The 55622-nt window shown below is 61.9% G+C and carries 57 protein-coding genes and 1 tRNA gene (2 of these 58 only partly in view); 45 read left to right on the top strand and 13 right to left on the bottom strand.

All coding sequences use genetic code 11. The annotated features are described in order from the left end of the window. The 3 genes from CSQ91_RS12375 to CSQ91_RS12365 all read left to right on the top strand — a co-directional run. Positions 1–288 carry the end of an SIMPL domain-containing protein gene (locus tag CSQ91_RS12375; protein WP_099388392.1) on the top strand. Its footprint begins 471 nt before the window's first position, so only the last 288 of its 759 coding nucleotides appear in the window; its start codon lies beyond the left edge, outside the window; its stop codon occupies positions 286–288. A gap of 155 nt (positions 289–443) precedes the next feature. Next, entirely contained in the window at positions 444–1295 is an 852-nt protein-coding gene (pssA, locus tag CSQ91_RS12370) for a CDP-diacylglycerol--serine O-phosphatidyltransferase (protein ID WP_034779546.1), read from the top strand. 48 nt (positions 1296–1343) lie between these two features. Continuing rightward, positions 1344–2888 (top strand): 2-isopropylmalate synthase, encoded by a 1545-nt coding sequence (locus CSQ91_RS12365; protein WP_099388391.1) that lies wholly within the window; start codon positions 1344–1346, stop codon positions 2886–2888. A 19-nt stretch (positions 2889–2907) separates the two neighbouring features. Here the strand turns inward: CSQ91_RS12365 and bamE are convergent, their stop codons facing one another. Further along, the gene (gene bamE, locus CSQ91_RS12360) at positions 2908–3405 is read right to left on the bottom strand and encodes an outer membrane protein assembly factor BamE domain-containing protein (protein WP_099388390.1); all 498 of its coding nucleotides are present in this window, start codon (positions 3403–3405) and stop codon (positions 2908–2910) included. A gap of 185 nt (positions 3406–3590) precedes the next feature. On the opposite strand from bamE, the gene rpsO reads away from it, so the two are divergent. The 34 genes from rpsO (at position 3591) to CSQ91_RS12190 (ending at position 35521) form a co-directional block, all read left to right on the top strand. Further along, entirely contained in the window at positions 3591–3860 is a 270-nt protein-coding gene (rpsO, locus tag CSQ91_RS12355; RefSeq protein WP_010399743.1) for a 30S ribosomal protein S15, read from the top strand. A gap of 220 nt (positions 3861–4080) precedes the next feature. Further along, on the top strand, positions 4081–6198 hold the full coding sequence (pnp, locus tag CSQ91_RS12350) for a polyribonucleotide nucleotidyltransferase (protein ID WP_010399742.1): 2118 nt from the start codon (positions 4081–4083) through the stop codon (positions 6196–6198). A 226-nt stretch (positions 6199–6424) separates the two neighbouring features. Then, complete coding sequence (locus CSQ91_RS12345; protein WP_099388389.1) at positions 6425–7120, top strand: hypothetical protein; 696 nt, start codon at positions 6425–6427, stop codon at positions 7118–7120. 9 nt (positions 7121–7129) lie between these two features. Then, positions 7130–7426 carry a hypothetical protein gene (locus CSQ91_RS12340; RefSeq protein WP_034779541.1) on the top strand — a complete coding sequence of 99 codons (297 nt, stop codon included), beginning with the start codon at positions 7130–7132 and terminating at the stop codon, positions 7424–7426. Between the two features lie 121 nt (positions 7427–7547). Then, positions 7548–9491: a methyl-accepting chemotaxis protein gene (locus CSQ91_RS12335; RefSeq protein WP_180278411.1), complete on the top strand. Its 1944-nt coding sequence runs from the start codon at positions 7548–7550 to the stop codon at positions 9489–9491. 151 nt (positions 9492–9642) lie between these two features. Next, positions 9643–9852, top strand: coding sequence for a hypothetical protein (locus CSQ91_RS12330; RefSeq protein WP_099388388.1), 210 nt, complete (start codon positions 9643–9645; stop codon positions 9850–9852). A 109-nt stretch (positions 9853–9961) separates the two neighbouring features. Next, positions 9962–10723, top strand: coding sequence for a GIN domain-containing protein (locus CSQ91_RS12325; protein WP_099388387.1), 762 nt, complete (start codon positions 9962–9964; stop codon positions 10721–10723). Positions 10724–10786: 63 nt separating this feature from the next. Continuing rightward, positions 10787–11395 carry a tetratricopeptide repeat protein gene (locus CSQ91_RS12320; RefSeq protein ID WP_070255624.1) on the top strand — a complete coding sequence of 203 codons (609 nt, stop codon included), beginning with the start codon at positions 10787–10789 and terminating at the stop codon, positions 11393–11395. Between the two features lie 71 nt (positions 11396–11466). Then, complete coding sequence (locus CSQ91_RS12315) at positions 11467–12447, top strand: NAD(P)H-quinone oxidoreductase (RefSeq protein ID WP_099388386.1); 981 nt, start codon at positions 11467–11469, stop codon at positions 12445–12447. Between the two features lie 72 nt (positions 12448–12519). Further along, on the top strand, positions 12520–13269 hold the full coding sequence (tpiA, locus tag CSQ91_RS12310) for a triose-phosphate isomerase (protein WP_071653416.1): 750 nt from the start codon (positions 12520–12522) through the stop codon (positions 13267–13269). 28 nt (positions 13270–13297) lie between these two features. After that, positions 13298–13708: a preprotein translocase subunit SecG gene (gene secG / locus CSQ91_RS12305; protein WP_070255615.1), complete on the top strand. Its 411-nt coding sequence runs from the start codon at positions 13298–13300 to the stop codon at positions 13706–13708. Positions 13709–13899: 191 nt separating this feature from the next. Then, positions 13900–13984: transfer RNA gene (locus tag CSQ91_RS12300), tRNA-Leu, on the top strand. Between the two features lie 177 nt (positions 13985–14161). After that, complete coding sequence (locus CSQ91_RS12295) at positions 14162–14521, top strand: NADH-quinone oxidoreductase subunit A (RefSeq protein ID WP_010399734.1); 360 nt, start codon at positions 14162–14164, stop codon at positions 14519–14521. A gap of 3 nt (positions 14522–14524) precedes the next feature. After that, complete coding sequence (locus tag CSQ91_RS12290; RefSeq protein WP_010399733.1) at positions 14525–15001, top strand: NuoB/complex I 20 kDa subunit family protein; 477 nt, start codon at positions 14525–14527, stop codon at positions 14999–15001. 17 nt (positions 15002–15018) lie between these two features. Next, complete coding sequence (locus CSQ91_RS12285; RefSeq protein WP_034779526.1) at positions 15019–15612, top strand: NADH-quinone oxidoreductase subunit C; 594 nt, start codon at positions 15019–15021, stop codon at positions 15610–15612. Next, on the top strand, positions 15612–16865 hold the full coding sequence (locus CSQ91_RS12280) for an NADH-quinone oxidoreductase subunit D (protein WP_034749992.1): 1254 nt from the start codon (positions 15612–15614) through the stop codon (positions 16863–16865). Before CSQ91_RS12285 ends, CSQ91_RS12280 begins: the two co-directional genes overlap by 1 nt. Positions 16866–16877: 12 nt before the next feature. Further along, positions 16878–17357, top strand: coding sequence for an NADH-quinone oxidoreductase subunit NuoE (gene nuoE, locus CSQ91_RS12275; RefSeq protein WP_034779513.1), 480 nt, complete (start codon positions 16878–16880; stop codon positions 17355–17357). After that, positions 17354–18649, top strand: a complete 1296-nt coding sequence (gene nuoF, locus CSQ91_RS12270; RefSeq protein WP_010399729.1) for an NADH-quinone oxidoreductase subunit NuoF — start codon at positions 17354–17356, stop codon at positions 18647–18649. Before nuoE ends, nuoF begins: the two co-directional genes overlap by 4 nt. Before the next feature lie 22 nt (positions 18650–18671). Then, positions 18672–21005: an NADH-quinone oxidoreductase subunit NuoG gene (gene nuoG, locus CSQ91_RS12265; protein WP_099388385.1), complete on the top strand. Its 2334-nt coding sequence runs from the start codon at positions 18672–18674 to the stop codon at positions 21003–21005. Beyond that, entirely contained in the window at positions 21005–22087 is a 1083-nt protein-coding gene (gene nuoH / locus CSQ91_RS12260; protein WP_099388384.1) for an NADH-quinone oxidoreductase subunit NuoH, read from the top strand. Before nuoG ends, nuoH begins: the two co-directional genes overlap by 1 nt. 14 nt (positions 22088–22101) lie before the next feature. Beyond that, positions 22102–22590, top strand: a complete 489-nt coding sequence (nuoI, locus tag CSQ91_RS12255) for an NADH-quinone oxidoreductase subunit NuoI (RefSeq protein WP_010399726.1) — start codon at positions 22102–22104, stop codon at positions 22588–22590. A gap of 66 nt (positions 22591–22656) precedes the next feature. After that, positions 22657–23289 carry an NADH-quinone oxidoreductase subunit J gene (locus CSQ91_RS12250; protein ID WP_034779507.1) on the top strand — a complete coding sequence of 211 codons (633 nt, stop codon included), beginning with the start codon at positions 22657–22659 and terminating at the stop codon, positions 23287–23289. Next, positions 23286–23594, top strand: a complete 309-nt coding sequence (nuoK, locus tag CSQ91_RS12245) for an NADH-quinone oxidoreductase subunit NuoK (protein WP_010399724.1) — start codon at positions 23286–23288, stop codon at positions 23592–23594. Before CSQ91_RS12250 ends, nuoK begins: the two co-directional genes overlap by 4 nt. A 46-nt stretch (positions 23595–23640) precedes the next feature. Then, positions 23641–25743: an NADH-quinone oxidoreductase subunit L gene (nuoL, locus tag CSQ91_RS12240; RefSeq protein ID WP_099388383.1), complete on the top strand. Its 2103-nt coding sequence runs from the start codon at positions 23641–23643 to the stop codon at positions 25741–25743. Between the two features lie 29 nt (positions 25744–25772). Then, positions 25773–27272 carry an NADH-quinone oxidoreductase subunit M gene (locus tag CSQ91_RS12235; protein WP_034749975.1) on the top strand — a complete coding sequence of 500 codons (1500 nt, stop codon included), beginning with the start codon at positions 25773–25775 and terminating at the stop codon, positions 27270–27272. A gap of 16 nt (positions 27273–27288) precedes the next feature. Continuing rightward, complete coding sequence (nuoN, locus tag CSQ91_RS12230) at positions 27289–28791, top strand: NADH-quinone oxidoreductase subunit NuoN (RefSeq protein WP_034779502.1); 1503 nt, start codon at positions 27289–27291, stop codon at positions 28789–28791. 3 nt (positions 28792–28794) lie between these two features. Continuing rightward, positions 28795–29118: a DUF2818 family protein gene (locus tag CSQ91_RS12225; RefSeq protein WP_070255601.1), complete on the top strand. Its 324-nt coding sequence runs from the start codon at positions 28795–28797 to the stop codon at positions 29116–29118. 75 nt (positions 29119–29193) lie between these two features. Next, entirely contained in the window at positions 29194–29751 is a 558-nt protein-coding gene (locus CSQ91_RS12220; RefSeq protein ID WP_070255807.1) for an NUDIX domain-containing protein, read from the top strand. Between the two features lie 8 nt (positions 29752–29759). Further along, on the top strand, positions 29760–30455 hold the full coding sequence (locus CSQ91_RS12215; RefSeq protein ID WP_180278410.1) for a hypothetical protein: 696 nt from the start codon (positions 29760–29762) through the stop codon (positions 30453–30455). Positions 30456–30467: 12 nt separating this feature from the next. Continuing rightward, complete coding sequence (gene ispD, locus CSQ91_RS12210) at positions 30468–31169, top strand: 2-C-methyl-D-erythritol 4-phosphate cytidylyltransferase (protein ID WP_099388381.1); 702 nt, start codon at positions 30468–30470, stop codon at positions 31167–31169. 17 nt (positions 31170–31186) lie between these two features. Beyond that, positions 31187–31687 carry a 2-C-methyl-D-erythritol 2,4-cyclodiphosphate synthase gene (gene ispF / locus CSQ91_RS12205; RefSeq protein ID WP_099388380.1) on the top strand — a complete coding sequence of 167 codons (501 nt, stop codon included), beginning with the start codon at positions 31187–31189 and terminating at the stop codon, positions 31685–31687. Between the two features lie 211 nt (positions 31688–31898). Then, positions 31899–33872, top strand: a complete 1974-nt coding sequence (locus CSQ91_RS12200; protein WP_099388379.1) for a PKD domain-containing protein — start codon at positions 31899–31901, stop codon at positions 33870–33872. Positions 33873–33931: 59 nt separating this feature from the next. Beyond that, on the top strand, positions 33932–35161 hold the full coding sequence (locus CSQ91_RS12195) for a PQQ-dependent sugar dehydrogenase (protein WP_257217301.1): 1230 nt from the start codon (positions 33932–33934) through the stop codon (positions 35159–35161). 57 nt (positions 35162–35218) lie between these two features. Continuing rightward, on the top strand, positions 35219–35521 hold the full coding sequence (locus tag CSQ91_RS12190; RefSeq protein ID WP_176376167.1) for a hypothetical protein: 303 nt from the start codon (positions 35219–35221) through the stop codon (positions 35519–35521). 3 nt (positions 35522–35524) lie between these two features. On the opposite strand, the gene CSQ91_RS12185 is transcribed toward CSQ91_RS12190, so the two are convergent. Continuing rightward, complete coding sequence (locus CSQ91_RS12185) at positions 35525–36739, bottom strand: MFS transporter (RefSeq protein WP_099388377.1); 1215 nt, start codon at positions 36737–36739, stop codon at positions 35525–35527. Between the two features lie 91 nt (positions 36740–36830). Between CSQ91_RS12185 and CSQ91_RS12180 the strand changes: the two genes are divergently transcribed. Further along, the gene (locus CSQ91_RS12180) at positions 36831–37451 is read left to right on the top strand and encodes a TetR/AcrR family transcriptional regulator (protein ID WP_099388376.1); all 621 of its coding nucleotides are present in this window, start codon (positions 36831–36833) and stop codon (positions 37449–37451) included. Here the strand turns inward: CSQ91_RS12180 and CSQ91_RS12175 are convergent, their stop codons facing one another. After that, positions 37452–37832: an MmcQ/YjbR family DNA-binding protein gene (locus tag CSQ91_RS12175; RefSeq protein WP_225317377.1), complete on the bottom strand. Its 381-nt coding sequence runs from the start codon at positions 37830–37832 to the stop codon at positions 37452–37454. A 472-nt stretch (positions 37833–38304) separates the two neighbouring features. Between CSQ91_RS12175 and CSQ91_RS12170 the strand changes: the two genes are divergently transcribed. Beyond that, on the top strand, positions 38305–38961 hold the full coding sequence (locus tag CSQ91_RS12170) for a CCXG family PEP-CTERM protein (RefSeq protein WP_034779740.1): 657 nt from the start codon (positions 38305–38307) through the stop codon (positions 38959–38961). A gap of 92 nt (positions 38962–39053) precedes the next feature. Here the strand turns inward: CSQ91_RS12170 and CSQ91_RS12165 are convergent, their stop codons facing one another. The 6 genes from CSQ91_RS12165 to CSQ91_RS12140 form a co-directional block, all read right to left on the bottom strand. Further along, complete coding sequence (locus CSQ91_RS12165; RefSeq protein WP_099388375.1) at positions 39054–40034, bottom strand: FHA domain-containing protein; 981 nt, start codon at positions 40032–40034, stop codon at positions 39054–39056. Further along, positions 40031–41431 (bottom strand): S1 family peptidase, encoded by a 1401-nt coding sequence (locus CSQ91_RS12160; protein WP_099388374.1) that lies wholly within the window; start codon positions 41429–41431, stop codon positions 40031–40033. The genes CSQ91_RS12165 and CSQ91_RS12160 overlap by 4 nt, the downstream gene beginning before the upstream one ends. A gap of 69 nt (positions 41432–41500) precedes the next feature. Beyond that, entirely contained in the window at positions 41501–42154 is a 654-nt protein-coding gene (gene ribA, locus CSQ91_RS12155; RefSeq protein ID WP_034749940.1) for a GTP cyclohydrolase II, read from the bottom strand. 220 nt (positions 42155–42374) lie between these two features. Beyond that, complete coding sequence (locus CSQ91_RS12150; protein ID WP_099388373.1) at positions 42375–44615, bottom strand: PhoX family protein; 2241 nt, start codon at positions 44613–44615, stop codon at positions 42375–42377. A gap of 156 nt (positions 44616–44771) precedes the next feature. Beyond that, positions 44772–45158, bottom strand: a complete 387-nt coding sequence (locus CSQ91_RS12145) for a DoxX family protein (protein ID WP_034779474.1) — start codon at positions 45156–45158, stop codon at positions 44772–44774. A gap of 28 nt (positions 45159–45186) precedes the next feature. Beyond that, positions 45187–45888: a pirin family protein gene (locus CSQ91_RS12140; protein WP_034779472.1), complete on the bottom strand. Its 702-nt coding sequence runs from the start codon at positions 45886–45888 to the stop codon at positions 45187–45189. Positions 45889–46055: 167 nt separating this feature from the next. Here CSQ91_RS12140 and CSQ91_RS12135 point away from each other — a divergent pair, with 167 nt between their 5' ends. Together CSQ91_RS12135 and CSQ91_RS12130 are read left to right on the top strand one after the other, a co-directional pair. Next, positions 46056–46982 carry a LysR family transcriptional regulator gene (locus CSQ91_RS12135; RefSeq protein WP_099388372.1) on the top strand — a complete coding sequence of 309 codons (927 nt, stop codon included), beginning with the start codon at positions 46056–46058 and terminating at the stop codon, positions 46980–46982. A gap of 154 nt (positions 46983–47136) precedes the next feature. Beyond that, entirely contained in the window at positions 47137–49293 is a 2157-nt protein-coding gene (locus CSQ91_RS12130) for a putative bifunctional diguanylate cyclase/phosphodiesterase (RefSeq protein ID WP_099388371.1), read from the top strand. A gap of 11 nt (positions 49294–49304) precedes the next feature. Here CSQ91_RS12130 and CSQ91_RS12125 read toward each other — a convergent pair whose 3' ends face one another. Next, positions 49305–49838, bottom strand: coding sequence for a DUF4256 domain-containing protein (locus CSQ91_RS12125; protein ID WP_099388370.1), 534 nt, complete (start codon positions 49836–49838; stop codon positions 49305–49307). 73 nt (positions 49839–49911) lie between these two features. Continuing rightward, positions 49912–50820 (bottom strand): LysR family transcriptional regulator, encoded by a 909-nt coding sequence (locus tag CSQ91_RS12120; RefSeq protein ID WP_099388369.1) that lies wholly within the window; start codon positions 50818–50820, stop codon positions 49912–49914. A gap of 98 nt (positions 50821–50918) precedes the next feature. Here CSQ91_RS12120 and CSQ91_RS12115 point away from each other — a divergent pair, with 98 nt between their 5' ends. Beyond that, positions 50919–52142: an MFS transporter gene (locus CSQ91_RS12115; RefSeq protein WP_176376161.1), complete on the top strand. Its 1224-nt coding sequence runs from the start codon at positions 50919–50921 to the stop codon at positions 52140–52142. 3 nt (positions 52143–52145) lie between these two features. Here the strand turns inward: CSQ91_RS12115 and CSQ91_RS12110 are convergent, their stop codons facing one another. After that, a complete protein-coding gene (locus CSQ91_RS12110) occupies positions 52146–53036 on the bottom strand; it encodes an EamA family transporter (protein ID WP_099388367.1) in 891 nt (296 codons plus the stop codon). Positions 53037–53113: 77 nt separating this feature from the next. Here CSQ91_RS12110 and CSQ91_RS12105 point away from each other — a divergent pair, with 77 nt between their 5' ends. From CSQ91_RS12105 to CSQ91_RS12095, 3 genes are all read left to right on the top strand, one after another. Beyond that, on the top strand, positions 53114–53602 hold the full coding sequence (locus CSQ91_RS12105; RefSeq protein ID WP_070255798.1) for an Lrp/AsnC family transcriptional regulator: 489 nt from the start codon (positions 53114–53116) through the stop codon (positions 53600–53602). 16 nt (positions 53603–53618) lie between these two features. Further along, a complete protein-coding gene (locus CSQ91_RS12100; RefSeq protein ID WP_099388366.1) occupies positions 53619–54440 on the top strand; it encodes an APH(3') family aminoglycoside O-phosphotransferase in 822 nt (273 codons plus the stop codon). A gap of 68 nt (positions 54441–54508) precedes the next feature. Next, a complete protein-coding gene (locus tag CSQ91_RS12095; protein WP_180278409.1) occupies positions 54509–55153 on the top strand; it encodes a GNAT family N-acetyltransferase in 645 nt (214 codons plus the stop codon). Between the two features lie 58 nt (positions 55154–55211). On the opposite strand, the gene CSQ91_RS12090 is transcribed toward CSQ91_RS12095, so the two are convergent. Continuing rightward, a protein-coding gene (locus tag CSQ91_RS12090) for a hypothetical protein (RefSeq protein ID WP_099388364.1) crosses the window boundary here: on the bottom strand, positions 55212–55622 show its 3' portion. It continues 117 nt past the right edge of the window; 411 of the gene's 528 nt are visible here — the last part of the coding sequence; its start codon lies off the right edge, out of view; the stop codon is at positions 55212–55214.

Raw genomic sequence — 55622 nt, 5'->3', positions numbered from 1 at the left:
ATCCGCAAGCTCGACGACCAGCGCATCGCGGCCGCGTACAAGAACCTGAACGAGCGCGTGGCCGCCATCGCCGGCGCCATGGGCCGCAATGTCAATGACGCCGTGATCGACACCATCGATTTCGAAGGTTCGGGCAATTACGCGCAGCGCGTCAACATTACCGGTGCGCGCGCCAGCATGAGCGCCGATGCCATGGGCTACGGCGGCAACCAGGTGGCCGAACCGAGTTTCGAAGCGGGCGAAACGACCCTGAACATGGGCCTGGTGGCGAAGATCAAGTTCAAATAGGATAGTATCGGCGTCAATATTGCCAGCTTGACGCCGCCGCGCTTTTCTTTGGCGGTGGCTCCTCTATAATGGCAACATCGGCAGGCGCATGCCGCAAGACGAATGCGCCTGCCATCTGGCACCGAATCCCCGCAGTACACAAGATATGGAACAACATGGCAAACTTCCCCCGTCGTAGAGGCAAGAACGGCACCCCCGCAGTATCCAAAGCGTCCCGCTTCAGCAAATTCGTGCGCCAGCCGGTGACCGATGGCACTGGCAAGAAAACCTTGCGCCGCCGCGGCATCTATCTGTTGCCGAATGCCTTCACGACGGCAGCCCTGTTTTGCGGCTTCTATGCCATCGTCATGGCCATGAACCAGAAATTCGAACACGCGGCCTGGGCCATCTTCATCGCCATGATCCTCGACGGCCTCGACGGCCGCATCGCCCGCCTGACGAATACGCAGAGCGAATTCGGCGCCCAGTACGACAGCCTGTCCGACATGGTGTCGTTCGGCGCCGCGCCGGCGCTGGTGATCTATGAATGGTCGCTGCGCGGCATGGGCAAGCTGGGCTGGCTGGCCGCCTTCGTGTATTGCGCCGGCGCCGCCTTGCGCCTGGCACGCTTCAACACGAATATCGCCGTTGTCGACAAACGCTTCTTCCAGGGCTTGCCCAGCCCGGCGGCGGCGGCCATGGTGGCCGGTTTCATCCTGCTGATGAACGACCTGGAATTTGCCGGCAACCAGCTGGCCTGGGTCTCGTGGACGATCGCCCTGTTCTCCGGCCTGACCATGGTCACCAACGTGCCGTTCTACAGTTTCAAGGATGTGAATTTCCGCAAGTCCGTGCCCTTCATCGTGGTATTCCTGCTGGCATTGTTCTTTGCGCTCATTTCCATCGATCCGCCGAAAGTGCTGTTCCCGATCTTCGTCGCCTATGGTCTGTCCGGCTACGCCGTGTTTTTCTGGCGCATGGCGAAGGGCAAGCCCGTCAGCATCATCCAGACCGACCCCGAGCATTGATGCGCTGAGTCGGTAGCGTCGCCAGTCTTCAGCCAGCCAGGAGCAGCCATGAACACCAGCAACCGACTCATCATTTTTGACACCACCTTGCGCGACGGCGAGCAATCGCCGGGCGCCTCCATGACGCGCGAGGAAAAGCTGCGCATCGCCAAGCAGCTCGAACGCATGAAGGTCGACGTGATCGAAGCGGGCTTCGCCGCTGCCTCGCAAGGCGATTTCGAGTCGATACGGGCGATAGCCGGCGCCGTGCGCGAGTCCACCATCTGCTCGCTGTCGCGCGCCAACGACCGCGACATCGCCCGCGCCGCCGAAGCCCTGCAGCCGGCCGAGCGCAAGCGCATCCACACCTTCATCGCCACGTCGCCCCTGCACATGCAGATGAAGCTGCGCATGACGCCCGAGGAAGTCTTGCTGCAGGCACAGAACGCCGTGCGCTACGCGCGCCAGTTCACGGACGACATTGAATTCAGCCCCGAAGACGGCAGCCGCTCCGACGAGGATTTCCTGTGCCGCGTGCTGGAGGGCGTGATCGCCGAGGGCGCCACCACCATCAATTTCCCTGACACGGTCGGTTACGCCGTGCCGGAGATCTTCGGCAATACCATCAAGCGCTTGCGCGAACGCATCCCGAACTCCGATAAAGCCATCTGGTCCGTGCATTGCCATAACGACCTGGGCCTGGCTGTCGCCAATTCGCTGGCCGGCGTCATGATCGGCGGCGCGCGGCAGATCGAGTGTACCGTCAATGGCCTCGGCGAGCGGGCCGGCAACACGGCGCTGGAAGAAGTGGTGATGGCGCTGCGCACGCGCGCCGCCTATTACAACTTGACGGTGGGCATCGACACGACGCAAATCGTGGCCGCATCCAAGATGGTGTCGCAAATTACGGGCTTTGCCGTGCAGCCGAACAAGGCCGTCGTCGGCGCGAACGCCTTTGCGCATGCGTCCGGCATCCACCAGGACGGCATCTTGAAGGCGCGCGAGACGTATGAAATCATGCGCGCCGAAGACGTGGGCTGGACGGCCAACAAGATCGTCCTCGGCAAGCTGTCGGGCCGCAATGCCTTCAAGCAGCGACTGCACGAGCTGGGCATCGCGCTGGAATCGGAAGCGGAAGTCAACGCCGCCTTCATCCGTTTCAAGGAGCTGGCGGACCGGAAATCCGAGATTTTCGACGAAGACATCATGGCCCTCGTCAGCGAAGAACAGCAGGCGCAGGAGAGTGAGCACTACCGTTTCATTTCACTGACGCAGCAGTCGACGACGGGCGCCGTGCCGCATGCGCGCGTGGAATTCCTCGTCGGCGGCAAGCAACTGAGCTGCGAAGGGCGGGGCGACGGCCCCGTCGACGCCACGGTCAACGCCATCGAAAGCGCGGCCGCCAGCGGCGCGGAGCTGGTCTTGTTTTCCGTCAATGCCATCAGCACGGGCACGCAGTCGCAGGGCGAAGTCACCATGCGCCTGTCGCGCGACGGGCGCATCGTCAACGGCGTGGGCGCCGACCCGGACATCATCGTCGCCTCGGCCAAGGCGTATCTGTCGGCGTTAAATAAACTGCACGCCAAGGATGAGCGCATCGATCCCCAGCCGTAAGAGGGACGCTGGCAATCTGTCACCAGAAAAAGCGCCGCTCTTCCTTGGCTGGATCGGGCCCGTTCATCATCATGCGCACGATGCCGTCGTGGTCGAAATGCACGTGCATCATGGAATCCCAGACGCCCGATTCCTTGTAGCGGTAGGACCAGACATGCAGTTTCGGCAGCGACAGGTACGATGTTTCCGTCGGGCGGCCCAGGGTGTGCAGCACGTCTTGCTGGGTCGACACACCCACCTTGATGCGGGCAAAGCCCGGCGTGTCGAGCACTTGCTCGTAGGAAATTAGCTTGTCATCGGGGCCGAAGCGGGCCATGTACGTGTACTGGCCGTACGGTCCCGTCGCGTATTCCAGTTCAGACCCGGTGGGCAATTGATAGATATTCGTCGGCCGGCCCAGGCGCGCTTCCACGGCGGCGCGCGGCTCGCCCGGCTGGGGCGGCGGGGCGTTCCAGCTAGCGCAGCCGGCCAGCACGGCAAACAGCAGCGGTGTTGCTGATTTGAGCAGTTTTTTCATGTTTGACCTCCTGAAATGCAGGAAAATCCTATCATGCACCGAGAAAAGGCTGCACGGCAGGATACAGGCGGGCTTTTTTCCGATATACTTGCGCGTCTGGTTGGAAGCATAGGCCAGTATTTTAATAATCGTAGTTCACGGTGGATAGGGTTCAGACTCTGTGCACCGCATGTGAAAGGTTTATCATGACAGTAGAAAACATCAACAAAGCCGCTATCATCGCGGACAACGCACGTGGTCAAAACGACACCGGCTCCCCTGAAGTGCAAGTTGCACTGCTGACAGCTCGCATCAACGAACTGAACGGCCACTTCAAAGCCCACTCGAAAGATCACCACTCCCGCCGCGGCCTGATCATGATGGTCAACCGTCGTAAGAGCCTGTTGTCCTACCTGAAGGCTAAAGACGCTACCCGTTATCGCGACCTGATCGCTAAACTTGGTCTGCGCAAGTAATTTTTGCCGTACAAGGTTTATACAGAAATGCCTGCGCCAGTTCGCTGACGCGGGCATTTTGTCATTTGAATTCCGGATTTATATCGAGAAGTACAGTATTCTCTCCCGATATCATGTTTTAAAAGTAAAGTAGTAAAGGTGGCAACGATGTTTCTGCCGCCTGTGGTGAGGTGAACGACAGCCCCTGAAAATCTGTCGGCAATTAGAAAAGGGATACCCCATGTTTAACAAAGTTACGAAAACCTTCCAGTACGGTCAACACCAAGTGACCCTGGAAACCGGCGAAATCGCACGTCAGGCATCCGGCGCAGTGCTGGTGTCGATCGAAGATACCGTCGTTCTGGCAACGGTAGTGGCACGCAAAGATGCCAAGCCAGGCCAGGATTTCTTCCCTTTGACGGTTGATTATGTCGAGAAAACCTATGCTGCCGGTAAAATCCCGGGCGGTTTTTTCAAGCGCGAAGGCCGTCCTTCCGAAAAAGAAACACTGACATCCCGTTTGATCGATCGTCCTATCCGTCCGCTGTTCCCGGAAGGCTACCTGAATGAAGTGCAAGTCATCATTCACGTGTTGTCGGTCAATCCTGAAATCGATCCGGACATCGCCGCCATGATCGGCGCCTCGGCCGCCCTGTGCGTATCGGGCGTGCCTTTCAACGGTCCTATCGGCGCCGCGCGCGTCGGTTACGCCAATGGCCAGTACATCCTGAACCCGACCGTCCAGCAGCTGAAAACGTCGGAAATGGACCTGGTTGTCGCCGGTACCGAAACGGCTGTGCTGATGGTCGAATCGGAAGCGAAACAGCTGTCCGAAGAAATCATGCTGGGCGCCGTGGTCTTCGGCCACGACCAGATGAAAGTCGTCATCGACGCGATTCACGACCTGGTGCGTGACGGCGGCAAGCCGGAAGTGGAATGGGCGCCTGCGCCGAAAAACGAAGCACTGATCGCCCGCGTCGCGCATTTCGCCAACGCCAAGATCAATGACGCGTATCAAACCAAGGACAAGCAAGAGCGTACGGCCAAGCTGAAAGCAGCGACGTCGGAAGTGATCGCCGACCTGTCGGCCGAAGCGGCTGCCGCCGGCGGCGCGTCCATCGACAGCGCCGAAGTCAACAATATCCTGTTCGACATCGAAGCGAAAATCGTGCGTACGCAAATCCTGGACGGCGAGCCACGCATCGACGGCCGCGACACGCGCACCGTGCGTCCGATCTCGATCCGCACCAGCGTGCTGCCACGCACCCACGGTTCGGCCCTGTTCACGCGTGGCGAAACGCAAGCGCTGGTCGTGGCGACGTTGGGCACCGCCCGCGACAGCCAGAAGATCGATGCGCTGATGGGCGAGTTCACCGATTCGTTCATGCTGCATTACAACATGCCTCCGTTCGCCACCGGCGAAACGGGCCGCGTCGGTACGCCAAAACGCCGTGAAATCGGCCACGGCCGCCTGGCCAAGCGCGCGCTGATCGCCGCCCTGCCAGCAGCTGAAGAGTTCAGCTACTCGGTGCGCCTGGTATCGGAAATCACGGAATCGAACGGTTCCTCGTCGATGGCATCGGTGTGCGGCGGCTGCCTGGCACTGATGGACGCCGGCGTGCCGATGAAGGAACACGTGGCCGGTATCGCCATGGGCCTGATCAAGGAAGGCGGCAAGTTTGCCGTGCTGTCCGACATCCTGGGCGACGAAGATCACCTGGGCGACATGGACTTCAAGGTAGCCGGTACCCGCAACGGTATCACGGCGCTGCAGATGGACATCAAGATCATGGGCATCACCAAGGAAATCATGCAAGTGGCACTGGCGCAAGCCAAGGAAGGCCGCGAGCACATCCTGGGCGAAATGCAAAAAGCCATGCCGCACGTCAAAACCGAACTGTCCGATTTCGCACCGCGTCTGATCACCATCAAGATCAACCCGGAAAAAATCCGTGACGTGATCGGTAAGGGTGGCGCCGTGATCCGCGCGCTGACCGAAGAGACGGGCACCCAGATCGACATCAGCGACGAAGGCGTGGTCACCATCGCTTCCGTCGACGCTGCTGCCGGCCAGGAAGCCAAGCGCCGCATCGAAGAACTGACCGCTTCCGTCGAAGTGGGCAAGACCTACGAAGGCACCGTGCTGAAACTGCTGGACTTCGGCGCCATCGTGCAAGTTATGCCAGGCAAGGACGGCTTGCTGCACATCTCGCAGATCGCCAACGAGCGCGTGAACGCCGTGGCCGACTACCTGAAAGAAGGCCAGCTGGTGCGTGTAAAAGTTCTGGAAACAGACGACCGCGGCCGCCTGAAACTGTCGATGAAAGCTGCCGAAGGCAACGAAGCGCCAGCCGCTTGATGTCCTTCAGGTACGCCTGAGTGCGGCCTCGGCCGCATGCTTAAAAACCGCCGGCGCGCAAGCCCTGGCGGTTTTTTTATGCGCCGCGTTTGCGCTGTATCGAAGGCGTGTGCCGGCTTGCCCGCCTGTCTGCACCGGCCTTGATCCAGCGCGTATCGGCCGCTGCCGCGCCTTGTAGATTCGGAGTGGGATCTTCCCCTGAACGAGTCTTCCAAGGAGATGCAGCATGCGCACATTCTGCGGGCTGGCCGCCGCCTTTCTGCTTGCCGTCGCGCCCGGTGTTCGGGCACAGCTGGACAATGCACCCACGCCGGTGCCGCTGCCGATTCCCATCGCCGCCGCGTCCGCGGCCATGCCGGCGCAAGACCTTGACGCCTTGCGCGCCGTGCATGCGCGCGAAATCAATGACCTCAGCACCTTCAAGACGGCGGGCTTGCAGCGCGAAGCGATCGATCCCTACCTGGACAGCGCACCGGGCCGGCAATTCCTGAGCGAACTGCGCGCCGCCGATCCCGCCGCCCCGGCCGAGACGATTTACGCGCGCGCGGTCGAGCAGCTCGCTTCCGGCAGCACCTTGCCCGATTTGCAAGCCATGTCGGCCGCGCTGGTGAAGATCGTGCCGCATGGCCAGAACGTGTCGCCGTACTCGCCGTATTTCACCACCAGCGCGCAATTGCAGCTGGCGTCGGGCCAGTGCGCCAGCCTGGCAGACTGTTTCGGCTTGCCCTTGAAGAGCGAGGCGCCGCTGTATGATGTGTATCAGATCATGCCCAAGGGCACCGTCAACGTGTTCGTCAGCCAGGTGGCGCCGACGCAAGAGCTGGGCGGGCTGGTGCGGCGCAAGGGTGGGGCGCAGCAGTATCTATTGCCCAACCGCAGCCTGTGGTCGGCCCCCGTGCTGATCGGCACGATCAAGAATTAAGGAGAGATGATGGATCAACAGCGTTTGCAAGCCCATGCCGCCGAACTGGAGCAATTGTTGGCCCGGCTGGCGCCTAACGATGGGGAGGTGGCCGACCTGCGCAGCGCGCTGGAGCCGCTGCTGGCCTTGGCTGGCAGTGGGGCCTTGAGCGCGCCGCTGCCGTGGGGCGACATCCCCGGCGGGCGTTACTTTACGGAAGGCGGCTTGCGCCAGTACCCTGAACTGGAGCAGGCATTTGCCCGTTTCCGCATCGAAGCGACGGGTGGTGAATCGCCGGCCCTGCGCAAGCTGCGCGGCGAGCTGTAATTAATATATGGTATCAATTGTTGTTTATGGGTAATTGACTGTCAGTATTGCTTGACGACAAAATCTTATTCATCGACCATGGCGCATCCCTCCCGATTTTCTCTTTTTTATTGGATGCACCATGTTGTCCTCCCTTAAGGCGCGGCTGATCGCCATCGCCGTTTCCATCGTCGTGCTGGCCATGCTGGCCGTTGCCATCGCCAATTTCTTCACTACGCGCTCAAGCACCCTGGCTGCGCTCGACACGCAGATGCTGCAGTTGTCGCACAGCCATGCCGCGGCCATCGCCGAATGGCTGCGTTCCAAGCAAGCCGTCGTGGGCTCGCTCAAGCAGGGCGCCACGGCGGCCGATCCGCTGCCGGCCCTGAAGGCGGCCGAACAGGCGGGCACGTTTGACATGGCGTATATCGGCTTTGCCGACAAGCACGCCGTCTTTTCGCAAGAGCGCAAGCGCGCCGCAGACTATGATCCCACGGCGCGGCCCTGGTACAAGCTGGCGTCCGAAGCGGGCGGCCCCGTCATTACGGCGCCGTATATCGGCGCCAGCACGGGCAAGCTGGTGGTGACGTTTGCCGAGCCGCTGGGCGGCAAGGGCAGCGTGACGGGCGTACTGGCGGCCGACGTGATGATGGATGCCGTGGTGCAAAACGTCGCATCGATCAAGCCGACGGCGTCCAGCTATGCCTTCCTTGTCGATGGCGGCGGCAAGATCATCGCCCACCCGGACGGCAAGCTGACCTTGAAGCCCCTGGCCGAGCTCGATCCGGGCCTCAGTGCGCAGGCGCTGGCCGACATTGAAAAGAGCGGCGATGGCGCCGCCATTCGCCTGGGCGAGCGTGACGGCATCTTGCATGTAAGTAAGGTGCCGGGCAGCGACTGGTTGCTGGCCACCGTGCTCGACCGGGCAGAGGCGACGCAGGCATTGACTTCCATGCTGCGCGCCTCGGCCTTGACGGCCTTGCTGGTGCTGGCCCTGGCCGCCACGGTATTGAGCGCGCTGGTGGCGCGCGCCTTGCGCCGCCTGGGCCTGGTGCGCGATGCGATGGAAGCGATCGCCACGGGCGACGGCGACCTGACCAGCCGCCTCGACGCGGAAGGCTCGGATGAGCTGGCGCAGATCGCCAAGGCGTTTAACTTGTTTGTCGAAAAGATCGCCACCGTGCTGGTGCAGATCCGCAGCATCAGCACCCTGGTGCGCAGCGAATCGGCCGATATTGCCGCCGGCAATGCCGACCTATCCTCGCGCACGGAAGCGCAGGCGGGCGCGCTGGAAGAAACGGCCAGTTCGATGGATGAGCTGACGTCGACCGTCAAGCAGAATGCGGAAAACGCGCATGCGGCCAATGAGCTGGCCGTATCCGCCTCGGAAGTGGCGGCCAAGGGCGGCCGCGTGGTGCAGCAAGTGGTCGGCACCATGGCCGGCATCCAGGAAAGTTCGCGCAAGATCGTCGACATCATCGGCGTCATCGACGGCATCGCCTTCCAGACGAATATCCTGGCCCTGAATGCGGCTGTCGAGGCGGCGCGCGCGGGCGAGCAGGGCAGGGGCTTTGCCGTGGTGGCGTCCGAAGTGCGCAATCTGGCGCAACGCTCCGCTGGCGCGGCCAAGGAAATCAAGGAATTGATCGGCGACTCGGTGGAAAAAGTGGATGCCGGCGGCCGCCTCGTCGATGAAGCGGGCCAGACCATGGATCAGGTGGTGGCGTCGGTGCAGCAATTGACCACCATCATGAGCGAGATCACGGTGGCCAGCCGCGAACAGAGCGCCGGCATCGGCGAAATCAATACGGCCGTCACGCACATGGATACCATGACGCAGCAAAACGCGGCCCTTGTCGAGCAGGCGGCCGCCGCCGCGGAAAGCCTGCAGGAGCAGGCCGTGGACCTGGCGCAAGCCGTCGGCATGTTCCGCCTGGGCGATGCGCCAGCTGCGGCACCGGCGTCCGTGACGCGCCTCAAGGCCAAGCCTGTTGCCCCCGCGCCGCGCGCGCCGGCCCGCGCGCTGTCGCCGGCCAGGCCCGTCAAGGCGGCCAAGGCGGGCGCTGACGAGTGGGAAGAGTTTTAAGCGCGCAGCAGTAAATCGACGTTTATCCGCGTTTTTGTCAGGCCAGCCTGCCAAAAGCGCAGTTCGTCGCAATCGGCGTGTCTGCCGGGAGCGGTATGGCTATAGTGATCACATACCGCAAGCCCACTGCCAGACACCCGAGGAGAACAACATGAACGTCGCTAAAAACATGGAAGTCATTGCCGTTGCCGCCGCCATCCTGATCAGCGCCAGCTGCTACGCCATCGCCCCGGCCGCCCCGGCCCTGCAAGTGGCCAGCTCCACCGCCACCCTGGCCGCGCCAGCGGGCAAGACTGCCATGCACGTGGTGGTCGTCAAGGCCAAGCGCCTGAACGCCGCCGAAAAAGCCCGTTTCGCATAATTGATTGTCAGCAATTTTTGCTGCTGCTACAGTGGCAGCCAGTGGCAATGCGCGGGAGCTCCACGAGGGCGCCGCGGCACATAAAAACAAGATACCGAGGATGCATTACATGAAAAAGACACTGCAACTGGCGCTGCTGTTCCTGGCGACTTTGGGCCTGGTGCGCGGCGCGGCCGCCGAGACCCGCTTGCTGGAAATGCGCAACATCGACGCCCGCGTGGTGCGCGTCAAGCTCGATGGCGTGATGGAAGTGCGCATTCGCCAGGGCAACGTGCCTTCGCTGAGCATCACGGCCGACAAGCGCTATATCGCCGATGTCAGCACCGCGCAAAGCGGCGATACCCTGCACATCGAAACGGAAGTGCGCGGCTTCAAGATCGGCCCTTCGTCGATCCGCGCCGACCTGGTCTTGCCGAACTTGCGCGAACTGAGCTCGGAAGGCTTTGGCAGCACGGACATCACGGGTTTCAAGGGCGAAGAACTGACCCTGTCGCTGGAAGGGGCGGGCAGCATCAAGCTGGTGGGCGATTACCGCAAGCTCAATGCCAGCCTGGGCGGCGTGGGCAGCATGCAGATATGGATAGGTAACAATGAGCGGGCCGAGCTGGACTTGCAGGGCGCGGGCTCGGTGGTGCTGGGTGGACGCGGGCGGCTCCTGAAAGCCAGCCTGGGTGGCCTGGGCAGCCTGAATGCACAGCAGTTCGAAGCGGACGCCGTCAACCTGGAATTGAGCGGCCTTGGCAACGCTACGGTGAATGCGCATACGAATGCCAAACTGAACTTGAGCGGACTCGGTTCGGTGGTGGTGTACGGCAAGCCGGTCAACCGCGATGTCAGCGTCGAGGGCCTGGGCAAAGTTAGCTGGAAATAAAAGCATCCTGCCGCAGGCCTTTTGGCAGGACAAGAATAAGTAGTCAGACCACATCCCATTCCGATGAAAAAACTGATCATTACATTACTCATGCTGTTGACGATACAGCTACCCGCGCGGGCTGGCTTCGCCGAAGGCGCCAGCGCCTACAACAACAAGAATTACGCGCTCGCCTACAAGGAAATATTGCCACTGGCTAAGACCGGCAGTGCCGATGCCCAGCATTTGCTGGGCTTGATGTATTACATGGGACGGGGCTTGCCGCAGGATTACAAGCAAGCCATGTTCTGGCACCGCAAGGCGGCCGAGCAGGGCAAGGCCGACGCCCAGTATGTGGTGGGCGCCATGTATTACACGGGCAATGCCGTGCTGCAAGACCATAAGCAGGCCGTCGGCTGGTTCCGCAAGGCGGCTGAGCAGAACCATGCCGAGGCACAGCAGGTGCTGGGCCTGATGTACCGCTACCACATGGGCGGCGTGCAGCAGGATAATGTCATCGCCTACATGCTGTGGAACCTGGCGGCCGCGAATGGCAACGCGAATGCGGCCGACCAGCGCGCCGCCGTGGTGCGCAAGATGACGCATGAGCAAGTCGAGGAAGGGCAAGCCCTGTCGGCAAAATGGAAGCCCGGTACGCCATTGCCGCGGCAGTCGAAGACGGGCGGCGCCTAAGGGGAAGCGGTGCTCTGCAAGGGCTGGCGGCTTGGCGTACAATCGCCGTTTTCCCTTGAAAGAGTCCCGCCATGCGTGCAGTTGCCATCAGCCAGCCAGGTCCCGCCGACGTTTTGCAGATCGCCGAACGTCCCATGCCGCAATATAAGGCGGGCGAATTGCTGATCAAGGTGCACGCGGCCGGCATCAACCGTCCCGACGTGTTGCAGCGCCTGGGCAAATACGCGCCGCCAGCCGGCGCGTCGGACTTGCCTGGCCTGGAAGTGGCGGGCGAAGTCGTCGATGGCGACTTCACTAATACCATATTCAGGAAAGGGGACCTGGTCTGCGCACTGGTGCAGGGCGGCGGCTATGCCGAATACTGTGCCGCGCCCGCCGGCCAGTGCCTGCCCTTGCCGCAAGGCTTGACGGCGCTGGAAGGCGCGTCCCTGCCGGAAAATTTCTTTACCGTCTGGAGTAATGTCTTCGACCGCTGCGCGCTGGCCGATGGCGAAACGTTATTGGTGCAGGGCGGCACGTCCGGCATCGGCGTGACGGCCATCCAACTGGCGGCCGCGCTCGGTCACCGCGTGTTTGCCACGGCGGGCAGCGACGAGAAGGCGCGCGCCTGCGAGGCCTTGGGTGCCGAACGGGGCATCAATTACCGCACGGAAGATTTCGTCGCCGTCGTCAAGGAATTGACCGGTGGTAAAGGCGTCGACGTCATCCTCGACATGGTGGGCGGCGACTACCTGCCGCGCGAAATCGATTGCCTGGCCGACGATGGCCGCATCGGCCTGATCGCCGTGCAGGGCGGCACCAAGGCGGAACTGGACCTGGGTAGCTTGCTGCGCCGTCGCCTGACGGTGACGGGTTCCACCCTGCGTCCCCGTTCGGTCGCCTTCAAGGCGGCCATCGCCAACCACCTGCGCGCGACCGTCTGGCCGCTGATCGAAGCAGGCAAGATCAAGCCCGTGATCTATCAAACTTTCCCGTTGGAAAAAGCCAACGAGGCGCATGCCTTGATGGAAGCGAGCACGCACGTGGGCAAGATCATGTTGCAAGTTGCCTGAAACGGGGCACTGCCTGTTTGACCGGCATCGGTGCCGGAGTTAGAATGACGGGTTATTAGAATTTAGGCTACTATGCGTCGCAAACTCGTCGTCGGAAATTGGAAAATGAACGGCAGTCGCACCTCGAACGCGGTGTTATTGTCTGAAATAGTTGCTGGCCTGGCTGCCTCTGGCGCCGCCAGCGCCGTCTGTGTGCCTGCGCCGTATCTGGCGCAGTGCCAGGCGCAATTGGCAGGCACGGCTCTTGGCTGGGGCGCGCAGGATGTGTCCGCGCATGCCGGCGGCGCCTACACGGGGGAAATCTCGACCGCCATGCTGCAGGATTTTGGCTGCGGCTACGTGGTGATCGGGCATTCCGAGCGCCGCGCCTACCATGGCGAGAGCGATGCGCAAGTGGCGGCCAAGACGGTTGCCGCGCTGGCGGCAGGCATCACGCCTATCGTCTGCATCGGCGAAACGCTGGCGCAGCGCGAAGCGGGCCAGACCAATGCCGTGGTGGCGCAGCAGCTGGGCGCCGTGCTGGCGGCGATTTCCGCCGACGACGTGGCGAAACTGGTGCTGGCCTATGAGCCAGTCTGGGCCATCGGCACGGGCAAGACCGCCACGCCACAAATGGCGCAGGACGTGCATCAGGTATTGCGCGCCCAGCTGGTGGCAAAGAATGCGGTAGCGGCCGCCGGCGTGCAAATCCTGTACGGCGGCAGCATGAAGCCGGAGAACGCAAAAGAATTGATGGCGATGCCGGATATCGATGGCGGTCTGATCGGTGGAGCAGCATTGAAGGCGGCGGATTTCCTGGCAATTATTCACGCCGCTGATTGAATTAATTTAAACTAAGAATGGAATTGCAATGAACATGATGTTCAATCTGGTAGTGGTAGTACAGGTTATTTCGGCATTGTCGATTATCGCGCTGGTGTTGCTGCAGCACGGCAAGGGCGCCGACATGGGCGCCGCCTTCGGTTCGGGCGCCTCGGGCAGCCTGTTCGGTGCGACGGGTTCGTCGAACTTCATGTCGAAGTCGACGGGCGTTGCCGCCGCGATCTTCTTCGGCGCCACCCTGGCCCTGTCGCTGATGGCCAATCAGCGCGCCACCACGGTGGGCGGCGGCGTGATGGATAAAGTCGTCAAGCCAGTGCCGGTCACCGGCGCGGGCGCGATCCCGACGACGGTGCCAGCAGCCCCTGCGGCACCAGCGGCCAGCGCTCCAGCGGCGGCGGCACCTGTTGCCAGCACCCCGGCCGGCGCGATTCCGAAGTAATTCGGTATTAACTCGATGCCTCATCGAGAGTAATTCTCATTACGGGCAGATTATTGCTCAATGTTTTAGCAGTGCGGCAGGAAAAAATCGTGACGCGCTGGAAGATGTAAAAATTTATCGTTTTTATCTGTGTTTTGATGCATTTGTGCATTAACTTTAGCGGCAAAGCAGAGTAGAATACGGGCCTTACCGCCGACGTGGTGAAATTGGTAGACACGCTATCTTGAGGGGGTAGTGGCGAAAGCTGTACGAGTTCGAGTCTCGTCGTCGGCACCAGAAATCAGAAGCCAGCAACGGCGCACGAGCCATGGCTCGTACAAAGTTGCTGGCTTTTTTTACGAGGATGTGTCGTTCGATCCTGGTCTTAGCTTTGATTGGGGTCGTGCGTTAGATACGCTGCAAATGATCGCAGCGTCCTCATTTAACCGATCGTTCAATATAAGCTCATCAATCGTGAACCTCGAAAATTACTTCCCCGTCCTGCTGTTCATTATTATCGGCCTTGGTGTCGGTATCGCTCCCCAGCTCCTGGGGCGCCTGTTAGGTCCTAACAAGCCTGACGCAGCAAAACTCTCCCCGTACGAATGTGGCTTTGAAGCATTCGAAGACGCGCGCATGAAATTTGATGTGCGCTACTATCTGGTCGCAATCCTGTTTATTTTGTTCGATCTGGAAACGGCATTCTTTTTCCCATGGGGCGTTGCAATGCGCGACCTGGGCTGGGCCGGTTTCGTCACGATGATGGTGTTCATCGCTGAATTCGTGGTCGGATTTTGGTACATTTGGAAGAAAGGTGCCCTTGACTGGGAATAAGCCATGGCTATTGAAGGCGTATTAAGCGAAGGTTTCATCACCACCTCGGCCGACAAGCTGATCAACTGGGCGCGCACCGGGTCTATGTTCCCGATGACGTTCGGTCTGGCCTGCTGTGCGGTCGAAATGATGCATGTGGGCGCAGCCCGCTACGATATGGACCGTTTCGGCGTCGTGTTTCGTCCGTCGCCGCGTCAGTCCGACGTCATGATCGTTGCCGGCACCCTGTGCAACAAGATGGCGCCGGCCCTGCGCAAGGTCTACGACCAGATGGCAGAGCCACGCTGGGTCATCTCGATGGGTTCCTGCGCCAATGGCGGCGGGTACTACCATTACTCCTATTCCGTGGTGCGCGGTTGCGACCGCATCGTGCCCGTCGACGTGTATGTGCCTGGCTGTCCTCCGACCGCTGAAGCCTTGCTGTACGGCATCATGCAGTTGCAGAACAAGATCAAGCGTACCAGCACGATCGCACGCTAACGGGGCCGCTTCAGATTATGACAACACATTTAGAAGTATTGCAAAACGCCCTCGGCACTGCCCTGGGCGATCGCGTTAGCACGACGGTTGCGCTGGGCGAAGTCACCCTGGTCGTCAAGGCCGAGGACTACCTGGCCGTGATGCAGACCTTGCGCGACGATCCGACCCTGCATTTCGAGCAGCTGCTCGACCTGTGCGGTGTCGACTACTCGACCTATGGCGACGGTAGCTGGGATGGTCTGCGTTTCGCGGCCGTGTCGCACTTGCTGTCGGTCAAGCACAACTGGCGCGTGCGCGTGCGCGTGTTCGCACCGGACGACGACATGCCGCTGCTGCCTTCCGTGGTGGGCATCTGGCGTGCCGTCAACTGGTACGAGCGCGAAGCATTCGACCTGCTGGGCATTCTCTTCGAAGGCCACAACGACTTGCGCCGCCTGCTGACCGACTACGGTTTCATCGGCCATCCGTTCCGCAAGGATTTCCCCGTCTCCGGCTATGTCGAGATGCGCTACGATCCGGAACAAAAGCGCGTGATTTACCAGCCCGTGACGATCGAGCCGCGGGAAAACGTGCCGCGCGTGATCCGCGAAGAACATTACGGGATGAAATAATGGCTGAGATTAAGAACTACACCCTGAACTTTGGGCCGCAGCATCCGGCCGCGCACGGTGTGCTGCGCCTGGTGCTGGAGATGGATGGCGAAGTCATCCAGCGCGCCGACCCGCATATCGGCCTGCTGCACCGCGCCACCGAAAAGCTGGCAGAACAGAAGACCTACCTGCAATCCGTGCCGTACATGGACCGTCTCGACTATGTGTCGATGATGTGCAATGAACATGCGTACGTGATGGCCATCGAAAAGATGCTGGGCCTGGAAGTGCCGCTGCGCGCGCAATACATCCGCGTCATGTTCGACGAGATGACGCGCATCCTGAATCACCTGATGTGGCTCGGCACCCACGCGCTGGACGTTGGCGCCATGGGCCCGTTCCTGTATTGCTTCCGCGACCGCGAAGACTTGTTCGACGCCTACGAGGCAGTGTCGGGCGCGCGCATGCACGCGGCCTACTACCGCCCGGGCGGCGTGTACCGCGACCTGCCGGACGCGATGCCGCAGCACAAGGCATCGATCATCCGCAACGCCAAGGCCATCGGCAAGCTCAATGAAAACCGCCAGGGTTCGCTGCTGGACTTCATCGAAGACTTCGCGCGCCGTTTCCCGAACTCCGTGGACGAGTACGAAACCCTGCTGACCGACAACCGTATCTGGAAACAGCGTACCGTCGGCATCGGCGTGGTCTCGCCGGAAGATGCGCTGGCCATGGGCTTTACGGGCGCCATGCTGCGCGGCTCGGGCGTGCAGTGGGATTTGCGCAAGAAACAGCCGTACGAAGTGTACGACCTGATGGATTTCGACATTCCTATCGGCACCAACGGCGATTGCTACGACCGCTACCTGGTCCGCGTGGAAGAGCTGCGCCAGTCGAACCGCATCATCAAGCAATGCGTGGAGTGGCTGCGCAACAATGAAGGTCCTGTCATGACCAGCAACCGCAAGGTGGCGCCTCCGGGCCGTGTCGACATGAAGACCAACATGGAATCGCTGATTCACCACTTCAAGCTGTTTACGGAAGGTTTCCACGTGCCGCCAGGCGAGGCCTACAGCGCCGTGGAACATCCGAAGGGCGAGTTCGGCGTGTACCTGGTGTCCGATGGCGCCAACAAGCCGTACCGCATGAAACTGCGCGCGCCAGACTACGCCCACTTGCAGTCGCTCGACGAGATGGCGCGTGGGCACATGCTTGCCGACGCCGTGACCATCATCGGGACGCAAGATATCGTGTTCGGTAGTATTGACCGCTAAGAGGCAAAAAGTATGTTGTTATCAGAGCAATGTTATAAGAAAATTGACCGTGAGTTGGCCAAGTACCCGGCCGACCAGCGTCAATCCGCCGTCATGGCCGCGCTGGCCCATGCCCAGGATGAACTGGGCTGGCTGGCGCCAGAAACCATGAAGGAACTGGCCGATTACATCGGCATGCCGGCGATTGCCGTGCAGGAAGTGGCCACGTTCTACAATATGTACAACGTGAAACCCGTGGGCAAGCACAAGATCACCGTGTGCACCAACCTGCCATGCGCCCTGTCGGGCGGCGTGCGCGCTGCAGACTACCTGAAGCAGAAGCTGGGTATCGATTTCCGCGAAACCACCCCTGACGGCCAGTTCACCCTGGTTGAAGGCGAGTGCATGGGTGCGTGCGGCGATGCGCCTGTCTTGCTGGTCAGCAATAAAACCATGTGCAGCTGGATGTCGAACGAGAAGATCGACGCCATGCTGGAGGAACTCAAGAAATGACGTCACTCCACAACCGCCATATCGATCCATTGATCCTGAAGGATCTGGATGGCAAGAACTGGCATTTGCAAGATTATGTGAACCGCGGCGGCTACAGTGCCCTGCGGCGTATCCTGGAAGAGAAAATCACGCCGGAACAGATCATCGCCGACCTCAAGGCTTCGTCCTTGCGCGGCCGTGGCGGCGCGGGTTTTCCTACCGGCTTGAAGTGGAGCTTCATGCCGCGCCAGTTCCCGGGTCAAAAATACCTCGTCTGCAATACAGATGAAGGCGAACCGGGCACTTTCAAGGACCGCGACATCATTCGTTACAATCCCCATGCCCTGATCGAAGGCATGGCCATTGGCGCTTACGCGATGGGCATCACCGTGGGTTACAACTACATCCACGGCGAGATCTTCCAGGAATACCTGCGTTTCGAAGAAGCGCTGGAAGAGGCGCGCGCCGCCGGTTTCCTGGGCGACAAGATCATGGGCAGCGAGTTCTCGTTCCAGTTGCATGCGCACCATGGTTATGGCGCCTACATCTGCGGCGAAGAAACGGCCCTGCTGGAGTCGCTGGAAGGCAAGAAAGGCCAGCCGCGCTTCAAGCCGCCTTTCCCTGCCTCGTTTGGCCTGTACGGCAAGCCGACGACGATCAACAACACGGAAACCTTCGCGGCCGTGCCATTCGTGCTGAACATCGGTCCAGAGAAATACCTGGCGATGGGCAAGCCGAACAACGGCGGTTCGAAGATCTTCTCGATCTCGGGCGACGTGGAAAAACCGGGCAACTACGAAGTGCCGCTCGGCACCCCGTTTGCGACCCTGCTGGAACTGGCAGGCGGCATGCGCGGTGGCAAAAAGATCAAGGCCGTGATCCCTGGCGGCTCGTCCGCTCCGGTGATCCGCGGCGACATCATGATGCAGACCGACCTGGACTACGACTCGATCGCGAAAGCCGGTTCGATGTTGGGTTCGGGCGCCGTCATCGTGATGGACGAAACACGCTGCATGGTAAAGGCGCTGGAACGCCTGTCCTACTTCTACTTTGAAGAATCGTGCGGCCAGTGTACGCCTTGCCGTGAAGGCACAGGCTGGATGTACCGCATGGTGCACCGCATCGAGCAGGGGCAGGGTCGTCCAGACGACCTGGACATGCTCAACTCGATCGCCGACAACATCCAGGGCCGCACCATTTGCGCGCTGGGCGATGCGGCTGCCATGCCGGTACGGGCCTTCATTAAGAATTTCCGTGAAGAATTTGAATATCATATCGAGCACAAGCATTGCTTAGTGCCCGCATATATCTAAGCTGCGTCAGGTAACGATCACCATGGTTGAAATCGAAATAGACGGCAAAAAAGTCGAAGTCCCTGCTGGTAGCATGGTGATGGACGCCGCCAACAAATTGGGAACCTACATTCCGCACTTCTGCTATCACAAGAAATTGTCGATCGCAGCGAACTGCCGCATGTGCCTGGTCGAAGTGGAAAAGGCGCCCAAGCCTTTGCCCGCTTGTGCGACCCCGGTCAGTGCCGGCATGATCGTGCGCTCCGCCAGCGATAAAGCTGTGCAGGCGCAAAAGTCGGTCATGGAATTCTTGCTGATTAACCACCCGCTCGATTGCCCTATCTGCGATCAGGGCGGCGAATGCCAGTTGCAAGACTTGGCCGTGGGTTATGGCAAGAGCGAATCGCGCTACAAGGAAGACAAGCGCGTCGTGCAGCCGAAGGAAGCCGGTCCGCTGGTGTCCATGCAAGAAATGTCGCGCTGCATCCAGTGCACCCGCTGCGTACGCTTTGGCCAGGAAGTGGCTGGCGTGATGGAGCTGGGCATGATCGGCCGCGGCGAACACTCGGAAATCGTGTCCTTCGTCGGCCAGACGGTCGACTCCGAACTGTCGGGCAACATGATCGACCTGTGCCCGGTCGGCGCACTGACCTCGAAGCCGTTCCGCTACAGCGCCCGTACGTGGGAACTGTCGCGCCGCAAATCGGTCAGCCCGCATGACGGCCTGGGCGCGAACCTGATCGTGCAAGTGAAAGCTGGCAAGGTCAAGCGCGTATTGCCTCTGGAAAACGAAGCCGTCAACGAGTGCTGGATCTCGGACAAGGATCGTTTCTCGTACGAAGCGCTGGACAGCGCCGAACGCCTGACGTCCCCGATGCTGAAACAAGGCAACGAGTGGAAAGAAGTTGATTGGCAAACGGCGCTGGAATACGTGGCGCACGGCCTGAAAAACATCAAGCACGAGCATGGCGCTGACGCCATCGCCGCGCTGGCAACGCCGCATTCGACCGTCGAAGAGCTGGTACTGCTGCAAAAAGTGGTCAACGGTCTCGGTTCCGAGCACGTCGATTTCCGCCTGCGCCAGACCGACTTCGCGCTGGACGCCGGCGTCAAGCCATGGCTGGGCATGCCGATCAACGAATTTGGCCAGATCAAGCGCGCCTTCGTCATCGGCTCGTTCCTGCGCAAGGACCACCCATTGCTGGCCACGCGTTTGCGCGCGTCCGTCAAGGGCGGCGCCAAGCTGTCGATCCTGCACGCCTCTGACGATGAGCAGCTGATCACCATCGCCAACAAGATGATCGTCGCGCCTGGCGATTGGCTGGCGGCCTTGTCGGAAGTGGTCGTCGCCGTTGCCAAAGCCAAAGAAATAGCCGCGCCGGCCGGTTTCGAAGCGATGACCGCTTCGGACGTGGCTGTCGCCATCGCCGCCAGCCTGATGGCTGGCGACCACGGCGCCGTACTGCTGGGTAACGCGGCAACGCAACACCCGCAAGCGTCGCAATTGCATGCTGCCGCGCAATGGATCGCCGAACAGACGGGCGCCAAGCTCGGTTACCTGACGGAAGCGGCCAACACGGTTGGCGCGCACCTGGTCGCCAAGCCGCGTGCCAATGTGCAAGCTGCCTTTGCCGCGCCGAAAAAAGCCTACGTGCTGCTGCACGCCGAGCCGGAACTCGACGCTGCCAACCCGCAAGCGGCCCGCGCCGCCCTGGATGGCGCCGACATGGTCGTGGCGATGTCGGCCTTCAAGCACGGCATGGATTACGCCGATGTCTTGCTGCCGATCGCTCCGTTCGCTGAAACCTCGGGCACCTTCGTCAACTGCGAAGGCCGCGCGCAAAGCTTCAACGGCACCGTGAAACCGCTGGCGGAAACCCGTCCAGCCTGGAAAGTGCTGCGCGTCCTGGGCAACATCCTGGGCCTGGCCGGTTTCGACTACGACACTTCCGAAGCGATCCGCGACGAAGCGTTTGGCGCCGGCGTGACCGATCTGTCGGCACAGCTGAACAACATCGCGAAAAATGCACCGGAAGCGGCAAGCTACGCACCGGCTTCGCCTGCGCTGCAACGCATCGCCGACGTGCCGATCTACTTTGCCGACGCGCTCGTGCGCCGCTCCGAACCGCTGCTGCGCACGGTCGATGGCGCCGCACCGCAAGCGCACCTGTCCCTGGCGCTGGCTGACAAGCTGGGCATCAAGGCGGGCGACAAGGTCAAAGTGGCGCAAGGCTCCGGCAGCGCCATCCTGGTGGCGGCACTCCATGCCGGCCTGCCAGCCAATGTGGTCAAAGTGTCGGCGGCGCATGCCTCGACGGCTAGCCTGGGCGGCATGTTCGGTGACATCACAGTTGAAACAGCAGAGGGGAAAATCTGATGGCTCTGCCTGAATTTGTAAACGTCATCAACAGCGGCGGCCAGAATTTGCTGGGCGGCTCGTGGCCGTTCTTCTGGACCCTGATCAAGATCCTGTGCGTGCTGCTGCCGCTGATGGGCCTGGTTGCCTACCTGACCTTGTGGGAACGCAAGCTGATCGGCTGGATCCAGATCCGCGTCGGCCCGAACCGCGTGGGTCCGCTGGGCTTGCTGCAGCCGATCGCCGATGCGCTGAAACTCTTGTTCAAAGAGATCATCATCCCGTCGAAGGCCGCCAAGGGCCTGTTCGTGATCGGCCCGATCATGACCATCATGCCGGCCCTGGCCGCCTGGTCGGTCGTGCCGTTCGGCCCGCAAGCCGTGCTGGCCAACGTCAACGCAGGCTTGCTGATGCTGCTGGCGATTACCTCGATGGAAGTCTACGGCATCATCATCGCCGGCTGGGCCTCGAACTCGAAGTACTCGTTCATGGGCGCCATGCGCGCTTCGGCACAGATGATTTCGTATGAAATCCCGATGGGCTTCGTGATGGTCATCGTGCTGATGGTCTCGGGCAGCCTGAACTTCATCGACATCGTCAGCGGCCAGCAAATCGGCTTCTTCGCCGACAAGGGCGTGAACTTCATGTCGTGGAACTGGCTGCCGCTGCTGCCGATGTTCGTCATCTACCTGGTGTCGGGCCTGGCTGAAGCCAACCGTCACCCGTTCGACGTTGTCGAAGGCGAGTCGGAAATCGTCGCCGGCCACATGGTTGAATATTCGGGCATGGCCTACGCCATGTTCATGCTGGCCGAATACGCCAACATGATCTTGATCGGCGCGCTGGCTTCGATCATGTTCCTCGGTGGCTGGTCTGCACCATTTGCTTTCCTTGAGTTCTGGGGTGGTTTCGGCGGCTTCTTCTGGCTGTTCGCCAAGACCTTCTTCATCGTGTCGGTGTTCATCTGGGTGCGCGGTACTTTCCCACGCTACCGTTATGACCAGATCATGCGCCTCGGCTGGAAAGTGTTTATCCCGTTGACGCTGGTCTACCTGGTCTTCGTCGCTGCCTGGATGCAGACATCCTGGAATATTTGGAAGTAAGAGAGTGCATACGAATGGATAAGGTAAAAGATTTCTTCAGCAGCCTCTTGTTAGGCGAGCTGATCAAGGGCATGGCGTTGACAGGCAAGTACATGTTTTCGCGCAAGATCACGGTGCAATTCCCGGAAGAGAAGACACCGATCTCGCCGCGTTTCCGTGGCTTGCACGCGCTGCGCCGCTACCCGAACGGCGAGGAACGTTGCATCGCCTGCAAACTGTGCGAAGCGGTTTGCCCGGCGATGGCCATCACGATCGAATCGGAACAGCGTGACGACGGCTCGCGCCGCACCACGCGTTACGATATTGACTTGACCAAGTGCATCTTCTGCGGTTTCTGCGAAGAGTCCTGCCCGGTCGATTCGATCGTCGAGACGCAAATCCTGGAATACCACGGCGAGAAACGCGGGGATTTGTATTACACGAAAGAGATGTTGCTGGCCGTGGGTGATCGTTATGAAAATGACATCGCCGCTGCGCGCGCCGCCGACGCACCTTATCGCTGATGGATGCGCCGCAGCTGACCAGCTGCGGCGCGCCCCTCGTTCATCTGTACGTCTATTGGGTTTTTTATGGACTTTAAAACAATTTTGTTTTACGCCTTCGCGCTGATCTTGATTCTGGCAGCGACGCGCGTCATCACGGCCCGTAATCCGGTCCACGCAGTACTGTTCCTGGTACTGTCCTTCTTTTCCGCAGCGGGCATCTGGATGCTGCTGCAAGCTGAATTCCTGGCCATCGTGCTGGTATTGGTGTATGTCGGCGCCGTGATGGTGCTGTTCCTCTTCGTGGTCATGATGCTCGATATCAATATCGACCGCATGCGCGAAGGCTTCTGGGGCTATCTGCCGCTGTCCGTGACGGTGGGCGTGATCATCGTGCTGGAAATGGCCGCTGTCCTGTGGCACGGTTTCCGCAACTTTGCGCCTAGCATCGCTCCGGTGAACGTCAACCTGGGCGGCACCAAGGAACTGGGCCTGCTGATCTACACGAAATATGTGTTCGCCTTCGAGATCGCTGCCGTCGTGCTGCTGGTGGCCATCGTTGCCGCGGTTGCACTGACCCTGCGCAAACGCAAGGACACCAAGCATTTTGCTCCAGGCGATGCCGTGCGCGTCAAGCGCAACGACCGCCTGAAGATCATCAAGATGGACGCGGTCGTCGAGCGTCCTGCGGCTGAGCCGGAAGTTAAGGAGGCACCATGACATTATCGCTCACACATTTTCTGGTCCTGGGCGCGATCCTGTTCGCAATCTCGATCGTCGGTATTTTCCTGAACCGCAAGAACATCATCGTATTGCTGATGGCAATCGAATTGATGCTGCTGGCGGTGAATATGAATTTCATCGCGTTCTCCCATTTCATGGGCGACGCGGCCGGTCAGATCTTCGTTTTCTTCATCCTGACGGTTGCCGCCGCTGAGTCGGCTATCGGTCTGGCTATTCTGGTGGTGATGTTCCGTAATCTGGATACCATCAACGTCGAAGACCTGGACAGCCTCAAAGGCTGATGTTTTTCAGACTCGATCTCTCGAATAATAACGATTAAGGTTCATCATGGCGGGGCAACTCCTCAACCCTAACCTCCTTCTTGCCGTACCGCTGGCGCCGCTGGCCGGTGCCGCGATTGCAGGTTTGCTTGGCACCCAGTTCCTGGGTAATTTGGTCGGACGCAAGACGTCGCATACCGCGACGATCCTGGGCGTACTGATTGCGTTCATCCTGTCCGTGCAGACACTGCTGGCAGTGATGGATGGCGCGACATTCAATGGCACGATCTATAACTGGATGACGATCGGCACCCTGAAGATGGAAGTGGGCTTCCAGATCGATTCGCTGTCGGCGATGATGATGTGCGTGGTCACCTTCGTCTCCCTGATGGTGCACATCTACACGATCGGCTACATGAAGGACGACGAAGGCTACAACCGCTTCTTCGCCTACATCTCGCTGTTCACCTTCTCGATGCTGATGCTGGTCATGGCCAACAACTTCCTGCAACTGTTCTTCGGTTGGGAAGCCGTGGGTCTGGTTTCCTACCTGCTGATCGGTTTCTGGTACCAGCGTCCGACGGCCATCGTGGCCAACATGAAGGCTTTCCTCGTCAACCGCGTGGGCGACTTCGGCTTCATCCTCGGCATCGGCCTGCTGCTGGCCTACGCCGGCACCATGAACTACCAGGAAGTGTTCGCCAAGAAAGACGAACTGGCGCTGCTGAGCTTGCCAGGTACCGACTGGGCCCTGCTGACCGTTGCCTGCATCTGCCTGTTCATCGGCGCGATGGGCAAATCGGCGCAGTTCCCGCTGCACGTGTGGCTGCCTGATTCGATGGAAGGTCCTACCCCGATCTCGGCGCTGATTCACGCCGCGACGATGGTGACGGCCGGTATCTTCATGGTCTCGCGCATGTCGCCGCTGTTCGAACTGTCCGACACGGCACTGTCCTTCATCCTGGTGATCGGCTCCATCACGGCGCTGTTCATGGGCTTCCTGGGCATCATCCAGAACGATATCAAGCGCGTCGTCGCTTACTCGACGCTGTCGCAGCTCGGTTACATGACCGTGGCGCTGGGTTCGTCCGCATACTCCGTGGCCGTGTTCCACCTGATGACGCACGCATTCTTCAAGGCACTGCTGTTCCTGGGCGCCGGTTCCGTCATCATCGGCATGCACCACGACCAGGATATCCGCAACATGGGCGGTCTGCGCAAGTACATGCCGATCACGTGGATCACTTCCCTGATCGGTTCGCTGGCCCTGATCGGCACGCCGCTGTTCTCCGGTTTCTACTCGAAAGACAGCATCATCGAAGCCGTCGAAGCGACGCACATCTGGGGTGCTGGCTTTGCCCAGTTCGCCGTGCTGGCTGGCGTGTTTGTCACCGCCTTCTACTCGTTCCGCATGTATTTCCTCGTCTTCCATGGCAAGGAACGTTTCGGCCAGGCGCATGCGCACGGTCACGACGACCATCACGCACCGAAAGCGGCCCATGGCGCGCACGGCGATGCGCATGACGACCACGCTCATGAAGAGGAGGAAGACGACCACGCTCACCACGGTCTGGAGCCTGGCCAGAAGCCGCACGAGTCCCCATTCGTCGTATGGTTCCCGCTGGTGATGCTGGCGATTCCTTCGCTGATCATCGGCTACCTGACGATCGGCCCGATGCTGCATGGCGATTTCTTCAAGGGCGTGATTTTTGTGGGTGAAAACCATCCAGCAATGGAAGAGTTGTCGCATGAATTCCACGGCGCAATGGCGATGGCGATCCATGGCCTGTCGACGGCACCGTTCTGGCTGGCATTGTCCGGCGTGGTGGCAGCCTACTACTGCTACATGGTCAACCCGCGTGTACCGGCCTGGTTCTTTGCCAAGTTCCACGCTATCCACACCCTGCTGGACAACAAGTACTACATGGACAAGTTCAATGAAGTCGTGTTCGCCGGCGGTGCCCGCTTGCTGGGTAATGGCCTGTGGAACTTCGGTGACAAGAAGCTGATCGATGGCCTGCTGGTCAACGGTAGCGCCAAGGTCGTCGCCTGGCTGTCCTCGCTGTCGCGAGTGCTGCAGACCGGCTACATCTATCACTATGCATTCGTGATGATCCTGGGCGTGCTGGGCTTCCTGATCTATTTCCTGCCATTCTGGCCCGCTAAGTAAGCTGACCTGATAAAAGAATACTGAGAACCATGATGCAGTCTACGATTTCTACACTACCTCCTTACCTGAGTCTGTCGATCTGGGTGCCGATCATTTGCGGCGTCCTGATCCTGGCTCTCGGCCGTGACAGCAAAGCGGGCTTTACCCGCTGGCTGTCGCTGGCTGGCGCCGTGCTCAGCATGCTGTGCACCTTGCCGCTGATCCAGCATTTCGACAACGCCGCGCACGGCATGCAATTCGTCGAAAAAGCACCGTGGATTGAAACCTTCAATATCTGGTACTCGCTGGGTATCGACGGCCTGTCGCTGTGGTTCGTGCCACTGACGGCGTTCATCACCGTCATCGTCGTCATTTCCGCTTGGCAAGTGATCGAGAAGCGCATCGCCCAGTACATGGGCTCGTTCCTGATCCTGTCGGGCCTGATGATCGGCGTGTTCTGCGCGCTGGACGGCTTGCTGTTCTACTTCTTCTTTGAAGCAACCCTGATCCCGATGTTCATCATCATCGGTATCTGGGGCGGTTCGAACCGCGTGTACGCGTCGTTCAAGTTCTTCCTGTACACCTTCTTCGGTTCGCTGCTGACCCTGGTTGCCATCATCTACCTGCGCAATGTGTCGGGCACCTTCGACATCCTGGCCTGGCATGCGTTCAAGCTGACGATGAACGAGCAGATCTTCATCTTCCTGGCCTTCCTGATGGCGTTTGCCGTCAAGGTGCCGATGTTCCCCGTCCACACGTGGTTGCCGGACGTCCACGTGGAAGCGCCAACGGGCGGTTCCGCCGTGCTGGCCGCCATCATGCTGAAACTGGGCGCTTACGGCTTCCTGCGTTTCTCGCTGCCGATCACGCCGGACGCCAGCCACTACCTGTCGGGTTTCATGATCGCCTTGTCGCTGATCGCCGTGATCTACATCGGTCTGGTTGCCCTGGTGCAAACCGACATGAAAAAACTGGTCGCCTATTCGTCGATCGCGCACATGGGTTTTGTGACCTTGGGCTTCTTCATGTTCAACGACATCTCGGTGCAGGGCGGTATCGTGCAGATGGTCTCGCACGGCTTCATCTCCGGCGCCATGTTCCTGTGCATCGGCGTGCTGTATGACCGCATGCATACCCGCAACATCGCCGACTACGGCGGCGTCGTGAACCGCATGCCGAAATTTGCCGCCTTCTTTGTGCTGTTCTCGATGGCCAACTGCGGTCTGCCTGCGACGTCCGGCTTCGTCGGCGAGTTCATGGTGATCCTGGGCGCGGTGAAATACAACTTCTGGATCGGTCTGCTGGCTGCAACGGCACTGATCTGGGGCGCGGCGTACTCGCTGTGGATGGCCAAGCGCGTGGTGTTCGGCAAGATCAAGAACAAGCATGTGGCCGAACTGACCGACATCAACAAACGTGAATTCTTCATGCTTGCTGTGCTGGCCATCGCCGTGCTCGTGATGGGTCTGTACCCAGCCCCGTTCACCGACACGATGCAAACTTCGGTTGCTGACCTGCTGCAGCATGTCGCCACCAGCAAGTTGCCTTAAATAGAAGACCGATAACATGACTAATGCACCTAATCTGGTACCGCTGTACGCGGAAATCTTTCTGCTGATCGCCACGTCGGCGCTCTTGCTGATCGATATGTTCTTGCCTGCGGCGAAGCGTTCGATCACCTATGCGCTGTCGCTGCTGACCCTGGCCGGCTGCGCCTTGCTGACCGTGGGCGACTTCAACGCGGGCACCACCGTCTACACGTTCCACAACATGTTCGTGTCGGACCCGATGTCGCAGCTGTTGAAACTGTTCTCGTACGGCGCCGTGGCGCTGACCCTGATCTACTCGCGCGCCTATGCCACCGACCGCAGCATGCTGTCGGGTAACCTGGGCGGCGAGTTCTACGTGCTGGCCCTGTTTGCACTGCTGGGCCAGATGATCATGATCTCGGCCAACAACTTCCTGATCATCTACCTGGGTCTGGAACTGATGTCGCTGTCGCTGTACGCACTGATCGCCTTGCGCCGTGACAATGCCAAGGCCACGGAAGCGGCCATGAAATACTTCATCCTGGGCGCGCTGGCCTCCGGTTTCATGTTGTACGGTATCTCGATGCTGTACGGCGCCTCCGGCACGCTGGACCTGGGCGAACTGCGCGTGGCGCTGGAAAACGGCAAGACCAACGGCACCATCATGGTCTTCGGCCTGGTGTTCCTCGTTGCCGGCCTGGCCTTCAAACTGGGCGTCGTGCCATTCCACATGTGGGTGCCTGACGTGTATCAAGGTTCGCCGACGGCCGTGACCCTGCTGCTGGGCGCGGCGCCGAAACTGGCCGCCTTCGCCATCACCCTGCGCTTGCTGGCCGAAGGCTTGCTGCCGATGGCACATGACTGGCAGCAAATGCTGCTGGTGCTGGCCGTGATGTCGCTGGCGATCGGCAACTTCACCGCGATCGCGCAAACCAACCTGAAGCGTATGTTGGCGTACTCGACCATCGCGCAAATGGGCTTCGTTCTGCTGGGCTTGCTGTCCGGTACCGTGGATGCACCGAACAACACCCTGAACGCGGCTGGCGCAGCCACCGCCTACGGCGCCTCGATGTACTACGTCATCACCTACGTGTTCACCACCCTGGGTACCTTTGGCGTGATCATGTTGTTGGCACGTAATGGTTTCGAAGCAGACGAACTGGCCGACTTCAAGGGCCTGGGCAAACGCAGCCCGATCTTCGCGCTGGTGATGACCCTGTTCATGTTCTCGCTGGCCGGCGTGCCGCCGCTGATGGGCTTCATGGCCAAGTACTCGGTACTCGCTTCCGTGCTGGCGACGGGCCAGCTGTGGCTGACCATCGCTGCCGTGCTGTTCTCGCTGATCGGCGCCTTCTACTACCTGCGCGTCGTGAAAATGATGTGGTTCGACGAGCCGACGGACGGCAATGTGCTGGTCGTGCATGGCGACATGCGCGTCGTGCTGGCCCTGAACGGCGTGTTCGTCCTGGCGCTGGGAGTGATGCCTAACAGCATCCTGGCCGCCTGCGCGACCGCCATCACCAAGACTCTGGCGTCCTGATCGATGGATGTCACCGCCTCGAGCTGGCTGGTGATCGCCCTGGGCATCCTGGGCGCCAACCTGCCTTTCCTGAACGAGAAACTGTTTGCCGCCGTGCCCCTGAAAAGGGCGGCGCAAGCAGAGCAGGGCTGGCGCAAGCCGCTGGCGCTGCGTCTGCTGGAGATGGTGATTCTGTACTTCATCGTCGGCGCCGTGGCGTTCGCGCTCGAAGCGCGCATCGGCAACGGTTTCCCGCAGACGTGGGAGTTCTATGCCATCACGGGATGCCTGTTCCTGGTGCTGGCTTTCCCAGGCTTTGTCACCCGCTACCTGCGCAAACGACATTAGCCCCATCGACCGAAAGCGGCGCCTCTGGCGCCGTTTTTTTTTATTGAGCATAATCAAGGTATGGATACTGAACGCATGGATATGAATTTAACTGAGACCAAGGTGGACGGTGAGCTCGTCTATCAGGGCGGCTTCCTGCGCGTGCAGCGCGACCGGGTTGCGCTGCCGGACGGCAAGATCACGGCGCGCGAATTCGTCCTGCATCCGGGCGCCGTCGTCATCCTGCCGCTGCTCGACGATGGCACGGTGCTGATGGAACGCCAGTACCGCTATCCGCTGGACCGGGTCTTCATTGAATTCCCGGCCGGCAAGATCGACGCGGGAGAGTCGCACCTGGCGTGCGCCCAGCGCGAATTGCTGGAAGAGACGGGCTACACGGCCAGCGACTGGCAATTCGTCTCCACCATCCATAATGCCATCGCCTATTCCGATGAACACCTGGAGCTGTTCCTGGCGCGCGGCCTGGTGGCCGGCGAACGCCAGCTCGATGAAGGCGAATTCCTGGAAACCTTTACGGCCACCGTGCCGCAGCTGCTCGACTGGGTCAAGGATGGCACGATCACGGACGTGAAAACCGTCATCGGCATCTTCTGGCTCGACAAGATCACCAGCGGCGCCTGGCAACCGGCCTGATTCCGCACATGCGCGCGGCGATCTTCCTGCTGCTGGCGTCTGCCAGCCTGTGCGCACACGGGGCCGCGCGCACGCCGTTCCAGGTGCGCTGCGAAGACACGATCAGCAAGACGGTGTCCGTGCTGACGGCGCAGCAGAATGGCTACAGCATCGACACGCATCTGCCGTACAAGGCCCTGACCGTGATGAAGGGCACGGCGCGCGCCAATACCTGGGTACTGGGATTGACGAAGACGGATTCGCGCGTGGCCATCGCCCTGGCCGGTCCCATGCTGCAAGACCCGGCCAGCGGCTATGAATGCGTGGCGCCGCAGATTACCGTGTCCCTCACGTATGCGCCCGTGGTGATCTATATCGGCCGCGAGTTTGCCCCCGGCACTTGCGCGTATGATGAGATACTCGCGCACGAGCTGCGGCACATGAAAACCTATATGGAACACTTGCCGCGCGTGGAAAAGACCGTGCGCGCGGCGCTGGCCAAACGCTTCGAGGCGCGGCCCCTGTATGCGCCCAGCGGCACGGCCAAGGCGGCGCTGGCGCGCGAGATCGACACGGGCTGGTTGCCGTATATCAAGGCTGAAATGCGCAAGGTGGAAACCTTGCAGGCGGCCATCGATTCTCCGCAAGAATATGCACGCCTGGGCAAGGCGTGCAAGGGCGAAATCCAGAACATCCTGGCGGGCAAGGCAGCGCCCGCCAACTAGACAAGGAATGGCATGACAGCAGCACCGAACACCGTCCGTTACTTTGCGCTGATCCCCGCCGCCGGCGTGGGCGCGCGCATGGAAGCGGGCAGTCCCAAGCAATACTTACCTATCGCTGGCAAACCCATGCTGCGCCACGCGCTCGACGCCTTTCTCGCCAGCCCCCTGATCGCGCACACGTATGTCGTCGTCAGCGCGGAGGATAGCGTGATTGACACGGTCGTGCCGGAGCAGGGCGTCACTGTGCTGCGCTGCGGCGGCGCCACGCGCATGGAGACGATCCTGAATGGCTTGCAGGCCGTGCACGGCAGCATCGGTGCCCACGACCAGGTGCTGGTGCACGACGCGGCGCGTCCCGGCCTGACGCCGGCCCTGATCGAAAAGCTCATCGGCGAGGTGGGCGACCACCCGGCCGGCGGCCTGTTGGCCTTGCCCGTGGTCGATACCGTCAAGCGGGCGGGGCCGGACGGCCTGTCGGCGCAGACGGTGCCGCGCGATCATCTATGGCTGGCGCAGACGCCGCAAATGTTCAGCTATGCGCTGCTGTACCAGGCCTTATCCGAAGCGCTCGACCCGCAAGCGATTACGGACGACGCCAGCGCCGTCGAAGCGCTGGGCCTGGCGCCCATGCTGGTCGAAGGCCACCCGCGCAACCTGAAGGTGACCTTGCCGCGCGACATATACACGGCCGAACTGTATTTGGCCAACCCTTGAATTCCAGAGAGACCCGCATGAACACAACGACTCCCGTACTGCCTTTCCGCATCGGCCAGGGCTATGACTGCCACGCGCTGGTGGAAAACCGCGACCTGATCATTGGCGGCGTGAAAATCCCCCATCACCTGGGCTTGCTCGGCCATTCCGATGCGGACGTATTGTTGCACGCGATCACGGACGCCATCTTCGGCGCCGCCGCGCTGGGCGACATCGGCCGCCATTTTCCCGACACGGACGCGCAGTTCAAGGGCGCCGATTCGCGCACCCTGCTGCGCGAAGCCGTGCGCCGAGTGCAAGCGACCGGTTATATCATCGGCAATATCGACGCCACCATCATTGCCCAGCGCCCGAAGATGGCGCCGCACATCGCCGCCATGTGCGCCAACGTGGCCGAAGACCTGGGCGTGAGTGTGGGCCAGGTCAACATCAAGGCCAAGACGAATGAAAAACTGGGCTACCTGGGCCGTGAAGAAGGCATCGCGGCCGAAGCCGTGGCCTTGCTGCTGCGCGCCTGAGCGTACCCGGCAGCTCCTTTTTAAGGATTCCTGAAAATTAATATTTCCAAATTGAAATTTGGTGAAAATTTAACGTTATTGTCATGATAATATTTGTCCGCTTTTTCGGACGCGACAAGACGTCACTTTATAACCACGGGAAATATTGAAAGAACGGAATCATATGCGTAGTCGTATGCAGGGACCAGCCGCGCGCTGGTTGGGAGCGGGTATGTTGGCCATGGCCATGCTGGCCGGGTGTGGCGGTGGAGGTGGTGGCAGTGAAACTGCGGCGCCGCCGCCCGTGGCGGCCGTGCCGCAGCCTGCCATCCTGTTTGCCGGTGCCGTGTCGGCGGCGGCAGAAGGTGCCGATGCCATCGGCAGCATGGGTGGACAGATTGAACTCGATGCCGGTGGCAGCAAGGATAGCGACGGCGGGACGCTGAGCTTTGCCTGGAGCATGGTCTCGAAACCTGCCGGCAGCGGCTTGAACATGGGCGCCGTCTCGACCCCGAAACTGAACTTCCAGCCCGACGCGCTGGGTACCTATGTCTTCAAGCTGCGCGTGACGAATGGCAAGGGCGGTTTTGCGGAAAAGAACGCCACAGTGCTGGTGAATAACCGGGTGCCGAATGCGGTGCTGGTGGTCAATGCGACGTTTACGGCGCAGCCGCTAGTCAAGGATGCTGTGAGTGTCTCGGCAGGTTCCGGCATCGTGCTTGATGCTACGGGCAGTACCGATGCCGATGGCGATAAGGTGAGCACGACGTGGGAACTGATCCAGAAGCCAGCTGGCAGTACGTCCCTGCTGTTTGTCAGCGGTCAAACGGCGCGTTTCTCGCCCGATGTGCTGGGCCTGTACAAAGTGCGCGCCCGCGGCGCGGACGGCAAGGGCGCGTATGCCGAAACGGTGTACCAGTTCGATGCCAACAACAGCATGCCGATGGGCGTGATCCAGGGCACGGTCGCGGTGGTCAGCCGCAACAACCAAACCGTCCCCGTCGGCCAGCCGCTGGTCACCAGCGGCATTCTCAGCTATGACGAGGGTGGCGCGCAATTGACTTATGCCTGGGCGGTCGACAGCCGGCCGGCCGGTTCTGTTGCCGCGCTGGCCGCAGCATCGACCGCAATACCATCGTTCACTCCGGACGTGGCGGGCGCCTATATGCTGTCCTTGACGGTCAGCAACGGTCGGCAGACAGCGGTGGCCTATCTGAAGTTCAATGCCGTCATCGCATCCTATAGTGTCGTGGCCTTGCCTTTCACGCCGCAGGAAGTACGTTACAGCAAGGGACTCGATCGCCTGGTCATGGTCAGTGCTGATCCTGACGCCTTGAAAATCACCAATCCGGTTGATGGCGTCACTACGAGCATCAGTCTGCCAACCTCGGTCAAGTCGTTTAATTTGAGTCCGGACGGCAAGCTGGCTGCCGTATTGCATGAAGGCGTGGTCAGCCTGGTTGACCTGGTGGCAGGGCAACTGCTGCGTTCTACAGGCACAGACGGTACGCAGACAGAGGTATTCACGACCAATGCTGGCATCGTGTTCCTGACGGGCTCTTCTGTCGGCACATCGCCGCGAGCCGCTGTTAGTGTGATCAACGGGCGTACTGGCCAGGTCCTTCCAGGACTTAATTCTTACTATGTCCTCTATGGAGCGTTGCGTGGCGTTTTTGCGGCATCCAAAAACAAGGCATTCGTGGCGCAGGGATATACATCCGCTATCACGTACTTTGACATAGACCCGCAAAGCAATGCCGTTCTGTCCAATGACCACACCTATCTCGACTACCCGTCGGGGGCTCCGTTCTTCTTGTCTTCCAAGGAAGATCTGCTGTTTACGGCTGCTGGTACGTATTTCAGTACCGATACGCTGAAATATGTCGGTCGCTTTATCCTCAGTACGGATGGGAGTAGCGTGTTGTCGATGAGTTACTCGCCCACCAAGGCGGAAGCGCTGGTCCTGGAGACATCGTACAATTATGGCTATCCGGTCAGCAATGTGATCTACGAAGCCAGTTACAGGCGGTTTAGCGGAGAACTGTTGTTCCCGGATGGTAATGTCAGCTTGCCGTACATCGGTGGCGAACCCAGCTACGGCATAGGTATCTTCCACACGGCCGCCGGCGATCCGGTGGCGCTGGTGCAGACGGGCGGCGCGCAGAAGGGCACCGCGCGCGCCAAGTACTATCTGGTGTATCGCTGATCGTATGGACGCGGCGGCGCGTCCGCCGTGCAATCTGTGCTATTTTTAAAGGCGGCGCGATGGCAAAGACCATCGCGGCCGCCTTTTTTATTGACGACACAGGAGAATTCCCGATGCCAATCATCAAGCGCACACGCCTTGCCACCGCATTGCTGCTGGGAGCCTTCGCGGCCTTGGCCATGCCTGCCCACGCCGAACTGCAAGCCACGGGCGAGCCGCCTGCCGCGAAACAGGGTTGGAAGGCCGAGACCGTCGCGCAGGGCGTGCGCCAGCCGTGGGGTATCGCCTGGCTGGGCGAGGGGCGCGCGCTCGTCACCAGCAAGCAGGGAACATTGCATCTGCTGAATGGAAAGACTTTTAGCGACGTGGCGCTGGAAGGCATGCCGAAGGTGTTTACGGGCGGGCAGGGCGGCTTGCTCGATATCGTCCTGCACCCGCAGGATGCGGGCAAGGCGCAGCAGCGCGTCTACATGACGGTGTCGACAGGCACGAATGACGCCAACCGCACGACCCTCGTGCGCGGCGTGTTCGACGGCAGGAAGGTGACGGGCATCCAGACCCTGTTCAAGGTGGCCACCGACAAGAGCGGCGGCCAGCATTTCGGTTCGCGCCTGCTGTGGCTGCCGGACGGCACTTTGCTGATGAGCGTGGCCGATGGCGGCAACCCGCCGCTGCGCATCGGCGACCGCCTGGCGCGCGAGCAGGCACAGAATCTGGCCACGCACCAGGGTTCCATCCTGCGCCTGACGGAAGACGGCAAGCCGGCACCTGGCAACCCGCTGGCGGCCAAGGGTGCCTTGCCGGAAATCTGGTCGTACGGCCATCGCAACGTGCAGGGCCTGGCGCTCGATCCTGTTTCCGGCCGCGTGTGGGCCACGGAACACGGTCCATATGGCGGCGATGAGCTGAATCTGGTGGCGGCGGGCGGCAACTACGGCTGGCCGCTGCAAAGCTATGGCGCCGACTACAAAACGCATGAGCCCGTCGGCAAGCACGAAGTGGCCGGCATGCTCAATCCGAGCGTGGCCTGGGTGCCGTCGCCGGCACCGTCGGGCCTGGCCGTCTACACGGGCGACAAGATTGCCGCCTGGCGCGGCAGCATCTTCAGCGGCGGCCTGGCGGCCAAGGATATCCGCCGCATCGCCGTCGATGCCAGCGGCAAGGTGACGGGGCAGGACCGCCTGGCCATCGGCGCGCGCGTGCGCGACGTGCGCCAGGGGCCGGATGGCTACCTGTATGCGCTGACGGATGAAGACAATGGCCGCCTGCTGCGCATCGTGGCGCAGTAACACGGCAGGCGCCATCTTCGCTTAAGATGGCGCCTTTACTTCATTCAAGGTGGCGGCATGGCCCGTGATACTTATGCATACCGGCACGTTGCCGTCGAATCGCGCGCCATTGATGGCCGCGTGGAAATCCGCCCCGTGCCGGGCCAGGCTTTTTCGCCCGAGCTGGCCGTGCAGTGCTCGCGCCGCCTGGTCGATGTGCAGCGCTACCCGCTGGGCAGCCGCTTTCTGCTCTTTGCCAAGCTGACGGATCGCCTGGGCGGCACGCCCTTCCTGTATGCGTATCACGGCGATGCGGACGTCGTGATGACGCCGGCCGAAGTGACGAAATTCCTTGGCGAATTCCGCCGCGGCCGCATTTGATTCCTACGATGTGACGCAGGCCGTGCCAGCCTTGGGGCTGGCCTGCGGCTTGCCAAAGATGGCGATCGTCAAGGCGCAGCCGAGGGCGAACAGGCCGCCGACCACCATCGCGCTTGATACCCCCAGCCGGTCGACGGCCATGCCTCCCAGCAACGCACCCGACGCCAGCGACACTTGCACGATGGCGACAAACAGCGCGCTGCTGCCTTCCATCAAGTGTGGCGCCGCCTTGAACATCCACGTCTGCACGGCGATCGGCATGGCGCCGAAACCGAAACCCCACACGGCCACCAGCAGCATGGCGGTAAGCGAATGGCTGCCGAACGCGGCCAGGGCCAGGGTGGACAAGCCCAGCACGGCACCCGTCACCATCAGCGCGGCCCGTTCGTAGCGGCCGGCGGCCCAGCCGCCCGCGAGGTTGCCGATGAAGCCGGAAGCGCCATACACGAGCAGCATGGCGCTGACCGTGCCGGCTGCCAGGTGCGAGATTTGCGTGAGGAACGGCGCGATATACGTGTAGGCGGCGAACTGGCCCGTGAAGATCATGGCTGTGGCGATCAGGCCCAGCCTGGCCTTGCGGATGCCGAAAATCATCGGCAACTGGCGCAGGTGGATGGCCTGCGTCGGCGGCAGCTTGGGCAGCAGCAACAGCTGGCCAAGGAAGACCAGCACGGCAATGGCGCTGGCCGCGCCGAAAGCGACCCGCCAGCCCACCAGCTCGCCCACCAGCGCGCCGGCCGGCACGCCCGCCACCGTGCCCAGCGAGACGCCGGCGAAGATGATGGACATGGCGCGCGACGCATGCTGCGGCGCCACCAGGCGCGGGCCGATGGCGCTGCCGATGGCCCAGAAGCCGCCCACGCCCACGCCCAGCATGGCGCGGCCCAGCAGTATCCACGCATACGACGGCGCCAGCGCCACCAGCAGGTTCGACGCCACCAGCAGGGCCGTGAGGGCCAGCAGCACGATGCGGCGATCCAGGCGGCCCGAGCCGACGGTGACAAAGATGGCGGCAAACGCGGCAACGATGCCTGGCGTGGTGATCATCAGCCCCGCCTGGCCCTTGCTGATGGCCAGTTCGGCCGCCATGGCGGGCAGCAGGCCGACGGGCAGGAATTCGGAGGTGACGAGGGCGAAGGCGCCGATGCCGACCGATAAGACGGCCAGCCATGGCGCCACGGTGGTATCGTCGCCGGAAGCGTTGGAAGGTGTGTGCATAGGGGTTCCTGAAAAGCCGGGAGGTTTTTAACCGGTCGGTATATAATCAGGGAAGGCGGACAGTGTTGTCAATAATTTTTTACCGAACGGTATGAAACAAGATAAAAATGAGGAAGCGGTCAAGGCGAAAACGGGGCGGCCACGCACGTTTGACGCGGATCAGGCGCTCGATTGCGCCATGAAAGTATTCTGGGAAAAGGGTTATGAAGGCAGCTCCCTGCCGGAATTGACGAAAGCCATGGGCATGAACCGGCCCAGCCTGTATGCCGTCTTTGGCAACAAGGAGCAATTGTTCCACAAGGCGCTCGAGCGCTACAGCGACACGCGCATGCGGTTCTTCGACGCGGCGCTGGAGCAGCCGACGGCACGCCAGGTGGTGGAAGCCTTGCTGACGCAATATGTCGACGCGCAAACCATGCCCGATGGCCCGCACGGCTGCATGGGCGTCAATGCGGCGCTTGCCTGCAGCGACGATGCCTTGCCGATCCGCGATGAATTGTTTGCGCGCCGGCTGCGCGGTGAAGTCAAGCTGCGCGACCGCTTGCGGCGCGCCAGGGAAGAGGGGGATTTGCCGCCCGATTCCTGCCCGGAGCAGCAGGCGCGTTTTGTCGTGACCCTGTCGCAGGGCATGGCCATCCAGGCGGCGGCCGGCGTATCGCGCGAGCAGTTGCAGCAAATGGTGGGATTGCTGCTGCGCAATTGGCCGCTGTAACTATCCTGTCGGGGCGATGGTCTTGGCCAGGTCGCTGGGCGCCTTGCGTCGCCAGGCGGCCGTCAGGGCGGCGGCCAGCATGTCCAGCTCGGCATCCGCCAGGCGCACCGTGATGCCAGCCAGGCGTTCTCCCCACCAGAGTTTCTCGCAGCCCGATGGCGTGATGACGGTGGCGATGTGCGCCGCTTCCGCATCGAGCAGCACGTTGATGTGCTCGTCATCGGGCAGGGTGGCAAAGATCTTCCCGCCCACGCGGAACGCCGGACGGTCGTGGTGTTCTTCCTCGGTGGTGTCGGGAAACGACAGTGCCAGATAGCGTAGTTCTTCCAGGTCGACCATTCCTCTTTCCCCCTCATCGGACAGATAGCAGCGTGACTGCATTTTGCCATGCTGTTTCACCCCGTGGTGCAGAGGCATGCGAAAAGAAATGCGCAAGATGCGACACTGACGGACTGGTCTGTGGTGCAGCCGCGACACGTCACGTGCCGCGCATGCTCGCCGCTCCAGAGTGAGGGCTGCGGTTTTTCTGCCGCTGGACAGGTGCTTGCCATAAAAATATCTTTCATGGTTAAAAGAAAAATACTTTTCTTCCAAGGAATTTGCGCTAGAATAGCTTCATCGTCTTACCTGACCCGTCAATTGTCTGGCCTTGTCCCGGGAACCCGAACCCTTTCCAGGACGCTTGCAGTGCCGCCACGGCACGCCGCAAGTCCGCGCTGTTTCGCGGAAGCCATGCCCCCGACCGCTCATTCCTGCAATCCCTAGCGCTACGCCGACACGCCTCAATGCAGCGTGTATTCAGCTCCAGCGCCCCTTGCTGCGCCCACTGAATACTTACTTACTGGATACCATCATGAAAAACTTGCCTAAAATCGCTTTGTCCCTGATCGCTGTCGGTGTGTTTGCCCACGCGAACGCCAGCACCATCACCCTGTCCACCGGCTATTCGGGCGCCGGCGCGCAAAGCTCCGCCGCCGACTACCAGTCCGTTGTGAATGCCGCCGTGGCCACGCCTGGCGCCGGTTATGGCTCGACGACGATTGCCAGCTATGACAACGTCAACAACAGCGGCCTGTTTGGCAGCGGCTCGAACATCGCCTTCAAATCCGTCATCAACTTTGGCGTCGGCGCGGCCGATGCGGGCACCTGGAGCTTCCGCAGCGGCGTCGATTTCGGCAAGGGCGGCGCCCTGTTCCTCGACGGCGTGGCGCTGGATTTCAAGAGCAATGACATGTGGTGGGCAGGCAACTACAACAATGGCAGCCAGTTCCTCAGCGGTTCGAGCACCCTGGCGGCCGGCAACCATACCCTGAGCATCTACGGCCTGGAAGGCTGCTGCGATGGCGGCCAGCAAGCGCAGTTCAAGGCGGGCAACAACAATTTCGTCAGCTTCGGCGCCAATGATGGCTTGATCTCGGCTGTCCCAGAGCCAACCACCTACGCCATGCTGCTGATCGGCCTGGGCTTGCTGGGCTTTACGGCACGCCGCAAGCAGGAATCCAAGTTCTAAGTTTGTATCGCCGACCTCGCCGCGCCTGATGGCGCGCGATAAAAAGCCCGCCGGTCTGTCAGGACACGGCGGGCTTTTTGCATGGCGGCGGCTTAATCGCCGCTGTCTTCGTCTTCGTCGGCACCCTTGGCCGCCTTGCCGCGCTCGGCATCGACGGCGCGCTGCAGGCTGGCCGCATCGCGGAAGAAGGCGTCCGTCGTGTGATCCGGGCTCAGGCGCAAGGCCGGCGGGTAGATCACGGACATGTACGGCTCGTCGGCCAGGCGGCCGCTGCTCTGCAAATTGCTCAGCAGGATCAGGGTCGAGCCAAGGATGGCCAGCACGACGGCAACGAGGCCGAAGCGGCGCGGGTGCTGCGGCTTGATCGTGCACAAATGGTAGTAGATCATGGCGCAGACGATGACGATGAACATGTGCCGTCCGTAGCGCGTCAGCACTTCCAGCGACAGCGCATACGCCGCCATGTTGCTGCCCAGTTCCCACACCTCCATGGCCAGCAAGCCGCAGCCGATGATGAACAGGTGGCGGCCGAAGCGCGCCACATGGCCGAACAGGCGGTTTGCCACGGCCCAGATCGACGCCCACACGAGGCCGCCGGCCAGCGCGTAGGCGATGATCATCAGATAGGAAATCGGGTCGAAGGCGTCCGCATCACTGAGCCAGTTGCTGAAGGCGGCCGAGGCGCCGATCATGGCCAGGCCGGCGACGGCGGGGCGCAAGCCTTCCCAGTCATGCCGGGTGGTGTCGCCCAGTTCGGGCGCCACGGGATGGTCGCTGGCGCGCACGCGCAGACGCGTGTGGCCCAGGCGCACGATGCTGTTGCCGGTCATGGCCACTTGCAGTTGCCGCTGCCCCCGGTGGATCACGCCATTCTGGCTGCCCAGGTCGCGCAGCAGCAGGCCGCCTGCGCCATCGTCCTCGACAATGGCGTGCGCGGCTGCCGTATGCGCATCATCGAGGATGAAGTCGTTGTCGTAGCCGCGGCCGATGCGGATCGGCAGGGATGCCATGCGCTGGCGCTGCCGCACTTCGCCATTCTCGGCGACGATTTCGATGAAGTATGGTGCTTTCATGGCTTGCGTGCGCTTTCCCGCGACAGCGCTTCGAGGAAGGTGCGCGTGACGCGCATGCCGTTGGCGTAGGACACGCCGCGCGCGTCGATGCGGCTTTGCAGGCTCATCAATGGCTCATCGGTGCTGGCGGCCAGCAGGGCGAAGTCGTACAGTCCCGTAAACTTGCGGTAGGCGCGCACGCACAGGACGGCGCGCAAGGGCAAGGTCTTGTTCTTGACGAACTGTTCGGTGCAATGGGGGCCCGTCAGGTGCGCGCTCTTGTAGCTGCCGAAACTTTCATTCTTGAACGAGGCACTGGCCAGCTCGGAAAAGCGCAGCGGCCCCAGTTCGCTGCTGCGCAAAAATTCGTGGCGCATCGACACCTGCCCCGTCTGCAGGGCGCCGGAGATGAAGATGGCCGATTCCATGGCGCAGCTGGTATTGTCGAGCATATAGGGTTTGTCGGACTTGACGTTGGAGCGGCCCCAGCAGCGCATCTGGTTGGATTCGCGCACGGGCACTCGGTACGGGCCCATGGCTTTCAGGCTCAATGGCGTGTCGAGCAGGCGCGCCAGCATGACTTCCTGGTGCGCCAGCAGCTGCGCCGTCACCAGCGGCTTGAAGTCCTTCGGCGGCTTGCCTTGCTGCGCCACCTTGGCCAGCAATTGCTGGGCATAGCGGGCGGGTACGAGAAAACTGACGAGTTCGCCATCGAGGCGTTTCGACACGTTCACGCCGGCCACGTCGCCATTTGCCGTCACGCTGGGGCCGCCGCTCATGCCGGAATTGATCGGTCCCGTAAACATCAGCTGGTCGTAGAAGCTGCGCGTGACGACGCCATTATAGGAACCTTCCGAAATGGCGAAGCCCAGGTCCAGCGGATTGCCCATCGAATACAGGTACTGGCCTTGCGTCAGCGGCGCCAGCCCTTCCGGCATCTTGAAGAAGCCCGTGCCATGGCGGTTCACGCGCAATACCGCCAGGTCGTGCAGCACGTCGACGGCCAGCAATTCCACATTGCCCCGCTGACCGCTCGTGTCGACCCATTCGCCCACATAGGTGTCCGGGTCGAGGGCGAACTGGGAGACCACGTGATAGTTGCTCACCACCAGGTCGCCCGTGCCGATCAAAAAGCCCGAGCCGACGGACGACTGCGTGCGGCCGTTCTTCAGCAGCACGCGCACTTGCAGGATGTCGGCGCGCGCGGCCGTGTACAGCTTTTGTGCGGCCGAGGAGGGCGGCGGCAGGGCCGCATGTTCGGTGGCGGCTGGCGCGGCGGTGGCCGGCGGCGGCTTGATGGGGGGAGTCGAAGCGGTGGGGGCCGCGGCTGGCGCGGCAGGTACAGGCGCTGGGGCCGCGTGGGCGCCTGCGGCAGCGCTCAGGCTGGCCAGCAAGAAGGCGAGGTTAGATAATTTCATGCATCCTTTGTGCGTGAGCAGGAGCGCGGCCGGCGCGGCGCGGTATCGAGCACGCACCGGCCCGGGGCACTACAGGGCGCCGTCTTCCAGCGCCGGTGCCGTTTCCGGCGTCATCATATGACCGAGCTTGCTTTGCTTGGTATTCAGGTAATGCTGATTGAAGGCGTTGCGGTTGACCAGCAGCGGCACCCGTTCGGCCACCGTGATGCCCAGCGCTTCCATGGCGGCGATCTTGCGCGGGTTGTTCGTCATCAGGCGCAGGCTATGGATGCCGAACTGCGCAAACATGGGTTTGCACAAGGTGTAGTTGCGCGCATCGGCCTTGAAGCCCAGCTGTTCATTCGCCTGCACCGTGTCGGCCCCCGCCTCTTGCAGGCGGTAGGCGCGGATCTTGTTGATCAGGCCGATGCCGCGCCCTTCCTGGCGCAGGTACAGCAAGATGCCGCGGCCTTCCTCGGCGATGCGTTTCAGGGCGCCTTCAAGCTGGGCGCCGCAGTCGCAGCGCTGGGAAAACAGCACGTCGCCCGTCAGGCACTCGGAATGCACGCGCGCCAGCACCGGTTCGCCGTTGCCGATATCGCCCAGCACCATGGCCAGGTGTTCCTTGCCCGTGGCGTGCTCGACAAAGGCGTGCAGGGTGAACTGGGCCCACGGCGTCGGCAGTGCGCAGGAAGTCGTGTAATCCAATTCGCCTGTCGCCAGGATGTCTGCGCCGCTTTGCATGGTTGTGCTCATATAAGTAATTATCAAAAATAAAAGGCGCGCGACACCACTCCGGTGCCGGCGCGCCTTGCCATCATACCAAAAAGCAGGGAAACGTTTTCCCTGGCTGCCATTCGGTCGTTGCAATGTCTGGTGATAAGCCTTACTTAGGGACACTTCCTCCTTTTACAAGGTGAACTGCTGGCTTTGCCTGGCGGATGCCGCCGCCAGGCACGGGATATCAACTGCCGATGCGTCCGCCGTCATTCTTGGTGATCACGATGGTGGCCGAGCGGGGACGCTTGCCGGCGCCATAGCCGGCGTTGGCCGGCCACTGGCTCGTGTATTTGGACGGATCGCCGATATTCGCCAGCGAGGTGTTTTCGCCCGGGTGCTGGATGTTGATGAACATGGTCTTGCCATCGGGCGTTTCGCTGATGCCCGTGATTTCCGAGCCGACCGGTCCCACCAGGAAGCGCTTGAGCGTGTCGGCAGTGGGTTTCTTGCCGATGAAGGTGTCGACCGCCAGGTTGCCGCCGGCCGCCGTCGCGTAGTTCAGGGTGGACTTGGCGCCATCGCCGACCTTGCCGGGAATGGCCGCCAGCATCATGCAGTTGGTCACATCCGTGTAGGCGCCATCGTCGGTCTGGATCCAGCAGATACCCGTGTACGGGCTGAAGGCCAGGCCGTCCGGGCTCGAGAAATCCTGATCGGCCGTCAGGTTCGACAGGTTGATCTTGCTGGCGTCGGCGCCGCTTTCGGCGCCAAACAGGTAGACATCCCAGGTAAAGCTGGTGGCCGCGGCCGCGCCCGTGCCTTCCTTGAAACGGATGATATGGCCGTTCGGATTGCCGTTCTGCGCGCTGCTGCCCTTCATGTCCGTGTAGGCGCGCGGGTTGGCGCTGTCCGGCGCCAGCTGCGACGAGCCGCTCGGATTGACGGTGCGGTTCGAGTTGTTGGTCAGCGTGTAATAGATCTCGCCATTCGCAGGATTGACCGAGCACCATTCCGGACGGTCCATCTTCGTCGCGCCCACGGCGTCGGCCGCCAGGCGGGCATTGACCAGCACGTCGGCAAGGTCGGCGAACTTGTAGGCGCTGTACGCCTGGATCAGCGCGTTCGAGATGGCCAGCTCGATCCACTGGCCCGTGCCGTCGGCGGCCAGCTTGGCAACGTACAGCTTGCCCGAATCGAGGTATTTGTCGCCGGTGGCCATGCGGTCGGCCGGGTTGGCGTCCGCGGCGGCCCAGACGGCGGTCGTGACGAACTTGTAGATGTATTCGTTGCGCGAATCGTCGCCCATGTAGACGGCCAGCTGCTGGCCCACGGCCGGCACGCTGAAGGCGGCGCTTTCATGCGCGTAGCGGCCCAGGGCCGTGCGCTTGCGGATAGCCTTGGTCTTGTCGTACGGGTCCATTTCGACGATGTAGCCCATGCCGTTCAATTCATTGCGGTAGTCGTCGCTGCCGTTGCTTGATGCGCCGATCTTGCTCAGGTTCCAGCGCGCGTACTTGTCGTCGCTGCCGCCCGTTTCCCAGCCGTGGCGCGAGGCGCCGCCCTGGCTGCGGCCATAGCGGTTCAGCGAAGCGACGGACTTGTCGCCGCGCGCCGCATTGTCGGTGGCCGAGCGGGTGAAATAGCCGGCCCAGTTTTCTTCGCCGGAAAGGTAGCTGCCCCATGGCGACTTGCCCGTGCCGCAGTTGTTGATGGTGCCGCGCGTCTTGGTGCCGGTCGGCGAATACTTGGTCACCACGAGGGCGTTGCCGCGCACGGGGCCGGCAATCTCGATGTCCGTCAGCGGCGTGACGCGGCGGTTGAAAGCGGAATCGTTGACGGTGGCCCAGGCGCTGCCCGTCTTCCTGACTTCCACCACGCTCAGGCCGTGGACGGCCACTTCCTTGTCGACTTCGGCGGCGGGACGCGGCAGCGTGGTGGTGCCGCCATTGACGTGCAGGAAGTGCGAGGACAGTTTTTCGTCCGTGGTCGCTTCGTGGTTCATGGCCAGCAAGCCCCGTTCCGCGCCGGACGCCAGCGGCGCGCCAGCGGCGGAGAGGCCGTAGTATTCCATGCCGTCGTGGTGGTCGCCGGCGCGGTTGTCGAAATCGGTATCGCTGCCGTCGTTCTTGTAGGCAGGCGTCGCCGCGCGCAGCGAGTCGCCCAGCGCATACAGGGCGGTGGCCGTGTAGCCGGCCGGCACCGACACGACGTCGGCCAGGCTTTTCGGCACGGCCGTGAAGGCCAGCAGTTTTTCGGGCGTCGGCGTTGGCGTCGGCGTGATGGCGACCGCATCGCTGCCGCCGCAAGCGGACAGGCCCATCGAACCCATGACGGCGGTAGCGGCCGTGACGGCACTGCCGCGCAGCCAGTTGCGGCGGCTCAGGCGGGCGTTCAGGATGCTGTTGAAGTGGTTGTCGTGGGACGCGTTGCTGTCAATGTCGTTCAGATCGGTGGCGCTGATGGCCAGATCGTTGGGCTTGTTCATGGGCTGCGATGTCCTGTGGTTGCGTGATTTAAAGGCAACCGCATGATAGTTGTCGAATGTGACAGCGCCATGTCAGCTTGATGACAAAACGGTGACAGGCTGCCGGCCGGGCGGGGCGCGTCCATGACGGGCCCGTTCGGTCAGGCAGCCTTGGCCTTATTTGGCCTGGCGAAAACCGCGCTCAACCAGCAACAGCATGCCGCCGAAGATGGACAGGTTCTTCAGGAAATTCGTCAACTGGTCCTGGAAGTGGGCCGCGTCGGCGCTCCAGAAGGCGTGGAAGATCAGCGTGGTGGGGATCAGGAACAGCGCCAGGGCCAGCGCCGCCCAGCGCGCCTGCCAGCCCGTGATCAGGAGCAGGCCGCCGCCCACTTCCAGCACGATCACGCCCACCAGCAAAATATTGGCGATCGGCAAGCCCTGGCTGGCCATGTAGCCGGCCACGCCCGCAAAGCCGCCGATTTTCAGCAAGCCCGAGACAAAGAACAGCACGCCAAGGGCGGCACGGCCGAGGGGCAGCAAGACGTTGGTTTTGTTTTCCATGATTTTTCTCTTTTTCTATATTGATCAATTATTTGGGTAAGTCGAAGACGAGGAATTCCGCGTCTTCCGGCTGCGTGATGATGACGCTGGCTTCCTGCGTCAGTTTCAGCGCATCGCCCGCTTTCAATGGCGTGCCGTTGACCACCAGGCTGCCGCGGATCAGGTGCACATAGGCGAGGCGGCCTTCGTCGAGCGCATGTTCGGCCTGTTCGCCTTCCTGCAGGATGCTGGCGTAGATGGCCGCATTCTGGTGGATCAGCACGGAACCCTGGCGGCCGTCGCTCGAGGCGATCAGGCGCAGCTTGCCCCGTTTGCTTTCCGGCGTGAAGTGTTTCTCTTCATAGCTGGGCGGAATGCCCGTCACGTTCGGCTGGATCCAGATCTGCAGGAAGTGCAAGCCATCCGTTGCCGAGTGGTTGAACTCGCTGTGGCGCACGCCGCTGCCGGCGCTCATGCGCTGCACATCGCCGTAGTGCAGGACGGAGCCCGTGCCCATGCTGTCCTTGTGTTCCAGCGCGCCGTCGAGCACATACGAAATGATTTCCATGTCGCGGTGGCCGTGCGTGCCGAAACCCTGGCCTGGCGTGACCCGGTCTTCATTGATCACCAGCAAGGGGCCAAAGCCCATGTGCAGCGGATCATGGTAGCTGCCGAAGGAAAAGCTGTGGTGGGAATTGAGCCAGCCGTGGTTGGCGGCGCCGCGTTCTTCGCTATGACGAATCTGTAACATGGTGGACTCCGTTTCTATAAGTTAATGTGCGATAATTTCGAATGACCGTTGCCTGGCGCTGTGCCGTGGCTTCTTATCTGCCCTTCGCTGTACGATGAACAAAGTATAGGCCCCTCTGCAGAGAAAGAAAAACGGAAAATCTTGCGACCTATGATCGAAAAAATCGAATGTTAAGACTGAGCCTGGAAGCCCTGCAAATCGTTGACGCCATCGACCGCCGCGGATCGTTCTCGTCGGCCGGCAAGGAGTTGCATAAAGTCCCGTCCACCATTTCCTATACCGTGGCCAAGCTGGAAGACGACCTGGGCGTGCAAGTGTTCCAGCGCAATGGCCCGAAAGTCATGCTGACGGCGGCCGGCCAGGAATTGCTGAAGGAGGGCCGTTATCTGTTGAAGGCGGCGCAGGACCTCGAGCACCGCGTGCGCAGGGTGGCGTCCGGCTGGGAAACGGAATTGTCCATCGGCATCGACTCCATGTTTTCCGCCGTGGCCCTGGCCGACGACGTGCGCGCCTTCTACGACGTGGCGCAGCAGACGCGGCTGCGCCTGTCGCAGGACACCCTGTCGGGCACGTGGGAAGCGCTGCTGGACCGGCGCGCCGACTTGCTGGTGGGCGCGCCCGGCGACGGGCCGGCCGGCGGCGGCTATATCGCGCAGCCGATCGGCATGCTCGACTTCGTCTTTGCCGTGGCGCCCACGCATCCTCTGGCCCAGGTGCGGGAACCCTTGTCGCGCGGCCACCTGCAGCAGCACCGGGCCGTGGTGGTGGCCGATTCGGCGCGCCAGATGGCGCCGCGCACGGTGGGGCTGCTGCTGGGGCAAGATGCCTTGAGCGTGCCGAACATGCAGGTCAAGTTCGATTACCAGGTGCTGGGGCTGGGTTTTGGCTTCCTGCCGGGGCCGTGCGCCCGCGCCGCCATCGCGCGCGGCTTGCTGGTGGAAAAGGCCGTGGAAGAACCGAAACCGTCGGAAACGTTTTACCTGGCCTGGCGAGTGGGCGAGGATGGCGCTGCGCTGCGCTGGTGGATGGCGCGCATGCGCGAACCGGATGTGTTTGCCCGCCTGGCGCAGCATCTGCCGGGCCATTCGGCGTAGGCCTTAAAATGTTGACATACGCCAACACTTTTAAGTTACCATATTCACAGTATTTCCCGCCCGACCTCCACGCCCCATAGTGGGATTTTGATGATTACACACACCGCAGCGCCCCTGATATGTTCCCCTGACCTGGCTCTAGAGTGGGGTTGCCATGCTTGAGGCGAAGGTTGCGCTGTGCCTGCGCCTGGCCCAGGATGCCCGTGAACAGGCGGGGCCGCAGCAGGCCGCCACCATGGCGCGGCTGGAGGAAGAACTGGAGCGGCTGCGCGGCGCCAGCCGGCCCGTGGTGCGCGTGGCGCCGGCCGACGCCTTGCTGGAAATCGATCCCGATGGCTTTTTGATCGGCTGGAACCATGGGGCCGAACAGATGTTCGGCTATTCCGAACTGGAAGCGCTGGGCCAGCACATCCTGTTTTTGTATCCGGAAGACGACGCGGAAGCGAGCGTGCTGGAGCTGCATTTCACCCAGGGCGACGTGGCTACCGATGTGCGCCGGCGCAAGAAGTCGGGCATGGTGACGTGGTTGCGCATGCACCGCCACGTGATCCACGACCAGGCCGGCAAGGCGTGCGGCATGGCCGTGCGCCTGTCGGCCATGAGCGAGCCCCTGTCCGACGTGGACAAGGTCAGGTTGCACGCGCGCATCATCGAAGACAGCGAGCAAGCCGTGCTGATCACGGATGCGGAAGAGCGCATCGTCTCGATCAACAGTTCCTTCAGCCGCATCACCGGCTATTCGCCGGCAGAAGCCATCGGCCGCACGCCGGACTTGCTGCGTTCTGGCGTGCACGACCCCGATTTCCGCGCCAAGGTGCGCGCCGCCATGCGGGGACACGGTTCCTGGCGCGGAGAAATCATCGGCAAGCGCAAGAATGGCGAACTGTTCCCGCAAGACGTCACCATCAGCGTCGTGCGCGATGAATTTGGCGAGATCAGCCACGTGTTTTCCCTGTTTTCCGATATCTCGGTACACAAGGATGCCGAAGCGCGCATGCAGCGCATGGCCAACTACGACAGCCTGACGGGCTTGCCCAACCGCTGCCTGCTGAACCAATTGGTCGACCAGGGCCTGGCCGAAGCGAAACGGCAGGGCACGCATGGCGCGCTGATGGTCATCGACATCAGCCGCATCGGTTCCATCAGCGACACGCTGGGCCATGAAGTGGGCGACCAGCTGGTGATCGCCATCGGCCAGCTGTTCCGTGGCGCCCTGCGCGACGCGGACATCCTGGCGCGGGTCGACAACAGCAAGTTCGTCGTGGCCCTGCTGCATATCGAAAAGCGCGAACACGCGGCGAATGTGGCGCAAAAGCTGCTCAATTTGCTCGAAGCGCCGATCAATATCGATACGCACGCCCTGCACGTGGGCGCCAGCATCGGCATCACCGTGTATCCGGAAGACGGCCTGGAAGCGCCGGCCCTGTTCCGCTTTGCCGACGTGGCCGTGTCCAAGGCAAGCCAGACCATCGAATCGACCTTCCTGTTTTACCGCGAAGACATGAACCGCCGGGCCAAGGAACATTTGCGGCTGGAAAGCGAAATGCGCTTGGCCTTGGGCGACAAGGAGCTGGAATTGCACTACCAGCCGAAAGTGAGCCTGGCGAGCGGGCGCATCGTCGGCGCGGAAGCCTTGCTGCGCTGGAAGCATCCGATGCGCGGCATGGTCTCGCCCGGCGTCTTCATCCCCGTCGCCGAGGAAACCAGTTTGATCCTGGAGCTGGGCACCTGGGTGCTGGACGAGGCGTGCCGCCAGATCCGCAACTGGGAAGACCGGGGCCTGCACATGCCGGCCATCGCCGTCAACCTGTCGGCGCGCCAGTTCGATGAACAATTGCCCGCGCGCATAGCGGCCGTGCTGGAACGCTATGGCGTGCGGCCCGACCAGATTATGCTGGAAATCACGGAAAGCCTGCTGATGCGCGGCGCCGACAAGGTGATCGACATCATGAACCAGCTGGTGGCCATGGGCCTGGCGCTGGCGCTGGACGACTTTGGCACCGGCTATTCCAGCCTCGCCTACCTGAAGAAATTTCCCATCAGTACCTTGAAAATCGACCGCTCCTTCGTTATCGGCTTGCCCTTCGAGGAAAACGATTGCGCCATCGCCCGCGCCATCGTCACCATGGCCCAGCAGTTACGCCAGGAAATCGTCGCCGAAGGGGTGGAGACGGCAGAACAGATGCGCTTCCTGCGCGAACTCGGTTGCGACCAGTTGCAAGGCTATCTGTTCAGCCCGGCCGTGCCGGCGGCCGAGTTCGAGCTGATGTTCGATGAAGGCCGGCAGTTGCGGCTGGAAGAGCTGGCCTGAGCCAGTGATTGTCAGACCTTGAGTCGTCCACGGAAACCCCGGCTCGCATAATACGATTCGGCGCCATTGTGGTAGACGAAGACCTGCTCATAGCGGCGGTCGCAAAACAGGGCGCCGCCCAGCGCCCGGATGCTGTCCGGCGTCGCGATCCAGCTCGAGGTTTTGCGGTCGAACGGTTCCAGTTCCTGCAACTGGCGGTATTGCGCCTGCGTCAGCAACGCGATACCCATCGCTTGCGCCATGGCCATGGCGCTGCCGGCAGGCTTGTTGGCCTTGCGCGCGGCCAGGGCCGCGGCATCGAAACACAGGCTGCGCCGGCCGATGGGGCTTTCTGCGGAACAATCGCAAAACGTGACGGCGCCCGTGTCGCCGGCATGCCCGATGACGTCCGGTTCGCCGCCCGTGTCTTCCATTTGCTGCAAGGCGGCCAGGCTGGCGGGAGCGGCATTCAAGCGCGCCAGCACGCTGTCCCACGTCAAGTCCGCATGGCGGTGCATGTGCTGGCTGAAGCGGGTTTGCAAGGTGTGGATCAAGTCATCGTGCATGACGCGGCTCCGTGAAGTTTCAACGATATCGACGATAGGGCCGATTATAGGACGCGCTGCGGCCGGGCGGCGCTCACCCCAGTTTTACTTTTTCCAGCAGATAATCGAGCATCACGCGCACCCTGGCCGGTACTTGCAAGCCCGGCCCCACGAAGACGGCGTGCACGAGTTCCTTGTCGCCCGGATTGTAGTCCTGCAGCACGGGTATCAAATCGCCTTGCTCGATATCGCGCAGCACGTGCTGGCGCGAAAAGCGTCCCAGTCCCATGCCTGCCAGCACCAGTTGGCGCATGCTTTCGCCATCGCTGACGCAGGTATTGCCCTGCGGCGCCACCTGCACGGTGTTGCCCGCCTCATCGAGAAAGGGCCAGGTTTCGTTCTGGCAGCGGAAATTGAAGGCCAGCAGATTGTGCGAGGATAAGTCCTGCGGCGTGCGCGGCAGGCCGTGCCGTGCCACATACGCAGGCGAGGCCACCACGACCATCGCGTCTTCGCCCAGCTTGCGCGCCACCAGGTTCGATTCCTTCAGCTTGCCCGTGCGGATGGCGATGTCCGTGCGGTCTTCCAGCAAGTCGACGATGGCATCGCTGACCACCACGTCAAGCACGATGTCGGGATAGCGCTGCGCGAACTCGGGCAGGATGGGCAGCAGATGGCGCACGCCGAACGGCACGAAGCAGTTGATGCGCAAGCGCCCGCGCGGCGCCGCGCCCTGGGCCGCTTCGCGCTCGGCGCCATCGATATCGTCGAGGATGCGCTTGCACTGCACGAAGAAGGCGTCGCCCTCGGGCGTCGTGTGCAGCTGGCGCGTGCTGCGCTGGAGCAAACGGGCGCCGAGCCGCGCTTCCAGGCGATTGACGAGTTTGCTGACGGCCGACGGCGTCAAGGCCAGGCGGCGCGCAGCGGCGGAAAAGGCGCCCGTTTCCACCACGGCCACAAACACGGCCATCTCGAACGCGCGGTTGATGTCTTGCCTGGCCATTATTGAATCCATTTCACAGGTGTTTCCATTATTGGAGTCTATATCAAAAGCGTTTCCATCGATACACTGGCTGGCTTGAACTCTGCCGGAGAAATACCATGACCACCGCAAGCCCTGTTTCCACCTCAGCCAGCAAGATGCCGCCCGGCGTGCTGGCGCTGGCCGTCGGCGCCTTTGCCATCGGCGTCACCGAATTCATCGTCGTCGGCATCCTGCCGACCATTGCCAAGGATTTGCATATTTCCATCGAGTCGGCCGGCTCGCTGGTGAGCCTGTATGCGCTGGCGCTGGCCATCGGCACGCCGCTGCTGGTGCTGCTGATGTCGCGCCTGCCGCGCAAGGCGGCATTGCTGGGACTGATGAGCGTGTTTCTGGCCGGTAATCTGCTGGCCGCCTTTTCGCACACGTTTGAACTGTTGCTGCTGGGAAGGGTCATCACGGCCGTGGCGCACGGCACCTACTTTGCCATCGGCGCCACCGTGGCCGCCAGCCTGGTGGACAAGGCGCAGGCGGGCAGGGCGATTTCCGTGATGTTTGCGGGTCTGACGTTGGCCATGGTGATCGGCGTGCCGTTCGGCAGCTTCCTCGGCAATTTGATGGGCTGGCGCTTGCCCTTTTTTGCCGTCGCCGTGCTGGCTGCGCTGGGTCTGGCTGCAATGGCGCGCTGGCTGCCGGCCGGCTTACAGCAGGGCAAGGGCGGCAAGGCCATGACGCAACTGGCGGCCCTCGGCAGCGGCCCCATCCTCACCATGATGGCGGTGACGACGTTCGGCTTTGGCAGCAGCTTTGCCGCGTTCACGTTTATTACGCCCATCCTGACGGATGTGACGGGTTTCTCCGCCACCATGGCCAGCGCCTTGCTGATCGTGTTCGGTGTCGCCACCTTTGCCGGCAACCTGGCGGGCGGCTACCTGACCAGCCACCTGGGCTGGCAAAAGGCCTTGCGTGCGATGCTGCTGTTGCTGGCCGTTACGCAAGCGGGCGTTGCCTTGAGCATCAGCTCGCCATGGATGATGACGGCGATGCTGTTCGTCTGGGGCGTGTTCGCCTTCGGCCTGTCGCCCGCCCTGCAGGCCGGCATGCTGGCCACGGCCGAGCGCTATACGCCGCAAGCCGTCGATTTCGCTTCGGGCCTGAACATTTCCGCGTTCAACCTGGGCATTTCCTTCGGCTCCATGCTGGGGGCGCTGATGGTCTCGCGCCAGTTGATGGCCTCGTCGCCGTGGGCCGGCGTGGCTGCCGCATTGCTCGCCTTGCTGCCGCTGGCGTGGCTGGCGCGCAAGAACCTGGCCGCCCATGTGGCGGGTGCGGCCGCGCACTGAGGTTCAGGTATGCACGGCGGCGGCCGGCGCCGCTTTCTTCATGCGCTGCGCCATGTAGGAGCTGCCCATCGACGCGGCCATGATCATGGCGATGGCCAGCCATTGCGGGGCACCGAGGCGCTCGTCGAGCAGGATGTACGCCAGCATGGCTGCCACGGCCGGTTCCATGCTGCTCATGATGCCGAACGCTTGCGGCGTCAGCCGCTTCAGGGCTACCATTTCCAGCGAGATCGGGATGGCGCTGGAAATGAGGGCCACGCCCAGCCCCACGGCCAGCACGACAGGCGAGAGCAGGGCGGCGCCGCTGTGCATCACGCCGACGGGCACGACCACCAGGGCCGCCATGGCCAAGCCCAGCGACACGGACTGGCCCGCATGCAAATGGCTGGCGCGCTTGCCAAAGACGATATACGAGGCCCAGCAGACGGCGGCGCCCAGGGCGAACAGCACGCCGGTGGGGTCGAGGTTGCTGACGTCGTGGCCGAGCGGCAGCAGCAGCGCCAGTCCCGCCACGGCCAGGGCCACCCAGACGAAGTCGATGGGGCGGCGCGAGGCGAGCAGGGCCACGGCCAGCGGGCCGGAAAACTCGATCGCCACGGCGATGCCGAACGGAATCGTGCGCAAGGCCATGTAGAAGCACAGGTTCGTCAAGCCCAGCGCCGCGCCGTACAGGGCCACGGTGCGCAGGTCGGCGCGGCTCAGCTGCCAGCGCCACGGGCGCCAGAACAGCAACAGCAGCAAGGCGGAAAAGCCCACGCGCACGGCCGTCGTGCCCTGTGCGCCCACCAGCGGGAACAGGCTGTGCTTGGCCCATGACGTGCCCAGTCCCAGGCAGGTGACTGAGCCGAGGATGGCCAGCAGGGGAATCAACGAGGAATAGCGGCGTAATGGCATGGTGATAAAAGGCTTGATATCGGAATAGCGAAAGTTTATTGTGTCTGCTCCGATATTTGCACTGCATTTTGACCTTCATGACGCAACTTTCGCTCACGCCTTCCCTTGCCCTCGATACCTTCGACCTGGCGATCCTCGATATCTTGCAGCGCGATAACACGACCTCGCAGCGCGAAATCGCCCAGGCCGTGCACCTGTCCGCACCGGCCGTGCAGCGGCGCATCCGCCGCCTGCGCGAGAGCGGCGTGATCCGTCATGAAGTGGCCGTGCTCGACGCGAGCCGCCTGGGCCGCCCCCTGATCCTGACGGTGGAAGTGCATTTGCACGACGAGCACCCGCAACGCACGGCCGGCATGCGCGCGCGCATCATGGCCGAGCCTGCCATACAGCAGTGCTACGGGATCACCGGCGAGGCCGATTACCTGCTGATCATAACCGCCAGCAGCATGGCCGAATACGAAGCGCTGACGGAACGCCTGTTCGGCGGCGACGACAATATCCGGCGCTACCGCACCTCGGTGGCCTTGACCTGTCTCAAGATGGGCTTGTACGTACCGCTGGGATAGAGAAAAGGCCAGGCAGATGAAGCTATCCAAAAGCAAGCAAGCCGCCGTGACGGCAGCCATGCCCGCCAGCCTGTCCGCCGCCGTGGCTGCTTATCAATGGGCGTGCGACAGCGGCGGCGAGTCGGACGCTGCCGTCTACCGCCTGCATGGCAGGGACGGTGTGCCGGACCTTTACCTGAAGCACGGCAGGGGTTGTGCCGCCGCCGACATCGCCGATGAACTGGCGCGCCTGCGCTGGCTGGCGCAATACCTGCCCGTGCCTGCCGTGGTCGAGTTCGCCCACGTGGCAGACCCGGACCAGGCATGGCTGTTGATGACGGCCATCCCAGGCACAACGGCGTCAGCGCTGCTGGAAGCGAACCCTGCGCTGGGCTTCGCCGTGGTCGATGCGCTGGCGGCCTTCCTGCGCCGCCTGCACGCGCTGCCCGTGAGCGACTGCCCGTTCGACGCCGGCCATGCTGTTCGGCTTCCCCAGGCGCGCCAGCGCATCGATGCGGGCCTGGTCGATGCGGGCGATTTCGATGCCGGGCGGGCGGGCTGGACAACGGAGCAAGTGTGGCTGGCGCTGCAGGAGTGCCTACCCCTCGCACCCGACCTCGTCGTCACGCATGGCGATTTCTCGCTGGACAATATCCTCCTGTATGAAGGCGCCGTCGTCGGCTGCATCGATGTGGGGCGGGCAGGCGTCGCCGACCGCTATCAGGACCTGGCCATCGCCTGGCGTGGTCTCGGTGAGTTGGACACCTCGCTACAGCAAAGGTTGTTGCGGCAATATGGGATACTTGATGCCGATCAAGGCAAGCTGCAATATCACTTGCTGCTCGACGAGCTGTTTTGAATGCGATCTGCGGGTCGCTGCCGCCTGCGTTCCGGGATAATCAGCAGGATGAATGTGGGAGCCGAATGATGGGTGAGCAAGAAAATTCGCGTCTGCTTGAGCCTGGCCTTCTTGCTGCCTGGCTGGCTGCACGTTCGATTGCCCGTGGCTTGGCGTTGCCCGTGCCGGATCACGGCGGCTGGCGCGTCGATACGGGTTTGCCCGGTGAAATCCGGCGCCATGTTTTTTCGGGACCTGTGCCAGGCATCAGCGTGCTGGCGGCCTCGATTGACCATCCGCATATTTTCATCAAGATGTGTGGCTCTGGAGAACAATTGCTCCGCCTCTTGCCGGATCGATGGCAATTGCTACCCGGAGGGTTCTTCATGACGCATGAAGGCAGTCTGCAGGCGCCAGCTCTGCCGGCCGGGTACCTGCTTGACGTCACGACGTCGCAGGCCATCACGACGGCGCGCATTCTGACCGGCGATGGCGCTGTTGTCGCCAGTGGCCATGCCGTGGAATATGCGGGCGTCTTTGTGTTTGACCGCATCGTCACCGAGGCCGGCCACCGGCGTCGGGGGCTGGGGCGGGCGCTGATGGCCGCGCTGGCGGCCAGGCAAAGGTCGGGCGGCGCGCGCCGGGTGCTGGTGGCAACGGAAGATGGGTCGAAACTGTATGCGAGCCTGGGCTGGCATACTCAGTCGCCGTATTCGACGGCAACCATCATGTAAGGCCAGGATATTGCCCTTCCGCACGTGGATGCTGGCAGGCCAGGTCACAGGTCACAGGTCACAGCTCGTCGCGCTCGGCATCGCGTTCCCGGCAGCTCAATGACGCGTAATGGCCTTTCGGCATCCGGGTCTTGATGGCAACTTCGTTCAGTGCATGCCGAATATCGACTGGGTCGGTCAAGGTGCAGCGCTGGGCGCTGGCGAACGCTTGCAGCTTCTGCGTGTTGCCGCGCACCTTCACCGTCACGCCGGCGCCGGGGCTGACACAGCAGCCGATGTATTGCGTGATGTATTCTTCCTCGATGAGCACCAGTTCATGCCCCATGAAGCTGGCGGGCTTTTTCAGCAGGTAGTAATCGGTGTAGTCGGCGCGCTGGTCGGGGTGCTTGCCGATGTAGCCTTCGCGCATGTAGGCCCGGATGGCCTTGCCCGAGGTGCCGACTCTTTCCGTGGTGCCCTTTTTCAGCTG

Origin of the sequence: Janthinobacterium sp. BJB301, from assembly GCF_002735685.1 — a bacterium.
In the GTDB taxonomy this organism is placed as follows: Bacteria; Pseudomonadota; Gammaproteobacteria; order Burkholderiales; family Burkholderiaceae_D; genus Janthinobacterium; species Janthinobacterium lividum.
This window is presented reverse-complemented; position numbering and strand designations above follow the sequence as displayed.

Bases quoted from the DNA above. Each gene is read 5' to 3' on its own strand.
- CSQ91_RS12340 (WP_034779541.1), top strand. From the start codon at position 7,130: ATGGATCAACAGCGTTTGCAAGCCCATGCCGCCGAACTGGAGCAATTG.
- ribA (WP_034749940.1), bottom strand. From the start codon at position 42,154: ATGCAAAGCGGCGCAGACATCCTGGCGACAGGCGAATTGGATTACACG.
- CSQ91_RS12170 (WP_034779740.1), top strand. From the start codon at position 38,305: ATGAAAAACTTGCCTAAAATCGCTTTGTCCCTGATCGCTGTCGGTGTG.
- CSQ91_RS12250 (WP_034779507.1), top strand. From the start codon at position 22,657: ATGGACTTTAAAACAATTTTGTTTTACGCCTTCGCGCTGATCTTGATT.
- nuoG (WP_099388385.1), top strand. From the start codon at position 18,672: ATGGTTGAAATCGAAATAGACGGCAAAAAAGTCGAAGTCCCTGCTGGT.
- CSQ91_RS12150 (WP_099388373.1), bottom strand. From the start codon at position 44,615: ATGAACAAGCCCAACGATCTGGCCATCAGCGCCACCGATCTGAACGAC.
- CSQ91_RS12140 (WP_034779472.1), bottom strand. From the start codon at position 45,888: ATGTTACAGATTCGTCATAGCGAAGAACGCGGCGCCGCCAACCACGGC.
- CSQ91_RS12195 (WP_257217301.1), top strand. From the start codon at position 33,932: ATGGCAAAGACCATCGCGGCCGCCTTTTTTATTGACGACACAGGAGAA.
- rpsO (WP_010399743.1), top strand. From the start codon at position 3,591: ATGACAGTAGAAAACATCAACAAAGCCGCTATCATCGCGGACAACGCA.
- nuoH (WP_099388384.1), top strand. From the start codon at position 21,005: ATGGCTCTGCCTGAATTTGTAAACGTCATCAACAGCGGCGGCCAGAAT.
- CSQ91_RS12180 (WP_099388376.1), top strand. From the start codon at position 36,831: ATGAAACAAGATAAAAATGAGGAAGCGGTCAAGGCGAAAACGGGGCGG.
- CSQ91_RS12365 (WP_099388391.1), top strand. From the start codon at position 1,344: ATGAACACCAGCAACCGACTCATCATTTTTGACACCACCTTGCGCGAC.
- CSQ91_RS12200 (WP_099388379.1), top strand. From the start codon at position 31,899: ATGTTGGCCATGGCCATGCTGGCCGGGTGTGGCGGTGGAGGTGGTGGC.
- tpiA (WP_071653416.1), top strand. From the start codon at position 12,520: ATGCGTCGCAAACTCGTCGTCGGAAATTGGAAAATGAACGGCAGTCGC.
- nuoE (WP_034779513.1), top strand. From the start codon at position 16,878: ATGTTGTTATCAGAGCAATGTTATAAGAAAATTGACCGTGAGTTGGCC.
- CSQ91_RS12315 (WP_099388386.1), top strand. From the start codon at position 11,467: ATGCGTGCAGTTGCCATCAGCCAGCCAGGTCCCGCCGACGTTTTGCAG.
- CSQ91_RS12160 (WP_099388374.1), bottom strand. From the start codon at position 41,431: ATGAAATTATCTAACCTCGCCTTCTTGCTGGCCAGCCTGAGCGCTGCC.
- nuoL (WP_099388383.1), top strand. From the start codon at position 23,641: ATGGCGGGGCAACTCCTCAACCCTAACCTCCTTCTTGCCGTACCGCTG.
- secG (WP_070255615.1), top strand. From the start codon at position 13,298: ATGAACATGATGTTCAATCTGGTAGTGGTAGTACAGGTTATTTCGGCA.
- CSQ91_RS12320 (WP_070255624.1), top strand. From the start codon at position 10,787: ATGAAAAAACTGATCATTACATTACTCATGCTGTTGACGATACAGCTA.
- nuoI (WP_010399726.1), top strand. From the start codon at position 22,102: ATGGATAAGGTAAAAGATTTCTTCAGCAGCCTCTTGTTAGGCGAGCTG.
- CSQ91_RS12165 (WP_099388375.1), bottom strand. From the start codon at position 40,034: ATGAAAGCACCATACTTCATCGAAATCGTCGCCGAGAATGGCGAAGTG.
- pssA (WP_034779546.1), top strand. From the start codon at position 444: ATGGCAAACTTCCCCCGTCGTAGAGGCAAGAACGGCACCCCCGCAGTA.
- CSQ91_RS12110 (WP_099388367.1), bottom strand. From the start codon at position 53,036: ATGCCATTACGCCGCTATTCCTCGTTGATTCCCCTGCTGGCCATCCTC.
- CSQ91_RS12285 (WP_034779526.1), top strand. From the start codon at position 15,019: ATGACAACACATTTAGAAGTATTGCAAAACGCCCTCGGCACTGCCCTG.
- CSQ91_RS12345 (WP_099388389.1), top strand. From the start codon at position 6,425: ATGCGCACATTCTGCGGGCTGGCCGCCGCCTTTCTGCTTGCCGTCGCG.
- CSQ91_RS12235 (WP_034749975.1), top strand. From the start codon at position 25,773: ATGATGCAGTCTACGATTTCTACACTACCTCCTTACCTGAGTCTGTCG.
- nuoF (WP_010399729.1), top strand. From the start codon at position 17,354: ATGACGTCACTCCACAACCGCCATATCGATCCATTGATCCTGAAGGAT.
- CSQ91_RS12145 (WP_034779474.1), bottom strand. From the start codon at position 45,158: ATGGAAAACAAAACCAACGTCTTGCTGCCCCTCGGCCGTGCCGCCCTT.
- CSQ91_RS12105 (WP_070255798.1), top strand. From the start codon at position 53,114: ATGACGCAACTTTCGCTCACGCCTTCCCTTGCCCTCGATACCTTCGAC.
- CSQ91_RS12095 (WP_180278409.1), top strand. From the start codon at position 54,509: ATGGGTGAGCAAGAAAATTCGCGTCTGCTTGAGCCTGGCCTTCTTGCT.
- CSQ91_RS12135 (WP_099388372.1), top strand. From the start codon at position 46,056: ATGTTAAGACTGAGCCTGGAAGCCCTGCAAATCGTTGACGCCATCGAC.
- CSQ91_RS12335 (WP_180278411.1), top strand. From the start codon at position 7,548: ATGTTGTCCTCCCTTAAGGCGCGGCTGATCGCCATCGCCGTTTCCATC.
- CSQ91_RS12175 (WP_225317377.1), bottom strand. From the start codon at position 37,832: ATGCAGTCACGCTGCTATCTGTCCGATGAGGGGGAAAGAGGAATGGTC.
- CSQ91_RS12330 (WP_099388388.1), top strand. From the start codon at position 9,643: ATGAACGTCGCTAAAAACATGGAAGTCATTGCCGTTGCCGCCGCCATC.
- CSQ91_RS12115 (WP_176376161.1), top strand. From the start codon at position 50,919: ATGACCACCGCAAGCCCTGTTTCCACCTCAGCCAGCAAGATGCCGCCC.
- bamE (WP_099388390.1), bottom strand. From the start codon at position 3,405: ATGAAAAAACTGCTCAAATCAGCAACACCGCTGCTGTTTGCCGTGCTG.
- CSQ91_RS12125 (WP_099388370.1), bottom strand. From the start codon at position 49,838: ATGCACGATGACTTGATCCACACCTTGCAAACCCGCTTCAGCCAGCAC.
- CSQ91_RS12325 (WP_099388387.1), top strand. From the start codon at position 9,962: ATGAAAAAGACACTGCAACTGGCGCTGCTGTTCCTGGCGACTTTGGGC.
- CSQ91_RS12220 (WP_070255807.1), top strand. From the start codon at position 29,194: ATGGATATGAATTTAACTGAGACCAAGGTGGACGGTGAGCTCGTCTAT.
- CSQ91_RS12100 (WP_099388366.1), top strand. From the start codon at position 53,619: ATGAAGCTATCCAAAAGCAAGCAAGCCGCCGTGACGGCAGCCATGCCC.
- CSQ91_RS12225 (WP_070255601.1), top strand. From the start codon at position 28,795: ATGGATGTCACCGCCTCGAGCTGGCTGGTGATCGCCCTGGGCATCCTG.
- CSQ91_RS12120 (WP_099388369.1), bottom strand. From the start codon at position 50,820: ATGGCCAGGCAAGACATCAACCGCGCGTTCGAGATGGCCGTGTTTGTG.
- nuoK (WP_010399724.1), top strand. From the start codon at position 23,286: ATGACATTATCGCTCACACATTTTCTGGTCCTGGGCGCGATCCTGTTC.
- CSQ91_RS12215 (WP_180278410.1), top strand. From the start codon at position 29,760: ATGCGCGCGGCGATCTTCCTGCTGCTGGCGTCTGCCAGCCTGTGCGCA.
- CSQ91_RS12130 (WP_099388371.1), top strand. From the start codon at position 47,137: ATGCTTGAGGCGAAGGTTGCGCTGTGCCTGCGCCTGGCCCAGGATGCC.
- ispF (WP_099388380.1), top strand. From the start codon at position 31,187: ATGAACACAACGACTCCCGTACTGCCTTTCCGCATCGGCCAGGGCTAT.
- ispD (WP_099388381.1), top strand. From the start codon at position 30,468: ATGACAGCAGCACCGAACACCGTCCGTTACTTTGCGCTGATCCCCGCC.
- nuoN (WP_034779502.1), top strand. From the start codon at position 27,289: ATGACTAATGCACCTAATCTGGTACCGCTGTACGCGGAAATCTTTCTG.
- CSQ91_RS12185 (WP_099388377.1), bottom strand. From the start codon at position 36,739: ATGCACACACCTTCCAACGCTTCCGGCGACGATACCACCGTGGCGCCA.
- pnp (WP_010399742.1), top strand. From the start codon at position 4,081: ATGTTTAACAAAGTTACGAAAACCTTCCAGTACGGTCAACACCAAGTG.
- CSQ91_RS12280 (WP_034749992.1), top strand. From the start codon at position 15,612: ATGGCTGAGATTAAGAACTACACCCTGAACTTTGGGCCGCAGCATCCG.
- CSQ91_RS12290 (WP_010399733.1), top strand. From the start codon at position 14,525: ATGGCTATTGAAGGCGTATTAAGCGAAGGTTTCATCACCACCTCGGCC.
- CSQ91_RS12190 (WP_176376167.1), top strand. From the start codon at position 35,219: ATGGCCCGTGATACTTATGCATACCGGCACGTTGCCGTCGAATCGCGC.